General features: G+C 70.3%; 57 protein-coding genes, 1 rRNA gene and 1 pseudogene. 33 read left to right on the forward strand and 26 right to left on the reverse strand.

Features of this window, described 5'->3' with window-relative positions:
• The 4 genes from ACQUS7_RS08470 to glpA all read right to left on the reverse strand — a co-directional run.
• Nucleotides 1–235 (reverse strand): methylglyoxal synthase (locus ACQUS7_RS08470; protein ID WP_435146319.1); only part of this gene is annotated, 235 nt, incomplete at its 3' end.
• Entirely contained in the window at nt 232–1,605 is a 1,374-nt protein-coding gene (locus ACQUS7_RS08475) for an anaerobic glycerol-3-phosphate dehydrogenase subunit C (RefSeq protein ID WP_435146321.1), read from the reverse strand. The genes ACQUS7_RS08475 and ACQUS7_RS08470, both read right to left, overlap by 4 nt.
• The gene (gene glpB / locus ACQUS7_RS08480) at nt 1,602–2,876 is read right to left on the reverse strand and encodes a glycerol-3-phosphate dehydrogenase subunit GlpB (protein WP_435146323.1); all 1,275 of its coding nucleotides are present in this window, start codon (nt 2,874–2,876) and stop codon (nt 1,602–1,604) included. The genes ACQUS7_RS08475 and glpB overlap by 4 nt, the downstream gene beginning before the upstream one ends.
• Complete coding sequence (gene glpA / locus ACQUS7_RS08485; RefSeq protein ID WP_435146325.1) at nt 2,866–4,620, reverse strand: anaerobic glycerol-3-phosphate dehydrogenase subunit GlpA; 1,755 nt, start codon at nt 4,618–4,620, stop codon at nt 2,866–2,868. The genes glpB and glpA overlap by 11 nt, the downstream gene beginning before the upstream one ends.
• Before the next feature lie 296 nt (nt 4,621–4,916).
• On the opposite strand from glpA, the gene glpK reads away from it, so the two are divergent.
• The 6 genes from glpK to ACQUS7_RS08515 all read left to right on the forward strand — a co-directional run bounded on the left by glpK (nt 4,917) and on the right by ACQUS7_RS08515 (nt 11,541).
• Nucleotides 4,917–6,449, forward strand: a complete 1,533-nt coding sequence (gene glpK, locus ACQUS7_RS08490; RefSeq protein WP_435129936.1) for a glycerol kinase GlpK — start codon at nt 4,917–4,919, stop codon at nt 6,447–6,449.
• A 3-nt stretch (nt 6,450–6,452) separates the two neighbouring features.
• Complete coding sequence (locus ACQUS7_RS08495; RefSeq protein WP_435129933.1) at nt 6,453–7,529, forward strand: hypothetical protein; 1,077 nt, start codon at nt 6,453–6,455, stop codon at nt 7,527–7,529.
• Between the two features lie 185 nt (nt 7,530–7,714).
• Nucleotides 7,715–8,890, forward strand: coding sequence for a Cdc6/Cdc18 family protein (locus ACQUS7_RS08500; RefSeq protein ID WP_435146327.1), 1,176 nt, complete (start codon nt 7,715–7,717; stop codon nt 8,888–8,890).
• Nucleotides 8,891–8,958: 68 nt separating this feature from the next.
• Entirely contained in the window at nt 8,959–9,426 is a 468-nt protein-coding gene (locus ACQUS7_RS08505) for an FKBP-type peptidyl-prolyl cis-trans isomerase (RefSeq protein WP_435146329.1), read from the forward strand.
• 129 nt (nt 9,427–9,555) lie between these two features.
• Entirely contained in the window at nt 9,556–10,899 is a 1,344-nt protein-coding gene (locus tag ACQUS7_RS08510) for an FAD-dependent oxidoreductase (RefSeq protein WP_435146331.1), read from the forward strand.
• Between the two features lie 81 nt (nt 10,900–10,980).
• Entirely contained in the window at nt 10,981–11,541 is a 561-nt protein-coding gene (locus tag ACQUS7_RS08515) for a class I SAM-dependent methyltransferase (RefSeq protein WP_435146333.1), read from the forward strand.
• Nucleotides 11,542–11,592: 51 nt separating this feature from the next.
• On the opposite strand, the gene ACQUS7_RS08520 is transcribed toward ACQUS7_RS08515, so the two are convergent.
• Entirely contained in the window at nt 11,593–11,763 is a 171-nt protein-coding gene (locus ACQUS7_RS08520; RefSeq protein WP_435146335.1) for a DUF7560 family zinc ribbon protein, read from the reverse strand.
• 113 nt (nt 11,764–11,876) lie between these two features.
• Between ACQUS7_RS08520 and ACQUS7_RS08525 the strand changes: the two genes are divergently transcribed.
• Complete coding sequence (locus tag ACQUS7_RS08525; protein WP_435146406.1) at nt 11,877–12,719, forward strand: deoxyribonuclease IV; 843 nt, start codon at nt 11,877–11,879, stop codon at nt 12,717–12,719.
• Nucleotides 12,720–12,836: 117 nt separating this feature from the next.
• Nucleotides 12,837–14,480 (forward strand): SufS family cysteine desulfurase, encoded by a 1,644-nt coding sequence (locus ACQUS7_RS08530; protein WP_435146337.1) that lies wholly within the window; start codon nt 12,837–12,839, stop codon nt 14,478–14,480.
• A gap of 51 nt (nt 14,481–14,531) precedes the next feature.
• On the opposite strand, the gene ACQUS7_RS08535 is transcribed toward ACQUS7_RS08530, so the two are convergent.
• Both ACQUS7_RS08535 and ACQUS7_RS08540 read right to left on the reverse strand, forming a co-directional pair.
• Nucleotides 14,532–15,257, reverse strand: coding sequence for a molybdenum cofactor guanylyltransferase (locus ACQUS7_RS08535; RefSeq protein WP_435146339.1), 726 nt, complete (start codon nt 15,255–15,257; stop codon nt 14,532–14,534).
• Nucleotides 15,258–15,413: 156 nt separating this feature from the next.
• Complete coding sequence (locus ACQUS7_RS08540) at nt 15,414–16,565, reverse strand: methionine synthase (protein ID WP_435146341.1); 1,152 nt, start codon at nt 16,563–16,565, stop codon at nt 15,414–15,416.
• A gap of 240 nt (nt 16,566–16,805) precedes the next feature.
• Here ACQUS7_RS08540 and ACQUS7_RS08545 point away from each other — a divergent pair, with 240 nt between their 5' ends.
• Genes ACQUS7_RS08545 through ACQUS7_RS08560 form a run of 4 tightly spaced genes read left to right on the forward strand, consistent with a single transcriptional unit; the run spans nt 16,806 to nt 20,063 of the window.
• Complete coding sequence (locus ACQUS7_RS08545; RefSeq protein WP_435146343.1) at nt 16,806–18,038, forward strand: ABC transporter substrate-binding protein; 1,233 nt, start codon at nt 16,806–16,808, stop codon at nt 18,036–18,038.
• 35 nt (nt 18,039–18,073) lie between these two features.
• Entirely contained in the window at nt 18,074–19,078 is a 1,005-nt protein-coding gene (locus ACQUS7_RS08550) for a DUF7551 domain-containing protein (protein WP_435146345.1), read from the forward strand.
• Nucleotides 19,075–19,887: a DUF7260 family protein gene (locus tag ACQUS7_RS08555; protein ID WP_435129900.1), complete on the forward strand. Its 813-nt coding sequence runs from the start codon at nt 19,075–19,077 to the stop codon at nt 19,885–19,887. The genes ACQUS7_RS08550 and ACQUS7_RS08555 overlap by 4 nt, the downstream gene beginning before the upstream one ends.
• Complete coding sequence (locus ACQUS7_RS08560; protein WP_435129897.1) at nt 19,884–20,063, forward strand: hypothetical protein; 180 nt, start codon at nt 19,884–19,886, stop codon at nt 20,061–20,063. The genes ACQUS7_RS08555 and ACQUS7_RS08560 overlap by 4 nt, the downstream gene beginning before the upstream one ends.
• Before the next feature lie 23 nt (nt 20,064–20,086).
• On the opposite strand, the pseudogene ACQUS7_RS08565 reads toward ACQUS7_RS08560, so the two are convergent.
• From ACQUS7_RS08565 to ACQUS7_RS08585, 5 genes and pseudogenes are all read right to left on the reverse strand, one after another.
• Nucleotides 20,087–20,359 (reverse strand): annotated as a pseudogene (locus ACQUS7_RS08565) (ATP-binding protein); the annotation flags it as partial.
• 78 nt (nt 20,360–20,437) lie between these two features.
• Complete coding sequence (gene nirK, locus ACQUS7_RS08570; protein ID WP_435129891.1) at nt 20,438–21,538, reverse strand: copper-containing nitrite reductase; 1,101 nt, start codon at nt 21,536–21,538, stop codon at nt 20,438–20,440.
• A gap of 144 nt (nt 21,539–21,682) precedes the next feature.
• Nucleotides 21,683–21,961 (reverse strand): DUF7521 family protein, encoded by a 279-nt coding sequence (locus ACQUS7_RS08575; protein WP_435146347.1) that lies wholly within the window; start codon nt 21,959–21,961, stop codon nt 21,683–21,685.
• Nucleotides 21,958–22,332: a helix-turn-helix domain-containing protein gene (locus ACQUS7_RS08580; RefSeq protein ID WP_435146408.1), complete on the reverse strand. Its 375-nt coding sequence runs from the start codon at nt 22,330–22,332 to the stop codon at nt 21,958–21,960. The genes ACQUS7_RS08575 and ACQUS7_RS08580 overlap by 4 nt, the downstream gene beginning before the upstream one ends.
• Nucleotides 22,333–22,481: 149 nt before the next feature.
• A complete protein-coding gene (locus ACQUS7_RS08585; protein ID WP_435146349.1) occupies nt 22,482–23,138 on the reverse strand; it encodes a helix-turn-helix domain-containing protein in 657 nt (218 codons plus the stop codon).
• Between the two features lie 138 nt (nt 23,139–23,276).
• Between ACQUS7_RS08585 and ACQUS7_RS08590 the strand changes: the two genes are divergently transcribed.
• Together ACQUS7_RS08590 and ACQUS7_RS08595 are read left to right on the forward strand one after the other, a co-directional pair.
• A complete protein-coding gene (locus tag ACQUS7_RS08590) occupies nt 23,277–23,591 on the forward strand; it encodes a DUF2249 domain-containing protein (protein ID WP_435146351.1) in 315 nt (104 codons plus the stop codon).
• A gap of 53 nt (nt 23,592–23,644) precedes the next feature.
• On the forward strand, nt 23,645–23,878 hold the full coding sequence (locus tag ACQUS7_RS08595) for a DUF2249 domain-containing protein (RefSeq protein WP_435146353.1): 234 nt from the start codon (nt 23,645–23,647) through the stop codon (nt 23,876–23,878).
• A gap of 82 nt (nt 23,879–23,960) precedes the next feature.
• On the opposite strand, the gene ACQUS7_RS08600 is transcribed toward ACQUS7_RS08595, so the two are convergent.
• Nucleotides 23,961–24,224 (reverse strand): DUF2249 domain-containing protein, encoded by a 264-nt coding sequence (locus ACQUS7_RS08600; protein ID WP_435129878.1) that lies wholly within the window; start codon nt 24,222–24,224, stop codon nt 23,961–23,963.
• A gap of 252 nt (nt 24,225–24,476) precedes the next feature.
• On the opposite strand from ACQUS7_RS08600, the gene ACQUS7_RS08605 reads away from it, so the two are divergent.
• Both ACQUS7_RS08605 and ACQUS7_RS08610 read left to right on the forward strand, forming a co-directional pair.
• Entirely contained in the window at nt 24,477–25,643 is a 1,167-nt protein-coding gene (locus ACQUS7_RS08605; protein WP_435146355.1) for a TIGR04053 family radical SAM/SPASM domain-containing protein, read from the forward strand.
• A 157-nt stretch (nt 25,644–25,800) separates the two neighbouring features.
• Nucleotides 25,801–26,343, forward strand: coding sequence for a halocyanin domain-containing protein (locus ACQUS7_RS08610; RefSeq protein WP_435129872.1), 543 nt, complete (start codon nt 25,801–25,803; stop codon nt 26,341–26,343).
• Between the two features lie 106 nt (nt 26,344–26,449).
• Here the strand turns inward: ACQUS7_RS08610 and ACQUS7_RS08615 are convergent, their stop codons facing one another.
• Together ACQUS7_RS08615 and ACQUS7_RS08620 are read right to left on the reverse strand one after the other, a co-directional pair.
• Complete coding sequence (locus tag ACQUS7_RS08615) at nt 26,450–27,658, reverse strand: TIGR04347 family pseudo-SAM/SPASM protein (RefSeq protein WP_435146357.1); 1,209 nt, start codon at nt 27,656–27,658, stop codon at nt 26,450–26,452.
• Nucleotides 27,655–27,954, reverse strand: a complete 300-nt coding sequence (locus tag ACQUS7_RS08620) for an Htur_1727 family rSAM-partnered candidate RiPP (RefSeq protein ID WP_435146359.1) — start codon at nt 27,952–27,954, stop codon at nt 27,655–27,657. Before ACQUS7_RS08620 ends, ACQUS7_RS08615 begins: the two co-directional genes overlap by 4 nt.
• A gap of 88 nt (nt 27,955–28,042) precedes the next feature.
• Between ACQUS7_RS08620 and ACQUS7_RS08625 the strand changes: the two genes are divergently transcribed.
• From ACQUS7_RS08625 to ACQUS7_RS08640, 4 genes are all read left to right on the forward strand, one after another.
• Nucleotides 28,043–28,348, forward strand: coding sequence for a hypothetical protein (locus tag ACQUS7_RS08625; protein ID WP_435129863.1), 306 nt, complete (start codon nt 28,043–28,045; stop codon nt 28,346–28,348).
• 88 nt (nt 28,349–28,436) lie between these two features.
• Nucleotides 28,437–29,801 carry a hypothetical protein gene (locus ACQUS7_RS08630; protein WP_435146360.1) on the forward strand — a complete coding sequence of 455 codons (1,365 nt, stop codon included), beginning with the start codon at nt 28,437–28,439 and terminating at the stop codon, nt 29,799–29,801.
• A 207-nt stretch (nt 29,802–30,008) separates the two neighbouring features.
• The gene (locus ACQUS7_RS08635) at nt 30,009–30,320 is read left to right on the forward strand and encodes a cupin domain-containing protein (protein ID WP_435129857.1); all 312 of its coding nucleotides are present in this window, start codon (nt 30,009–30,011) and stop codon (nt 30,318–30,320) included.
• A gap of 92 nt (nt 30,321–30,412) precedes the next feature.
• Complete coding sequence (locus ACQUS7_RS08640; RefSeq protein WP_435146361.1) at nt 30,413–30,838, forward strand: metal-dependent transcriptional regulator; 426 nt, start codon at nt 30,413–30,415, stop codon at nt 30,836–30,838.
• A gap of 145 nt (nt 30,839–30,983) precedes the next feature.
• On the opposite strand, the gene ACQUS7_RS08645 is transcribed toward ACQUS7_RS08640, so the two are convergent.
• Together ACQUS7_RS08645 and ACQUS7_RS08650 are read right to left on the reverse strand one after the other, a co-directional pair.
• Nucleotides 30,984–31,568 (reverse strand): hypothetical protein, encoded by a 585-nt coding sequence (locus ACQUS7_RS08645; protein ID WP_435146362.1) that lies wholly within the window; start codon nt 31,566–31,568, stop codon nt 30,984–30,986.
• A 167-nt stretch (nt 31,569–31,735) separates the two neighbouring features.
• Nucleotides 31,736–32,053, reverse strand: coding sequence for a CGCGG family putative rSAM-modified RiPP protein (locus ACQUS7_RS08650; RefSeq protein ID WP_435129848.1), 318 nt, complete (start codon nt 32,051–32,053; stop codon nt 31,736–31,738).
• A gap of 219 nt (nt 32,054–32,272) precedes the next feature.
• Here ACQUS7_RS08650 and ACQUS7_RS08655 point away from each other — a divergent pair, with 219 nt between their 5' ends.
• Nucleotides 32,273–34,588 carry a nitric-oxide reductase large subunit gene (locus ACQUS7_RS08655; RefSeq protein WP_435146364.1) on the forward strand — a complete coding sequence of 772 codons (2,316 nt, stop codon included), beginning with the start codon at nt 32,273–32,275 and terminating at the stop codon, nt 34,586–34,588.
• A gap of 142 nt (nt 34,589–34,730) precedes the next feature.
• Here the strand turns inward: ACQUS7_RS08655 and ACQUS7_RS08660 are convergent, their stop codons facing one another.
• The 3 genes from ACQUS7_RS08660 to ACQUS7_RS08670 form a co-directional block, all read right to left on the reverse strand.
• Nucleotides 34,731–36,617 (reverse strand): hypothetical protein, encoded by a 1,887-nt coding sequence (locus ACQUS7_RS08660; protein WP_435146366.1) that lies wholly within the window; start codon nt 36,615–36,617, stop codon nt 34,731–34,733.
• Nucleotides 36,618–36,884: 267 nt separating this feature from the next.
• Entirely contained in the window at nt 36,885–37,118 is a 234-nt protein-coding gene (locus ACQUS7_RS08665; protein ID WP_435146368.1) for a DUF7508 domain-containing protein, read from the reverse strand.
• Nucleotides 37,115–37,627 (reverse strand): DUF5796 family protein, encoded by a 513-nt coding sequence (locus ACQUS7_RS08670; protein ID WP_435146370.1) that lies wholly within the window; start codon nt 37,625–37,627, stop codon nt 37,115–37,117. The genes ACQUS7_RS08665 and ACQUS7_RS08670 overlap by 4 nt, the downstream gene beginning before the upstream one ends.
• Nucleotides 37,628–37,719: 92 nt before the next feature.
• On the opposite strand from ACQUS7_RS08670, the gene ACQUS7_RS08675 reads away from it, so the two are divergent.
• The 5 genes from ACQUS7_RS08675 to ACQUS7_RS08695 all read left to right on the forward strand — a co-directional run bounded on the left by ACQUS7_RS08675 (nt 37,720) and on the right by ACQUS7_RS08695 (nt 41,406).
• A complete protein-coding gene (locus ACQUS7_RS08675; RefSeq protein WP_435146372.1) occupies nt 37,720–38,919 on the forward strand; it encodes a hypothetical protein in 1,200 nt (399 codons plus the stop codon).
• Nucleotides 38,916–39,398: a hypothetical protein gene (locus ACQUS7_RS08680; protein ID WP_435146374.1), complete on the forward strand. Its 483-nt coding sequence runs from the start codon at nt 38,916–38,918 to the stop codon at nt 39,396–39,398. Before ACQUS7_RS08675 ends, ACQUS7_RS08680 begins: the two co-directional genes overlap by 4 nt.
• Before the next feature lie 47 nt (nt 39,399–39,445).
• Nucleotides 39,446–40,045, forward strand: a complete 600-nt coding sequence (locus ACQUS7_RS08685) for a hypothetical protein (RefSeq protein WP_435146376.1) — start codon at nt 39,446–39,448, stop codon at nt 40,043–40,045.
• A 120-nt stretch (nt 40,046–40,165) separates the two neighbouring features.
• Nucleotides 40,166–41,065 carry a shikimate kinase gene (locus ACQUS7_RS08690; protein ID WP_435146378.1) on the forward strand — a complete coding sequence of 300 codons (900 nt, stop codon included), beginning with the start codon at nt 40,166–40,168 and terminating at the stop codon, nt 41,063–41,065.
• Between the two features lie 26 nt (nt 41,066–41,091).
• Complete coding sequence (locus ACQUS7_RS08695; RefSeq protein ID WP_435146380.1) at nt 41,092–41,406, forward strand: chorismate mutase; 315 nt, start codon at nt 41,092–41,094, stop codon at nt 41,404–41,406.
• Nucleotides 41,407–41,413: 7 nt separating this feature from the next.
• On the opposite strand, the gene ACQUS7_RS08700 is transcribed toward ACQUS7_RS08695, so the two are convergent.
• Together ACQUS7_RS08700 and ACQUS7_RS08705 are read right to left on the reverse strand one after the other, a co-directional pair.
• The gene (locus tag ACQUS7_RS08700) at nt 41,414–41,614 is read right to left on the reverse strand and encodes a hypothetical protein (RefSeq protein ID WP_435146382.1); all 201 of its coding nucleotides are present in this window, start codon (nt 41,612–41,614) and stop codon (nt 41,414–41,416) included.
• Nucleotides 41,615–41,709: 95 nt separating this feature from the next.
• Entirely contained in the window at nt 41,710–42,405 is a 696-nt protein-coding gene (locus tag ACQUS7_RS08705; protein WP_435146384.1) for a carbonic anhydrase, read from the reverse strand.
• A gap of 147 nt (nt 42,406–42,552) precedes the next feature.
• On the opposite strand from ACQUS7_RS08705, the gene ACQUS7_RS08710 reads away from it, so the two are divergent.
• The 6 genes from ACQUS7_RS08710 to ACQUS7_RS08735 all read left to right on the forward strand — a co-directional run bounded on the left by ACQUS7_RS08710 (nt 42,553) and on the right by ACQUS7_RS08735 (nt 48,720).
• A complete protein-coding gene (locus ACQUS7_RS08710) occupies nt 42,553–42,975 on the forward strand; it encodes a universal stress protein (RefSeq protein WP_435146387.1) in 423 nt (140 codons plus the stop codon).
• Nucleotides 42,976–43,059: 84 nt separating this feature from the next.
• Nucleotides 43,060–44,313, forward strand: a complete 1,254-nt coding sequence (locus ACQUS7_RS08715) for a chloride channel protein (RefSeq protein WP_435146389.1) — start codon at nt 43,060–43,062, stop codon at nt 44,311–44,313.
• A 117-nt stretch (nt 44,314–44,430) separates the two neighbouring features.
• Nucleotides 44,431–44,574 (forward strand): hypothetical protein, encoded by a 144-nt coding sequence (locus tag ACQUS7_RS08720; RefSeq protein ID WP_435129810.1) that lies wholly within the window; start codon nt 44,431–44,433, stop codon nt 44,572–44,574.
• A gap of 231 nt (nt 44,575–44,805) precedes the next feature.
• Nucleotides 44,806–45,810 (forward strand): ABC transporter ATP-binding protein, encoded by a 1,005-nt coding sequence (locus ACQUS7_RS08725; protein WP_435146391.1) that lies wholly within the window; start codon nt 44,806–44,808, stop codon nt 45,808–45,810.
• Complete coding sequence (locus ACQUS7_RS08730; RefSeq protein WP_435146393.1) at nt 45,807–47,594, forward strand: ABC transporter permease; 1,788 nt, start codon at nt 45,807–45,809, stop codon at nt 47,592–47,594. The genes ACQUS7_RS08725 and ACQUS7_RS08730 overlap by 4 nt, the downstream gene beginning before the upstream one ends.
• A gap of 70 nt (nt 47,595–47,664) precedes the next feature.
• Nucleotides 47,665–48,720 (forward strand): ABC transporter permease, encoded by a 1,056-nt coding sequence (locus ACQUS7_RS08735; protein WP_435146410.1) that lies wholly within the window; start codon nt 47,665–47,667, stop codon nt 48,718–48,720.
• 58 nt (nt 48,721–48,778) lie between these two features.
• Here the strand turns inward: ACQUS7_RS08735 and ACQUS7_RS08740 are convergent, their stop codons facing one another.
• The 4 genes from ACQUS7_RS08740 to ACQUS7_RS08755 all read right to left on the reverse strand — a co-directional run bounded on the left by ACQUS7_RS08740 (nt 48,779) and on the right by ACQUS7_RS08755 (nt 52,722).
• The gene (locus ACQUS7_RS08740) at nt 48,779–50,206 is read right to left on the reverse strand and encodes a small ribosomal subunit Rsm22 family protein (RefSeq protein ID WP_435146395.1); all 1,428 of its coding nucleotides are present in this window, start codon (nt 50,204–50,206) and stop codon (nt 48,779–48,781) included.
• The gene (locus ACQUS7_RS08745) at nt 50,203–51,069 is read right to left on the reverse strand and encodes a prephenate dehydrogenase/arogenate dehydrogenase family protein (protein ID WP_435129798.1); all 867 of its coding nucleotides are present in this window, start codon (nt 51,067–51,069) and stop codon (nt 50,203–50,205) included. Before ACQUS7_RS08745 ends, ACQUS7_RS08740 begins: the two co-directional genes overlap by 4 nt.
• 93 nt (nt 51,070–51,162) lie before the next feature.
• On the reverse strand, nt 51,163–51,405 hold the full coding sequence (locus tag ACQUS7_RS08750) for a hypothetical protein (protein ID WP_435129795.1): 243 nt from the start codon (nt 51,403–51,405) through the stop codon (nt 51,163–51,165).
• Between the two features lie 141 nt (nt 51,406–51,546).
• Entirely contained in the window at nt 51,547–52,722 is a 1,176-nt protein-coding gene (locus tag ACQUS7_RS08755; protein ID WP_435146398.1) for a M24 family metallopeptidase, read from the reverse strand.
• Between the two features lie 381 nt (nt 52,723–53,103).
• On the opposite strand from ACQUS7_RS08755, the gene ACQUS7_RS08760 reads away from it, so the two are divergent.
• Nucleotides 53,104–53,286: ribosomal RNA gene (locus ACQUS7_RS08760) — 16S ribosomal RNA — on the forward strand; the annotation flags it as partial.

The raw sequence follows: 53,286 nt of genomic DNA on the forward strand, positions 1-53,286 counted from the left end.
GGAAGACGACGCCGTCCAGCACCCCCTCGGCGACCTCGGCGCCGATCATCAGGTCGCCGCCGAGCGGCCCGGACTGCTTCCGCTCGACGGACAGCGACGTCTCCGCGGCGATGCGCTTTCCGGTCGTCCCCGTCGCGACGAGGTCGAACCCGTCGAGCAGCGCCTCGTGACGCCGCACCAGTTCGACCATCTCCGGCTTCTCGTCGTCGTGTGCGATGAGCGCGAGGCGGGTCATTCGACCACCGCCGTTTCGAGCAGTTCCAGCGGGTGGCGGACCTCGTAGCCGGTGCCGTGCTCCATCTGCATCGCGCAGGTGGGGCACTCCGTCATCCCGGTGTCGCCGTCTGCGGCCTCCATGTGGTCGAACATGTCGGCGCCGATCTTCATCGACGTCTCGTACTTCTCGTCCTTCCAGCCGTACGTCCCGGAGATGCCCGAACAGGAGTCGCCGACGTCCTCGACGCCGACGCCGTCGAGTTCGCCGAACAGTTCGACCGCCTGGCGGTCGAGCCCCTGGTTCCGGGCGTGACACGGCGCGTGGTAGGCGAACTCCGCGGCGAGTTCGTCGTCGACGTCGGCGTCCGCCAGCTCCCCCTTCAGGTCCTCGTGGATGCGGAGGTACTCGACGGACTCGAAGGTGTTCGCGGCGACGTCGTCGATGCCGTCGACGTCGAACAGCTCGGGGTACTCCTGCCGGAGCGCCATCGAACACGAGGTGCACGACGCGATGGCGTCGTACCCCTCCTCGACCAGGTCGGACATCGACGACACGGTGACCTCGGCGTGCCGGCGCGCGTCGTCGAGCATCCCGTTCGCGAACATCGGCGTCCCGGAGCAGCCCTGCTCGGGCACGACGATTTCGTAGCCGAACTCCTCGAACACCCGGACCATCGCCTTCCCGACCTCCGGCGTGTTGTAGTTCGCGTAACAGCCGTGGAAGTACGCGACTTTCCGGTCGGCGTCGCGGGGCAGTCCGCGCCGCGCTCTGTTCTCGCGGGCGCGCTCGCGCGACCCGTCGGCGCCGCCCTTCGACGCCCACCACTCCCGGAAGGTTTCGGTGGCGAACGACGGGAACTCGCGTTCGCTTGTGACGCCCATCGTCTTCTCGAGCAGCCAGCGCGCCGGCCCGAAGTTCGTGACGGCGTTCGCGAGCCGCGGCACCTTGCTGGCGAGCCACGCCGACGACCGGTAGTTCGCCAGGATGCGGTTCCGCCAGTACGTCCGCGAGAGCTTCGACTGCTGTTCGCTGACGTACGAGCCGCGCGCCGTGTTGTGCATCTGCGACAGCGGGACGCCCGACGGGCAGGCGTTGTCACACCGCATGCAGTTCGAGCAGTCCATCACGGAGTCGTCGATTTCGTGGTCGTCGTCGGACTGCTTCAGCCGCCACTGCTCGGGCCCCTGGAACTTCGGGCCGGGGAAGTCGTCGTCGACGGCGGCGACCGGGCAGTTGGTGTCGCAGGTCGAACACTTGTAACAGGAGTCGGCTCCCGGCCGCAGGTCGAACGCGTCGCTGTCGGGGAACACCTCGACCGGCTCGAACTCCTCGGTCGTGGACGATTCGGCTGGCTCGAACTCCGTCGGTGGGGATTCTGTGTCGCTCATCGTGCCTCATGTGCGGCGCCGCGGCCCGCCGCGTAGCCCGTCGCTATCGAGACGCCGCCGCCGGACTTCTCGGCGGCGAAGTCGTAGCCGCCGAGAACCGAGCCGGCCGCCCGGAGATTACCGAACTCGGGGTCGCCGTCCGCCGTGACCGGGCGGAGCGCGTCGTCGGTCGGGACGCCGAACCGTGCGAACCGGTGGTCGCCGAACGCGTCGTCGTCGAACCAGTCGTACCGGTCGTCGCTGTGCGGGACGTGGCAGTCGAAAATCGGCTCCGAGACGCCGACCCGGTTCGACTCGACGCCCTTCCCGACGAGGCCGCCGGTGGCGAGGACGTACTGGTCGGCGGCGTTCGGGATTTTCGCGCCGTTCTTGTCGACGTACACCGTCTCGACGCGGTCGTCGCCGTCGTAGTCCACGACCGGGTTTCCGGTTTCGACGCTGACGCCGGCGTCGTCGAGCGCGTCGAACAGCGCGTCTTCGAGGCGGAGCCCGGGGAGCGACGGCGGCCCCGCCGGCACCTCGAACACGTCCGCGCCGAGCGCGGCCGACAGGTCGTCTCGCACCGCGGCGGCCGCCTGATGGCCGATGACCGCCGGGAAGCCGACGCGGCCCTCGCCGTCGAGGTGCGGTTCGACGCGGGCGGCGAGCGCGGCTCGTGCGCCCTCCATGCCGCGGTCCGTCTCGACCGCGGCGTCCTGGTCGAGCAGCTTCGCGTACCGCGTCACCTTCGCGTCCGCCCGGAGCGACCCGGGGAACGGGACCGTGACGCCGCGGACGCCGAACGGGACGCCGGCGGCTTCGAGGTGCGGCGCGGCGCGCTCGGCGTCGAAGTCGACGAACGTCTCGAAGCCGACGAGCAGCATGTCCTCGGTCGCGCTCGCGACTCCGGCTGCGGCGCCCGCCGGGTACCGCGCCGTCGGCTTCACCGTCCCGCCGTGGGTCGGGACGAGCGCGTTCCGGTCCGTGTGGCCGCCGCGGTAGCCGGTCGCGACGTCGTCGAACAGCGCCATCGCGTCCCGCGTCGTCTCCTCGCCGACGACGCTGTACGGGTGGCTGTCCGGGAGCGCGTCGAACGCGGCGTACGGGTCGGCGAGCGGCCCGTCGCCGTCGGGCGTGTAGCCGAGCACGTCGACGAGCCCCGAGGCGTTCCGGAGCGTGCTCTGCTTGTACGAGAGCAGCCGGACGTCCGCGCCGGCGCGCGCCGCCGCGAGCGCGCTGGTCAGGCCGGCGAGGCCGCCGCCGACGACGAGCACCTCCGACTCAATCGCCACCGCGCGCACCCCCGTCTGCCGCGGCGCCGCGCCGCCCGGCGTCGCCCCCGCCGCTCCCCGCATCGGCGTCGGCGTCCGGCCCGGCGTCGAACGCGTCGAAGTCGACGCCGTCGCCGTCACCCGCCGGGTCGCGGTCGCGGTTCTGCGTCGTGGCGTGCAGCGCGTAGTTCAGCATCGCCTGCGAGAGCTGTTCGCCCCACAGCGCGTGCCGCTGGCCCTTCCAGCGCTCCGCGAGCAGTTCGTTCCACGCCGCGCGCACGGTCGGCTCGTCGTACTCGGCGTGCAGTTCGTTCGCCAGCCGGTGACAGCAGAACCCGCCCTGGCAGTTCCCCATCGACGCACGCGTCCGGATGCGGACGGCGTTGAGGTCCGAGCCGGCGGTCTCGACGGCGTCCCGTATCTCGGCGCGCGTCACGCCTTCGCAGTCGCAGACCGTCGGGTTCGGCGCGTCCGTGTCGAGCACGTCGTCGGCGCGGGAGCCGAGCCGCTCGACGCTCCGCCGGCCGATTGGGGAGCGCAGCCCGAACTCGTCCATGTAGTCGCGGAGCACCGAGAACTCCTCGCTGCCGGGGAGCGGCTCGTCGGCGGTGCGGCAGTCGGCGTCGACGCCGACGACGTCGCAGACGTGGTCGCTGATGGACTCGGCCATCATCCGGTAGGTGGTGAGCTTGCCGCCGACGATGCTGGTCATGCCACCGAGGCCGTCGCGGTCGGCGTGGTCGAGCAAGAAGAAGTCGCGCGTGATGTCGGTCGGGTCGGTGCTGCCGACGTCCGGCGGTTCGTACAGCGGCCGCACCCCCCAGAACGACCGGATTGTTCTGGCCTCCGACAGCATCGGGATGAGCTCCGCGAGCGTGTCTATCATCCGGTCGACCTCCCACTGCTCCTCCGGGTAGTCCTCGGGGTCGTCCACCTCCTCGTCGGTGGTTCCGAGGATGGCGGTGGTCTCGTGGGGAACGACGATGTCCGCGTCGCCCTTCGGGCGGCAGCGGTTGATGGCGGTGTCGACCTGCCGGACGTTCATGATGGTCATGACGCCCTTCGACGGCCGGACTTCGATGTCGACGCCGGCCATGTCGCCGATGCGGCCCGCCCACGCACCGGTGGCGTTGACGACGTGGTCGGCGCGGATCTGCTCGGTGCCGCCGGCGGTGCCGTGGACGCGCTTGCCGGGGCCGGATTCGTGCTCGACTTCGACGCCGACGACGTCGCCGTCCTCGACGACCAGGTCGGTGACGGTGGTGTGCGTCTCGATGCGCGCGCCGTGGTTCTCCGCGCTGGCGGCGTTGGCGGCGACGAGCCGGAACGGGTCGATGGCGCCGTCCGGGACCGTGATGGCCTTGTCGACGTCCGCCGCGAGATGCGGCTCCATCTCGCGCGCCTCCGCGCCGGAGATGACTTCGGCGGGGATGCCGCACTCGCGGCACCCGTCGAGCTTCTTCTGGAAGTACGCCTCGGAGTCCTCGGGGCGTTTCACGAACAGGCCGCCGGTCATCTCGACGCAGTGGCTCGCGATGTCCCGGAGCACCCGGTTCTCCTCGATGCACTCGGCGGCGCTCGCCTGGTCGGAGACCGCGTACCGGCCGCCGCTGTGGAGCAGCCCGTGCATCCGCCCGGTCGTCCCGTGCGTGAGGTTCCCCTGCTCGACGAGGGTGACGTTCAGCCCCCGCATCGCGAGGTCCCGTGCGGTCCCGGCCCCCGTCGACCCCCCGCCGATGACCACGATGTGTGGTGTCGTTCCCATCTCTCTGTCGTCCGTGATTCAGCCGCCACCCACTTCATGTTTACCACCACGTCGAAGTCGTCGATAAACTCTTTACTCGTCCCGGGACGCAGCCCCGACCTGGGCGGCGTGCCGAAATCGAGCCGGCCGCCGGCCTGAAACGTCTCGTGGCAGTCGACGGGCGTTCCAACGGGCGAGCGGATGGCGCAGAGCGCCTGTGGCCCACCAGCAAGATTTATAATGAACTATTCTATTGTATACTCAGGGGCAGGGTGTTTCAGTAAAAATCCTGCCTGGACCACGGAGCACTCAGCACAATGTCAGACACGTACGTCGGCGCAATCGACCAAGGGACGACCGGCACCCGGTTCATGGTCTTCGACCACGCGGGGCAGGCCGTCGCGAACGCCTACGAGAAGCACGAACAGATCTATCCGGAACCAGGCTGGGTCGAACACGACCCCATCGAGGTTCTCGAAAACACCAAAGCCGTCGTCGAGCGCGCGCTCGACGGCGCCGGCATCGACGCCGACCAGCTCGACGCGCTCGGAATCACGAACCAGCGCGAAACCACGGTCGTCTGGGACGCCGAGACCGGAAAGCCCGTCCACAACGCGCTCGTCTGGCAGGACCGCCGGACGACCGACCGCGTCGAGCAGCTGCAGGCCGAAGACAAAGTCGAGTGGATCCGCGAGAAGACCGGCCTCGAAGCCGACGCGTACTTCTCCGCCACGAAAGTCGAGTGGATTCTCGACAACGCCGAGCCGCTGAAACTAAGCAGCTCCCGGACGCAGAACCTCCGCGAGCGCGCCGAAGACGGCGAACTCCGGATGGGGACGATGGACGCCTGGCTCATCGACAACCTCACCGGCAACCACATCACGGACGTCACGAACGCCTCCCGGACAATGCTGTACAACGTCCGCGACCTGGAGTGGGACGACGAACTGCTCGCGGAGTTCGACGTCCCCGAGAGCATGCTCCCGGAGGTCCGGCCGTCCTCGGACGAGGACTACTACGGCACGACCGATCCGGACGGCTTCCTCGGCGCCGAAGTCCCGGTCGCCGGCGCGCTCGGCGACCAGCAGGCCGCGCTGTTCGGACAGACCTGCTTCGACGAGGGCGACGCGAAGAACACCTACGGCACCGGCTCGTTCTACCTGATGAACACCGGCACGAAAGCCGTCTCCTCCGACCACGGCCTCCTCACGACCATCGGCTTCCAGCGGTCCGGCGAACCGGTACAGTACGCCCTCGAAGGCTCCATCTTCATCACCGGCGCCGCCATCGAGTGGCTCGAAGACGTCGACCTCATCAACAACGCCGCTCAGACCGCCGAAATCGCGAAGTCGGTCGACTCCACGGACGGCGTCTACGTCGTCCCGGCGTTCACGGGGCTCGGCGCGCCGCACTGGGACGGCCGCGCCCGCGGCACCATCGTCGGCATGACCCGCGGTACCGGGAAGGGCCACATCGTCCGCGCGACGCTCGAATCCATCGCCTACCAGACCCGCGACGTCGTCGAGGCGATGGAGGCGGACTCCGGCGTCGAAACCACGTCGATTCGCGTGGACGGCGGCGCCGTCAAGAACAACTTCCTCTGTCAGCTGCAAGCGGACATCCTCCAGACCGAAGTGGTTCGCCCCGAGGTCGACGAGACCACTGCGCTCGGCTCCGCGTACGCCGCCGGGCTCGCCACGGGCTACTGGGACTCCATCGACGACCTCCGCGAGAACTGGCAGATCGACCGGGAGTTCGAGCCGAAGGCGGACCCCGAAGACGTCGACGAGCGGTACGACCGCTGGGGCGACGCCGTCGAACGCTCGCTCGACTGGGCGCAGGAGGAGTAATCCATGAACGGACTCCTCGTGCAGGTCCCCGTCATCGGCCTCGGCTGGGAGCAGTTCGCCGTGCTGCTCATCGCGGCGCTCGCCGGCGGCGCGTTCGGCGCCGCCCTCGGCGCGCTCCCGTCGTTCATCTTCACCGGCTTCGTCGTCTTCCTCGGCGAAGGCCTCGGGATTCTGCAGCGCCAACTCGGCGGCCTCGACGCGATTCCGGTCGGCGAAATCGCGACCGGCGTCACCGGAACCATCGGGTTCGGGATGGTGACCGGGCCGCACGTCGCCTTCGCCGGCGGCGTCGCCGCCACCGCCTACGCCGGCAAGCGCTACCCGGAGATGGAGCCCGACGGCTGGGACTTCCACTTCGGGAAGAACATCGGCTACGCCTTCGGGACGAAACCGGACATCCTCGCGGTCGGCGCCGTTTTCGGCGCGCTCGGCATGCTCGTCACCCGGGTCGCCAGCGGCGTCGGCGTGCCGACGGACAACATCGCGCTGTCGGTCGTCGCCACCGCGTTCGTCGCGCGCCTCGCCTTCGGCTACCCGCTCGTCGGGAAGGTCGCCGGGACGAACGTCCTCGACATGACGCCGTTCGAGCGCGACGAGAAACGCCCCCTGCCCGACGGCGGCGCCGAACCGTCGGCGCGGCTCGCCATCGAGCCGTGGCTCCCGCACCAGTACAAGTGGTCGGGGGTCGCGACGGTCGGCGTCGTCGCCGGGATACTCAGCGGCTTCATCTGGCTGAAGACCGGGAGCATCTTCCTCGGCTACGCCATCTCCGCGATGAGCCTGCTGTTCTTGAACCTCGGCGTCGAGAAGATTCCGGTGACACACCACATGACGCTGCTCGGGTCGGTCGGCGCCATCGTCGCGATGCCCGTCGTCGGCAGCGACCCGGTCGTGCTGCTCGTCGCCGGCGCGTTCGGCGGACTCAGCGGGCTGCTCGGCGAACTCACCCAGCGCGTGTTCTACTCGCACTCCGGGACGCACGTCGACCCGCCGGCGATGGCGATCATGCTCATGATGCTGCTGGTCGGCGTCCTCTCGCTGGCCGGGGTCCTCCCGAACGCCGGCTACCTCTCGCTGTAGCCGTGCAGCGCACACGGGGGCCGGGGCGGCTCCGCAGGGGCGCCCGCCGCGGCCGCCCCGCTCTCGGTCGCCGTCGACGCCGCGACGGCGCCCGGCTCGCCGCCGGCGTCTCGCCATCAGTGCCGATAACACGGCCCTTATTGGGTCGGAGTATCGACTCGTCCCCAACAGACGCCTGACTCTCGATGGACATCGACGAACGGATACGGCGGCGACAGCGCTGGACCGGTGAGTCACGGCTCATCCAGGATTACGACGCCCTCTCGCCGGTCGGCCACATCGACGAGCCGTCCGACCGCGGCCCCGTCTTCGAGCAGCTCCTCGACCACCTCGACCCGGTGTTCGACGGCGACCTGCCGGGGAACGCCTACGTCCACGGGCCGTCCGGCGCCGGGAAAACCGCGGTCGTGACGGCATTGTTCGCGCACCTCGAACCGCTCTCCTCCGGAACGCAGTCGGTGATTCACACGAGCACCCGCGCGGCGACCACCGGCGTCCCGGGCGTCGTCTATCTCGACACCCGAACGACCACCAGCACGTTCGCGCTGTACCACGGCGTCCTCGACGGCCTCGTCGAGGAGTCGGTTCCGAAACACGGCATCAGCACCGAAGAGCTCCGCAGCCGGCTCCACGACGCGCTCGACGGGGCCCGCGCCGGCGCGGTCGTCGCCGTCGACCACGTGGGCGAACCCGGCAGCGCCGACACCGACGACCTCGTCGACGTGTTCGCCGGGCTGCCGAGCAACGTCAGCTGGCTCGCCGTCGGCCGCGACCCGCCGGCGCAGACCGAACTCGCCGCCTACACCGCGACGACCGTCGCGGTCCGGCACTACCGCCAGCAGACGCTCACGGATGTCCTGATGACGCGGGCGTCGAGCGGGCTGGCACACCGCGCGCTCGACCACGAGCAGGCGCGGCGAATCGCCGCGTGGGCCGACGGGAACGCCCACGACGCGCTCGCGGCGCTGTTCGTCGCCGCCGTCCGCGCCGACGACCGCGACCGCACCAGAATCGCCGAGACGGACGTCGACGACGCCCTCGCGGAACTCCCGCAGCCGTCGGTGTCGCTCGGCCGCGTGCTCGCGCTCCCGGAGAACCGGCAGGCGGTGCTGCGCGCGCTCGTCGACCTCGACGAGACCGACCGGGCGTCCGTGACCGCGACCACGGAGGCCGTCGCCGCCGCGCCGGGCGTCACGCTCTCGCCCGGAACCATCAAGCGGTACCTGTACGAACTCGCCGAAATCGGCGTTGTCGAACGCGTCCAGTCCGAACTCGACAACGACCAGGGGCGGCCGCCCAGCCGCGTCGAACTCCGGTTCCCGCCGACCGCGTTCCGCCGCCTGTACGACCTCCAGCAGTAGCGGCGACGGGCCGCAGACCGACTCACGCTCACACGACACATGACCGGACACGACCACAGCGCCACGCCATGAGTATCGAACCGGGAGACCACGTCCGACTCGAATACGTCGGCCGATTCGAGGGCGGCGACGTGTTCACGACGTCCGAGCGCTCGGTCGCCGAAGAGCACGGGCTCGTCGCGGCGGACGCCGACGCGTCGTTCGCGCCGATTTCGTTCACTGTCGGCGCCGGCGACGTCATCCGCGGCCTCGACGAGGCAGTCGTCGGGATGACCGAGGGCGAAGAAGCGACCGTGACGGTGCCGCCGGCGGACGCCTACGGCGAGTACGACCCCGAGCGGGTCCGGGAGTACGACCCGGAGACGTTCGAGGGGATGGTCGGCGAGCCGCCGTCGGTCGGCCAGCACGTCGAGGCGCAAAACGGGCTGCACGGCGACGTTACCGCGGTGTCTGCGGACGCCGTCCAGGTGGACTTCAACCACGAACTCGCCGGGCGGACGCTCGTCTTCGACGTCCGGGTCGTCGACGTCGAGTAGCCCGCCGCTGCCGCCGCGGTTCTATGATTGTCGATGTCGGTTCTCGCGATTGTCGAGGGGTTCTGCGGCGATAAAAACAGTGTTAACGGATGAAACGCAGTGGTCGAGACGAGCCTACCACTTCATCACATGTCTGGGAAATACGACCTCGTCATCGTCGGCGGCGGAATCAGCGGCGCGTCGCTGCTGTACACGACCGCGAAGTTCACCGACATCGACTCGATCGCGCTCGTCGAGAAGGAGTCGGAGATCGCGGCGATCAACTCCGATCACACGAACAACTCGCAGACGCTCCACTTCGGGGACATCGAAACGAACTACACGCTCGACAAGGCCGAGAAGGTGAAAGAGGGCGCGGAGATCCTCGCCGGCTACCTCGAGAACCACGACCCCGACCGGGAGATGCACGCGAAACGCAGCAAGATGGTGCTCGCCGTCGGCGACGACGAAGTCGACGCCCTCGAATCCCGCTACCACGACGAAGGGTTCGGCGACCTGTTCCCGAAGCTCCGCGCCATCGGGCGCGACGAAATCGAGGAACTCGAACCGAAGGTCGTCGAGGGCCGCGACCCGTCGCTCGACCTCCTGGCGCTGCAGACGCCGGACGGCTACGTCGTCGACTACGGCGCGACCGCGAAGTCGCTCGTCGACAACGCCACGGAGGAGCCGAACGTCGACGTCTTCACGTCCACCGAAGTGACGGACGTCACGAAGGGGTACGACGGCTACACGCTCACCACGACCGACGGCCAGTTCGACTGCGACGCCACGGTCGTCGCCGCCGGCTCGCACAGCCTCCAGATGGCGAAAGAGCTCGGCTACGGCCAGGACAAGGTGCTGTTGCCCATCGCCGGGAGCTTCTTCCTCGCGGACGACTTCCTGAACGGGAAGGTGTACACGCTGCAGATGAAGAAGCTCCCGTTCGCGGCGGTGCACGGCGACGCCGACGTCCACGACCCGTCCATCACGCGGTTCGGGCCGACCGCGAAACTCGTCCCGACGCTCGAACGCGGCCGGCTCTCGACGGTCGGCGACTTCCTCGACGTGTTCGGGCTGAACGTCGCCGCGTTCCTCAGCTACGCCAACATCCTCGCCGACCGCATCCTGCTGCCGTACGTGCTGCGGAACCTGGTGTACGACCTCCCGGAGGTCGGACGCCGCGCGTTCCTCCCGCACGTCCAGAAGGTCGTGCCGAACGCCGAACTCGACGACATCGAACGAGCGACCGGCTACGGCGGCGTCCGGCCGCAGATCGTCGACACGAAGAAGAAGTCGCTCGACATGGGCGAAGCCAAGATCGTCGGCGACGACGTCATCTTCAACATCACGCCGTCGCCCGGCGCCTCCACCAGCCTGAAGAACGCGATGCGGGACACCCGGACGCTGATGGACTTCTTCGACGGCGAGTACGAGTTCGACGAGGACGCGTTCCGCGCCGACACCATCGACAACTTCCCGCGCGCCGACGAATAGCCGCGACGCGGTCGCGGTGCGGCCGGGTCGCCGCCGCACCGCACGCACAACGGTTTCGGTGCTCCGCGGCGACGACGCGGTATGGGTCACCACACGTTCGACGCAGCGCGCGCCGACAGGCTCGAAAACGCCGCCCGGCGCTACCGGTTCGTCTCCCGGGAGGAGCTCTGCTGGGCGGTCGACGCCGACGGCGACGAGACCGTCGCCGACCTCGGCAGCGGCACCGGCTTTTACACCGACGACCTCGCGCCGCTCGCCGAGACGGTGTACGCCGTCGACGTGCAGGCGGCGATGCACGACTACTACCGCGAGAAGGGGCTCCCGGAGAACGTCGAAGCGGTGACGGCCGACGTCGCCGACCTCCCGTTCCCGGCCGACCACCTCGACGTCGCGGTGTCGACGATGACGTACCACGAGTTCGCCGGTGACGACGCCCGCGCGGAACTCGCGCGGGTCGTGAAGCCCGGCGGCCGCCTCGTCGTCGCCGACTGGGCGGCCAGCGGCACCGGCGCCGACGGTCCGCCGGTCGACGAACGCTACGCGCTCGGAGACGCCGCTGCCGCGGTCGAGTCGGCCGGGTTCACCGTCGAGTTCGCCGCCGACCGACCCGAGACGTTCCTGTTCGTCGCCGAGCGCGACTGACCCGGCCGCGGAGCCGCCAACGGCCTGCCGACGTCGTTACCGCTGACTCCGTCACGGTGTCTCGGCGCGCTGGGACGCCGTGAACGCCGCGTCGGTGACGGCGGTGCCGCAGAGGACGCAGCCCTCCCGGAGCAGCGCCGCCCGCATCGCGTCGGTCACCGCGAGCGACTCCCCGCACGCCGGGCAGACGAAGGTGTACGCCGCGGTATCGTCACTGTTCATCGTACCCGGTGGTTCGGCGTCCCGGGATAAACCACGGCCGCTCGTTCCAACCGAGTGGGAACCGCGGCCGCGCCGCCGCAGCATTTTACGGCCGGCCGCCGCCACGTCACACCCTGTTCAGGGTCGGCGCGCACGTCTCGATGTCCGACGGCTTCGCCGCCGCCGCCGAACGCGAAGCGGAACTCGGCGGGAACTGCGGCCAGCTGTTCGTCGGGTCGCCGCGCGGCTGGGCGGTCAGCGACGTCGACGACGCCGACGCGGAGGCGTTCCGTGACGCCGCGGACGAACGCGACGTCGGCCCGTGGGCCGTCCACGGCACCTACCTCGTCAACCTCGCGACGCCGGACGACGACCTCGCCGCGAAGTCGCTCGACTGCCTCCAGTCGGAACTCGACGCGGCGGCGACGCTCGGCGTCCCGTACTACGTGTTCCACCCCGGCGCCCACACCGGCGCCGGCGAGGCCGCCGGCGTCGAGAACGTCGGCGACCGGCTCTCCGAACTCGACGTCCCGGACGGCGTGACGGTGCTCCTCGAAAACACGGCCGGGAAGGGGACGACCGTCGGCAAGCGCCTCGGCGCGCTCGACGACGTGGTCGACGCCGCCGAATTCGGCTACGGCGACCTCGGCGTCTGTCTCGACACCTGCCACCTGTACGCCGCCGGCTACGACTTCACCGACGCGGCGTCGATGGCGGACCTGGTCGACGAAATCGACGCGACCGTCGGCCGGGACAACGTCGAGTTCCTCCACCTCAACGACTCGAAACACCCGCTCGGCTCCGAGAAGGACGAACACGAACACGTCGGCGACGGCGAAATCGGCGCCGAGGGCTTCCGCCGGTTCATCAACCACGACGCGCTCCGCGACAAACCGATGGTGGTCGAGACGCCCGCGAACGACAAGGGCGACGCCTGGAACGTCGACCGGGTCAGAGCGCTACGAACCGAAGACTGAGTCGCCGCCCGCGGCCGCCGCAGTCGGGGAGCGGCGGCCTCGGGAGACGGCCGGGACTCGTTCTCACGGCTGAGCGGTCGGGGAACTGTTAAGCCCGTCGGAGGGCTTGCAGGCTGTATGTCCCCGGACGTCTCCGCTGTCCGCGACGATTTCCCGATTCTCGACCAGGACGTCAACGGGCATCCGCTGACGTACCTCGACAACGCCGCGACGACCCAGACGCCGCGGCAGGTGTACGACGTCTTCGAGGAGTACTACGCCGGCTACAACGCCAACGTCCACCGCGGCATCCACGAGCTGAGCCACCGGGCGTCCGTCGCGTACGAGGCCGCCCACGACCGGCTCGCCGCGTTCGTCGGCGCCTCCGGCGGCCGCGAGGAGATGGTGTTCACGCGGAACACCACCGAGAGCATCAACCTCGTCGCACACGGCCTCGCGCTCCCGGAGTTCGGCCCCGACGACGTCATCGTCACGACGGAGATGGAGCACCACGCGTCGCTCGTCACGTGGCAGCAGGTCGCCGAGCGGACCGGCGCGGAACTCCGGTTCGTCCGCGTCACCGACACCGGCCACCTCGACGTCGAGCACGCGAAGTCGCTCGTCGACGGCGACACAGAACTGGTGGCGGTGCCGCACGTCTCGAACGTCCTCGGCACCGTCAACCCCGTCGAGACGTTCGCGGAGCTCGCCCACGACGCCGGCGCCGTGCTGCTGGTCGACGGCGCGCAGTCGGCGCCGACGCGGCCGGTCGACGTCGAAGCGATGGGCGCCGACTTCTTCACGTTCTCCGGCCACAAGATGGCGGGGCCGACCGGCATCGGCGGGCTGTACGGCCGCCGCGACCTGCTGGCCGAGATGGAACCGTTCCTGTACGGCGGCGAGATGATTCAGCACGTCACGTTCGACCGGTCGACGTGGAACGGGCTGCCGTGGAAGTTCGAGGCCGGGACGCCGCCGATTGCGGAGGCCATCGCGCTCGCCGCCGCCGTCGACTACCTCGACGACCTCGGCATGGACTGGGTCCGCGAACACGAAGACCGGCTCGCGCAGTACGCGCTCGACCGGCTCTCCGAGCGCGACGACGTCGTGACCTACGGTCCGCCGGCGGGCGAGGAACGCACCGGGCTGGTGTCGTTTAACGTCGACGGCGTCCACGGCCACGACGTCTCGTCGCTGCTCGACGACCGCGGCATCGCCGTCCGCGCCGGCGACCACTGCACCCAGCCGCTGCACGACCGGCTCGACATCCCCGGCTCCGTCCGGGCGTCGTTTTACGTCTACAACACGACGGACGAGATCGACCGGCTGCTCGACGCGCTCGTCGACGCACCGGCGAAAGTCGACGACGCGCTCGCCTCGGACCGGTACCACGACCTGGTCGACGAACACCACCACGAGCCGCGGAACAGCGGCGGGCTCGCCGAGCCGACGCTCGTGAAGTCATCCGAGGAGACGTCCTGCGGCGACGAAGGCGAGTTCCACGTCGAAATCGGCGACGACGGCACCATCGAGGCGCTCGCCTTCGAGAGCCAGAGCTGCGCGGTGAGCCGCGCGGTCGCGAGCCTCATCACGGAGTACCTGGAGGGCAGAACCGTCGCCGACGCCGCCGACATGGAGGGCGAAGTCGTCCGGATGCTGGAAGGCCAGTTCCCGGACCTCCGGCGCGAGTGCGTCGTCGGCCCCGAGGACGTCATCCGGGAGGCGGCCCGCGAGTACCTCGACGCCGACGCCGACGGCGCCACTCCGACCCGGTCGGCGTAGCCGCCGTAGACCGAACCCGCGTCCCGGCGTCCCCCGGTTTTCGGACGACGTTCAGCGTTCCCCGTCGTCGTCGCTGTCGTCGTCGCTGTCGTCGCCGCCGCTGTGCTGGCAGCCGCTGCTGTCGAGGCCGTCGAGGTCTGCGGCCGTGTTGACGTTCGCGAGCGCGGCGTCGAGCGAGACGCCGTCGGGGGCGTCCGCGGGCGTCACGACCGCGGCGGCGAGCGAGTCGAGGAGGGCGCGCGGCCCGGCAGTCCGCGGGACTCCTTCGAGCGCCCGAACCAGGCTGTCTCGCCGGTAGCAGGCGAACAGCGGCTGCGCCACGCCGTCGGCGTCGACCGGAACGACGGCGTCCGCGTCGTCGTTCGCGGCCGCGTGTGTGTCTGCGGCTGCGTCCGCGTCTGCGCCCGGCTCTCCGCCTTCGCACCGGTCGACGAGCCACCGAACTGTTCGGGCGTCGACCCGCGGCATGTCGCAGGCGGCGACGACGAGCCACGTCGCGTCGGCCTCGCGGGCCGCCCCCGCGACGCCGGCGAGCGGCCCGACGAACGCGGCGTGGTCGGAGACGAAACCGGCGTCCGGGAGCGCGGCCCGGTACGCCGGCCCGGGGTCGTCGCCGGCGGAGACGAGCGGCGTGCTGCCGGTGGCGTCACCGACCGCGTCGGCGACGCGCCGAATCATCGCCGCCCCGTCGACCTCGGCGAGCGCCTTGTCCGCCGCTCCGAACCTGGTGCTGTCCCCGCCGGCGAGCACGACGCCGCGGACGGCCGGTCCACGCATCGAATCGGGGTAGTCCGCGCCGGTGGATAAGTCCTCGCCGCGGACGAGCCGGGTGCTCGCGCACCAGTCGGGACCTGGACCGACCGGTCGCGGCGTCGACCGAGCGGTCGGAGCGTCGTGCTCGTCGTCCAGAGAGAAAGCGGCGGGGTGGCCGCGTCAGAACAGCCGGTCGCTGGCGAGTTCGGCGCCGTCGACGAGCGATTCCAGTTTCGCCCACGCGATTTCGGGGTCGACCATCGCCAGCCCGGCCTGCGTGTCGAAGCCGCAGTCCGGGGCGGCGACGACGCGGGTCGGGTCGCCGACGGCGTCGGCGACGCGCTCCAGTCTGTCCGCGACCGTCTCCGGGTGCTCGATGACGTTCGTCTTCACGTCGACGACGCCGGGCAGTAGGTCCCAGCCGTCCGGCAGCGGGTGTTCGGCGAACGCCCGGTACTCGTGTTGGTGGCGCGGGTTCGCCTGCTCGATGCTGATGCCGCCGACGTCGAGGTCGTACAGCTCCGGGAGCACGTCGACCAGTTCGACGTCGCGGTGGTGGGGCCCCTCGTAGCTCCCCCAGCAGGTGTGCAGCCGGAGCTGGTCGGCCGGGATGTCGCTGACGGCCTCGTTCAGGGCGTCGACGTGGAGCCGAATGATGCCCTTCAGGGTGTCGAGCGACTTGTCCTGCGGGCCGCGGTGGCCGGACGCGAGTAGCTCCGGCGCGTCGAGTTGGAGCGTCGCCCCGGTGTCGGCGACGAGTTCGTACTCCTCGCGGAGCGCGTCGGCGAGGGCGAACACGAACTCGCGGTGAGAGTCGTAGTGCTCGTTCGTCAGCGACGTCGCCGCGATGCCGGGGGAGGCGGCCGTGATGAACGTGTCCTCGTAGTCGACGCCGGTCTCGTCGAGCAGGTCGAAGAACGTCTCCACCTCCTGTTCGGCGTCATCGCGGCCGACGTACTCCACCTGGTCGACGACGGCGGGCTGGCTCCGCAGGTCGATGGCGTCGGTCTTGAACTCGGTTTCGGCGTACTCCGGGTAGTCCTGCAGGTCGTCCCACAGCGGCGCCTCGCGGCTGCCGCCGATGCCCGACAGCCGGTTCGCGACGTACCAGTTGAACGAGACCCGCGGCTGCTCCCCGTTGTTGATGACGTCGAGGCCGACGTCCGCCTGCCGTTCGATGACGGCCTCGGTGGCGTCGACGACCGCCCGCTCCCACTCGTCCGGGTCGACGTCCTCGCCGGCGTCCCGCTGTTTCAGGAGTTCGCGAAGCTCGGGGGGTCGCGGCAGACTTCCGATGTGCGTCGTCAGTAATCCGTCGGTGTCGTGTGCCATGTGTCGCTCGTACCTGAATCGACCCCGGCGCCGCTAATATGACTTTTGGTTGTATATCCTCGATATTCTATGCCCGTTAGTAATTGTGCGCCGGTTCGAGCGAACACTGCTCTCGGCCGGCGTTCCGACCGAACTTCAACCGGACGTGTTCGCCCTCGGGCGGTGCTCCGTGACGACTCCACGATTTCGGCGAACCTAAAAACCGAAACGGCTTTGTGTGTTTAGGCAAGCCTAATCCGCATGGCACGAGACGACGCACGACACGACTCGCCGACGCGCCGCGAGTACGTCAAGTACGGCGGCGCCGTCGTCGCCGGCGGCCTCCTCGCCGGCTGTACGGACAGCGCCGACGCCGGTTCGTCGCCGACGGAATCCGCGACGGCGACGAACGCCGATACCGCGACCGACTCGCCGACGCCGCAGTCCGACTCCGACGGCTCTTACACCGTCTCGATGGCGCCGATGGGCGAGGTGGAGTTCGAATCCGTCCCGAAGACCGTGTTCACGCGACTGACGCATCTCGCCGGGATGGCGTTCGCGCTCGGCCGCGGCAACGACGTGAACGCGATGCACGCCCCCGACTACTACGACGCGCTGTGGAACCAGTTCACGCCGCGGCTCGACGGCGTCACGCTCGACTGGTCCGGGCTGTACTCGTCGTGGCGGCCGAGCAAGGAGAAGCTGTACGAGCTCGACAGCGACGTCCACCTCGCGGACCCGGCGAGCGTGTTCGCGCTCGACGGCTGGAGTCAGGCCGACATCGCGGAGATACGCGAGAACGTCTCGCCGTGGTTCGGCAACCACTTCAGCCACCGGCACACCGCGCCGCCCGACGAGTACGCCGACCGGTACGAGTACTACACGCTCTGGGAGCAGTTCGAGAAGGTCGCGCAGGTGTTCCGCGAGCGGGACCGGTACGACGCGCTCGCCGCGATTCACGACGACCTGCTCGCCACCATCGAGGCGGAGCTGCCGGCCGAAGCGGACCGGCCGACCGTCGTCATGGGCGGATTCAGCACGCCGACGGAGCCGTACGTCTACAACGTCGACGCGCCCGGCTTCCTCACCGCGCACGTCCGGCCGTTCGGGCTCCGGGACGCCTTCGGCGACGACGTCTCCTCCGGCGACCAGGTCGACATGGAGGCGCTGCTCGAAGCCGACCCCGACGTCATCCTCTCGCTCGGCGGCATGCACCCCGGAACCGACATGGCAGCCATCAGAGAGGCGCTCGAAGACGACCCGGTCGGCCAGCAGCTCTCGGCCGTCCAGAACGACCGCGTGTACGCCCAGGGCGCCCGCTACCAGGGGCCGATTCTGAACCTGTTCCAACTGGAGATGACCGCGAAACAGGTGTTCCCGTCCCAGTTCGGCGAGTGGCCGACCTACGAGTCCGGCCCGTACCCGGAAATCCCGGCGGAGGAGCAGTTGTTCGACCGACAGCGGGTCGCCGACGTCATCACCGGCGACTGGTAGCGCACCGATACACGAGCCGAAGCAACGACACATCCATGATCGGAACGACGCTCGGGGACATCCGCGCGCACATCGAGATGCTGGCGACGCCGTCTGGCGAGTACTACCTGGTCTGCGGCCGGTTCGGCGACCGGCCCGTCCCGGCCGACGGCCTCCGGTTCGACAGCCGCGGAACGGCGCGGGCGGCCGCGCAGGCGACCGAGCAGTACCGCGCGACGCTCCGCCGCTACGACCCGCACCTGCCGTACTACGACGTCATCGTCTGTCAGGACCCCGACGACGAGTCCGTCGTGCAGTCCGCGACGAACGCCGCTCGGGACTCGGCGTGGCGCGACCGCTACCGGACCGATTCAGCCCGGGGCGCCGAGTCGACGCGGGTCGGCGGGACCCGCTCGGGCGACCCGGACGCGAATCTGTACCCGAACGCTGCCCGGGAGTCGGGCGCCGACCGGTCGTCGTTCGTCGACTTCTGTCACACCATCGCGGCCGCCGTGTTCGAGACGGTCGCCGAGTCGGACCACGACGGCGTCGAGGACGCGGTGATGGACGCGTACCTCGACCGCGCCGAGTCGGCCGAGAACCCCGACGAACTCTGCCTCGAACTGCTGGACAGCCTGACCGGCGAACTCGCCGGCCGGCTGGACGCGGCGGCGCAGGCGGCGGTGCTCCGGGACGCCGCCGCGCGCCTCCCGCCGCCGACCGAGACCGACAGCCCGCTCGGGGACGCGCTCGAACGGCTCTGCGGCGTCGCGCTCGCAGCCGAATACACCGTCGACCCGTCGGGGACCGAGGGGCAGGACGCCGACTCGTGGACCGTGACGCTGTCGGGGTACGAACTCGGCCGGTCGACCCGCAGGCTCGCGACGCTGCCGCTCGCGGTCGAACTGCTCCGCCGACGGCCGGAGGCGACGCCGTCGATTTCGGACGCCCGGTGTCTCGACCCCGGCGCCGCCGCGCCGACGTGGAATTTCAGGCTCGCGCTCGGCGACGACGACGCGCCGGCGGGGCTGGTCAGCGCGCCGGAGGTGTCCGCGGAGTGAGCGTCGAGACGCACGTCCAGCAGGCGCTCGACCGCGTTCGGCGCGAACAGGACCACGTCGCCGACAAGACCGAGGCGTACGAGTCGTTCGAGCGCACGGTCCGCGAGACGCCGTGCCGCTCGCCGACCGGCGGCCCCCGGCCGGGCAACGCTTCGGCCACCGACGGATTCACCGCGGCGACGGCGACGGCTGCAGGCGGACCGGGCCGAGCCGAGGACCGGTGCGAGGCGGTGCGCGAGGCGTTCGCCGAAACCGTCCGTCCGTGCAGCACCGCCGACGTCGACGACCCGGAGCCGCTGGTGGAGACGATGCGGTCCGAACTCGGCGCGGAGCTCGCGGCGACGCTCGCGCCGCACACCGCCGGCCAGTTCACCGCGGAAACGAAGCGGGCGGTTCGGGCGGCGAGCGCCGACCGGCGAGCCGAACTCTCGGTGATGGACGCGGCGCTGGCGGCGGAAACCGACGCGCTCCGCGACGCCGAAACCGTCGTCGCCGACGTCGCGGACTGGCTCGTCGACGCCGAGGAGACGCCGCTGTCTGCGCTCGGATTCGACGCGCTCCGCGACCGCCACGAGCGGCTCGCGGCACACCGGAATCGGTGTGAGGGGGCGCTCTGCGACCGCCAGTCGTTCCTCGCCGCGGCGACGAACCGCGGCGCCGGCACCGGCATCAGCCACCGGGCGCTCGCGTCGTACCTCTACGCCGACCTCCCCGTGGAGTTCCCGGTTCTGGCGACGTGCACGCGGCTGCTCGACGTCTGTCTGGACGCACAGCGTGCCGTCCGTGCGCACCTCGTCCGCCGCGTATGAACCCGGACGGACGCCGCAGCCGGCGCGGCCGGCTCTGGGCAGCCGTGTACGCGGCGCTCGTCGGCACGGCGGACGACGCGGCGCCGCACGGAGACGGCGACGATACGAGCCTCGACAGCGACGACGCGAGCCCCGACAGCAACGATGCCGGGCCGGACTCGTCGTCGCACCGATGAGCGGCGTCGCGCACTGCGGTGGCTCAGCGGCGGCCGTCGAGCGTGAACTCGACGGTCGCGCCGTCGGGCGTCTCCGGGAGTCGGAGCGTGCCGCCGTACGACTCGGTAATCCAGCGCGCGAGCCACAGCCCCAGCCCGTTTCCGTGCTCCAGGGGGCTCTCGGCTCGGTTCTCGTGGACGAGTTCGCGCTGAAGCTCCGGGAACCCGGGGCCTCGGTCGGTGACCGTGACCGTCACCTCGTCCGTCGACGCCGCGGTCTCGATTTCGACGGTCACGTCGCCGCCGCCGTGTTCGACGCCGTTTTTCGAGCACCTCCTGGAACGCCGTCTCCAGGCGGTCGCCGCCGAGAAAAATGCGGGTCGGTGCGGTTCGGTTTAGCCGTCGCCGTACAGCGGGCCTTCGTCGGCGCCGTCGACTTCGGGGTCGAAGACGTCGGTGTTCTTCTCGCCGGTGACGTCGATTTCGGCGAGCATCCCCTTCCGGGCGACCCGCGAGAGCGCGTGGTCGACGAGTTTGATGCGTTCCGGCACCGGGAACTCCATGGTGCCGACCATGGCGCTGCCCGGCGGCACCACCTGCGTCTGGACGTTACCGTGCGGCTCCATGCTCAGCGACCCGTTCGGGTAGCACTCCGACCAGACGTTGCCGATGGGGTGGAAGTTCGACTGGAGGTTCGGGCCGCCGGTCACCATGAACACCCGCGCGGTCTCACCGACGCTGGCTTCGAGCGGCCCGCGGTTCGCCGCCGCCCACGCGTACTTCTCGCCGTTGAGCAGGACGTACGTCGGGTCTTCGCGCTTCATCGCCGCGAAGTCGAAGCCGTGGTGGCCCTTCTTCCCGGTGGGCTTGTCGGTGTACAGTTCGTGCTGGCCGACGTAGAACTCCCGGTCGACGGACGGGAGCCCCTCCTTCGGCTCGACCAGAATCATCCCGAACATGCCGGCGGACACGTGGTAGTCCAGGTTCGGGACGGCGCAGTGGTAGATGTACGCGCCGGGGTACGTCGCCGTGAACCGCTCGGCGTTCTCCTCGCCGGGCGCCGCGGTGGTCGCGACGCTGCCGCCGCCGGTGCCGTAGACGGCGTGCATGTCGACGTTGTGCGGCATGTCGTTCTCCGGCGGGTTCTCCAGGGTGAACGACACGGTGTCGCCCTCCCGGACCCGAATCATCGGCCCCGGAATCTGCCCGTCGAAGGTCATGTAGTCGAAGGTCACGCCGGGTTCGACCTCCGCGGTGACCTCTTTCACTTCGAGCGTGACGTCGTGGTGTTTCGGCTCGGTCCAGTCGACCGGGTCGGGGACGTCGGTCGGGTCGGCGGCGACCTGGTCGGTCGTCGCCGCCGTCGTCGTGGTCGTCGCGGCCTGGTCCGTCGTCGACTCCGTCGCGGGGGATGCTGCGGTGTTACAGCCGGCCAGTGACGCTGCACCACCGAGTCCGAGCCACTGCAGGACGCGTCGCCGCGAGTTCGTTAACATTGGCGGTCACCTCACAGGCGGACGTTGCGGGGACTCCACCTTCAACCGGGGAGCGGATTCTCACCGGCTCGCGACGCCGCCGAAGATATTCCGCCCCGGGTTTAAGTAGGGGGTTCGAGGGGTTCGCAGCGTCGCCGTCGGCCGTCAGTCGACGTACAGCGAGTAGAGGATGATGCCGAAGCCGACGGTGGTGAACAGGCTCTCGACGACGAGCGCGAGCTGCGGGTCGAGCGGGAGGAGCTGGTCGACGACGCCGGCGAGCAGCGCGCCGAGCGTGACGGCGCCGAAGCCGAACGCCAGCGCGCGGAGCGCGGACGACCCGGTCCGCCGAGATGCCTTGAACGCGTAGAACGTGATGGAGCCGCCGAGTATCAGCGTCAGCGTCTTCAGGACGGCGACCATGGAGGTGAGCTCGGGCGTCATGTCTCCTTCCGCACCTCCGACCAGAGCTCCGACAGCCGCTCTTCGGGGGTCCTGTCCCGGCGTTCGACGCCGAGTTCGATGGCGTTGTCCTCGCCGAGCGACACCCGTACCTCCTCGAAGTCGACGACGAACCGCTTGGTGTGCCGGCCGTCGGCGCGGACGTCCAGCTGCTCTTCGACCAGCCCGGCCTCAGACAGCAGGTCGAGTTTCCGGTACAGCGTCGACTTCGGGATGCCCGACGCCTCGGCGAGCTCCGCGACCGTCATCGGCTCGTCGAGCCGCTCGATGACGGCGCGGCAGTCCGGGTCGTCGAGCGCGTCGAGGACGTCCTGCAGCGACGGCTCCTCGGGCGCGAACGGGTCACGCCCCATCGGTGCTGAGTACGCAGCGGCGTGGTTCGGCGGTTCGAGGCGTGCTGACGGCGGGTCGGTCGTCGTGGGCGGGTAGGTCCATGGTCTGCGTGTACGGGCGGTCATCTGCCGCCGCCGCTCGCCGCGGCCGGCGGCGGTGGACAGCGCGGTCATGCGGGCTGCGTCTCGACCGAGGTCTCGTCAAGGTCCTCGATGAACTGCTTGACGACGCGCTCCTCGGCGCGGTGCAGCGTCTCGCTGCACGTCGACTTCGCGAGGTCGAGCGTCTCCGCGAGCTCCGTCAGCGAGCAGCCGCGCGGCGTGTCGTAGTAGCCGTTCTCGACGGCGGAGGTGAGCAGCCGGAGCTGCCGGTCGGTGAGCAGCTGTTCCGGCTCAATGTGCTGGTGGACCTCGTTGACGGTGAACGGGATGCCGAACTGGTCCAGCTGCGTGGCGAGTTCGGAGAGCCGGTGTTGGGGCGCCGTGATCTCCCACTCGGCCTGCCCGTCACGGATCGTGAACGGCATCGACAGCGGCACCCCGGAGTCTTGCACCGGGAGCAGCAGCAGCGGCATCGTCGTCTCGAACTGCAGCAGCACCGTGTCCTCGTACTGCTGGAGGATTTCGAGTTCGGTCACCGTCTCGTCCGACTGGATGTCGGCGACGATGTCGCGGAGGTCGGCGGCCGTAATCTCCGCCAGCCCGACGCCGGCGTCGTCGCCGGTCAGCGCGGCCAGGATGCGGATGGCCGCGTCGGGGTACGACCGCGACACGTCGCCGACCCAGACGCCCTCCGGAATCGTGATGGTCAGATTGGCCTGTGGCATCGGTGTTCGTGCGAACGTATTCGGCCCACACACCAATCAATGTTCCCGAACATGTTCGGACAGCGCCGCCGCTTACCGGACGGACGGGCGAACACCATCGGCACAACGAGTATGGCCGCTTCCCCCGAGCGTACGGATATGCACGGCGACAGCGCCGAACCCGGACGACAGGCCGAATCGGAGCAGCACACCGGTGAGGGAGCGACCACGCCGCCGGAGACGGAGCCGGCGAGCGACTCGAAGCGACGGGAACTCGACGCGCGGGAGATAGACGGCGAGCCGTTCGGTCCGATTATGGCCGCGCTCGACGACCTCCCGGCCGACGGGACGCTCGTGCTGTACAACAGTTTCGAGCCCGAGCCGCTGTACGGCGTCGTCGAGCGCCGCGGCTTCACCTACGAGACGACCCAGTGCGGCCCCGAGGAGTGGAAAGTCACGATTACGCACGCGTGAGCGAACATGTTCGGAGCAACGTACTGGGACGGGTAGGCGCTACGTGACAGTGCATGCCGGAAACGACACTCGACGTCCGCGAGATTCCGCCGTCCGACCGTCACCCGAAAATCCACGACGCGTTCGCCGACCTCGAAAGCGGTGAGTCGCTGGTGCTCATCAACGACCACGAGCCGAAGCCGCTGTTCTACGAGATGCAGGCCGAAGTTGAATCGTTCGACGCCGAGGGCTACACGGTCGAGCAGCGAAGTCCGAACGAGTTCGTCGCGACGTTCCCGAAACAGTAGTTCGTCGCGGCGCTCCGAATCAGTCGCCCGTCCCGGCGCCCAAAAACACTTCGTCGGACTGTTCTGCGGCGGTCGTCCGGCGCTATCCGCGCCAGATAACCGTCACCACGGCGTCGGCCGCTTCGACGGTGTCGTACTCGAAGCCGCGGTCGGAGAGCCGCGGGTACAGGTGCTGGGGCGCCCGGTCGTTCAGCTGGACGAGCGCCGCGTCTTCGTCCAGTTCGGCGCACCGTTCGAGCGTCCGCTGCAGCGGCTGCGGCGGCGGTAGCTCCCGGACGTCCAGCGTCTCCCGGGTCTGACCCGGCGGTGCGTCGCTCGCGTCGACCGCTTCCGAGACGTCGACCATACCGAGGCGTCGGTGGCCGCCGACCCAGACGGTTCCGCCGAAGATGTTCGCCCGCCCGGGTTGTTCGCGCCGCGCTCGTCGCCGAGCGCGACTCGCCCTCGGCCGGCGACGCACGCCGCGAACACGTTCGGCAGGCGGCTTTCCGTGCCACCGACCGAATTCCACGCCGATGACAACCACCGCTGCCCACCACTCGGTCCGTGAAGCCGCCGGCCAGAACGGCGAGAACGACGCGCGGTCCGACCGGGACCGATGAAGCCCGGAGCGATAGACGCCGACCGGCGGCCGTTCGTCCTCATCTGGGAGGTCACGCAGGCCTGCGGGCTCGCCTGCAAGCACTGCCGGGCGGACGCGCAGCCGCGCCGACACCCCGACGAACTGACCACCGCCGAGGGGAAACGGCTGCTCGACGACGCGTCCGAGTTCGGCGACGGCCAGCTCGTCGTCCTGTCGGGCGGCGACCCGCTCGCCCGCGACGACACCGCCGACCTGGTCGAGTACGGCACCGACGCCGGCCTCCGGATGACGCTGACGCCGAGCGGCACCGCGTCGCTGACCCCGGACCGGATCCGGGCGCTCGCCGACGCCGGGCTCCGGCGGATGGCGCTCAGCATCGACGGCGGCTCCGCAGCCGCACACGACGAGTTCCGGCAGGAACGCGGGAGCTTCGAACAGACGATGCGGGCCGCGCGCGCGACGCGGGACGCCGGCCTGCCGCTCCAGGTCAACACGACGGTGTGCGCCGAGACGGTCGACGAACTGCCGGCGATACGGGACCTGGTCGCCGACCTCGGCGCAGTCCTGTGGTCCGTCTTCTTCCTCGTCCCGGTCGGCCGCGGCCGGGTCCTCGACCCGGTGTCCCCCGAGCGCGCCGAGCGCGTCATGGAGTGGCTGTGCGACGTCGCCGACGACGCCCCGTTCGGCGTCAAGACGACGGAGGCACCGCACTACCGACGCGTCGCGCTCTCCGGCGGCGCCCACGCAGACGGCGACGACCGCGCCGCCGGCACCGCAGACGACGCGGACGGCGACGCCGGGCCGAGCGGGGGGCCGTCGCCGGACGGAATCGGTCGCAGACTCGGAATCACCGCCGGCAACGGCTTCGCGTTCGTGAGCCACGTCGGCGACGTCTACCCGTCCGGGTTCCTCCCGGAGGCCGCCGGAAACGTCCGCGACGACGGCGTCGTCGACGTCTACCGGGACGCAGCCCTGTTCGAATCGCTGCGCGACCCCGACGCGCTCGGCGGGAAGTGCGGCGCCTGCGAGTACCGCCACGTCTGCGGCGGCAGCCGGTCCCGGGCGTACGCGTACACGGGCGACCCGCTCGCGGCCGACCCGCTCTGTGCGTACGTCCCGGACGGCTACGCCGGCCCGCTCCCCGACCAGTCGTTCGGCGCCGACGCGCCCTCCGCGGACTGACCGACACCACTACCGGCCGCTCCCGTCGTGCGACGTCGCCGACGCGGTCACGGTGGGTCCGCTCCGGGGCGTTCGCGGTCGTTCTCAGTTTCCGAATCAGTCCCCGAACACCTTCGGGGGAACCGCCGTGGCGTTCGGCTGGCTACGTCCGACTGAGATGGCACCAGACGAGCAGGCAGTCGGTCGCCGTACCGTGCTGAAAGCCACCGGGGCGTCTCTGCTGGGCGCGGCGCTCGCCGGCTGCACCAGCGGCGGCAGCGCCGGGTCGTCCGCCGCCGGGCAGTCCGGCGGGTCGTCCACGTCGACTCCGACGCAGTCCCCCGAACCGACCGATTCGTCGAGCGGCGGCGGAACGAAGGGGTTCGGCGGGTGGTTCGACAACGTCGGGAACTACGACGGCGTCGTCGACGAGACCGGCTCGGACTCCGTGACCGTGACGGTCGGCGCGGAGGGGAACGGCGGCGCGTACGCGTTCGCGCCGGCCGCGGTCGCGGTCTCGCCGGGCACCACCGTCGTCTGGAAGTGGACCGGGAAGGGGAGCATGCACAACGTCGTCGACGTCGACGGCGGATTCGAGAGCGACCTGCTGAACGAGCAGGGCGCGACGTTCGAACACACCTTCGACGCGACGGGGACGTACAAGTACTACTGCGAGCCGCACAAGGCGATGGGGATGAAAGGCGCCGTCGTCGTGAAGTAGCCGTCCCGGAATCGGGGTCTTTTTTTTTTCAGGTCGGGCGTCGCGCGTCGACGAGTCCGCGGTCAGTCTGCGTTCGGTCCGCGGTCAGTCTGCGTTCGGTCCGCGGTCAGTCCGCGTTCGGCGTCGACGCCGCGGGGCCGCTGATTTCGTCCTCGGTGAGGTAGCACTGCGGGTCGGGCGCGAACAGGTCGTCGTGCGTGGCGAGCGCGCGGAGCCGGGAGGCGCCGCGGCAGATGGACTGGTACTGACAGCGGCCGCAGCGACCGGTCAGGTGGTCGGTGCGCTCGCGCAGCCGCGCCAGCAGCGGGTTCGACTCGTCCTCCCAGATGGCGCCGAACGGCCGGTCGCGGACGTTGCCGAGGCTGTACCCCTGCCAGAACTGGGTGAGGTGGACGTTCCCCTGGTAGTCCACGTCGGCGACGCGCTCGCCGGTCGGGTCGCCGCCGTTCCGGCGGAGGTAGTCGGCGACGCGCTCGGCGGCGTCCGCGCCCATGTTGCGGCGGGCGTACTCGACGAGGTACGCCGCGTCCGCGTAGTTGCCGACGAGCAGCGTCTCGATCTCCTCGCCGTCGTCGTGGTACGCCCGGGTCAGGTCGCAGAGCCGCTTCACGGCGTCGCGCTTCGCCGCGGGCGACAGGTCGGCGTCGGCGATGTCGGCGCCGCGGCCGCCGTAGTCGAGGTGGTAAAAGCAGAACCGGTTGACGCCCTCCTCGGCGAGCAGGTCGACGACGCCGCGGAGGTCCGCCGCGTTCCGCTCCGTGATGGTGTACCGCAGCCCCGTCTTGAGGCCGACGTCGAGGCAGGCGCGGATGCCGCGGACGGCGGCGTCGAACGCGCCGTCCTGCCCGCGGAACTCGTCGTTTCGCTCCGGCAGGCCGTCGACGGAGACGCCGGCGTACTTGAGGCCGGCGTCACGGAGTTCCCGCGCCTTTTCGCGGGTGATGAGCGTCCCGTTCGTCGACAGCACCGGCCGGATGCCGCTGTCGGCGGCGTACCGCACCAGTTCGGTGAGGTCGTCGCGGACCAGCGGTTCGCCGCCGGAGAACAGCACCACCGGGACGCCGTACGCCGCGAGGTCGTCGAGCAGCCGTTTGCCTTCGGCGGTGCTGAGTTCGCCCGGCGCGGTGCCGGTGTCGGCGGCCGCGTAGCAGTGCGAACAGTAGAGGTTGCACTGCTTCGTGAGGTTCCAGACCACGACCGGGCGGCGCTGCTTCCGCTCCGCTATCTGCGGCTTCGACGACTCGTCGGCGGCGTCGTACCGCAGGCCGTCCCCCTCGGCGCCGACGCCGCAGAGCAGTTTACTGACCGAAATCATGCGTCGTAGCTGCGGTCTTCCTCGCCGGTCGCGACGGTCGCCGGTTCGGCGTCGTCGTCGAGCGCGTGCGTCGAGTACCGCGAGACGGCGTCGGCGGGACACAGCCAGACGTCGGCCGCGTACCACGCGAACAGCTTCGTCGCCCGCTCGTAGGCGACGTCGTCGGACGGCGCGGAGATGCTGCCGACGTGGCGGACCGGCTCCGACTCTTCGTCCCGGACGAACACTTCCCACTCCCGTTCGACGGCGTCGCGCGGCTGGTCGCCGACGCGGAACCGCTCCGGTTTCTCGACCATACCGGAACTGCGGCGCCCGAGCGAAACACGGTTTCCCCGATGATGTTCGGCGCCGCGTTGGTGCCGGTCGCGCCGCGACGACGAACGGATGCCGACCCGAGAAACCGAACTCCGACGCCTGACCGAGACGGTGTGTGAACACCCAGCGGTCGCGGACGCGTGGCTCGCCAAGAGCTTCACCGACCGGCTGTTCGTCGTCGACCTCGCGGACGGGGAGCGGCTTCCCGACGACGTCCGGGAGACGCTCGCCGCAAACGGCCTCCGCGGCTGCAACGAGGTGTACGGAACCGCCTCGTCGGACCCGTCCAGCGTTGGCGCTGTCGGCGGCGGTACCCGGCACCGATTCGTCGACGTCCGGAGCCGCGACGAACACGGAACCGTCGGCGCGGAGTGACCGCTCCGCGCGCCGCGGCCGGCCGGCCCCCGGCCGCCCGAACGTGTTCGGGAGTACCGGCAGGTCGCTGGCCGCCGTCGGTCCCGGTATGAGCGTCGTTCCGGGAGAGGTCGACACGGCTCGACAGCCGCCGATGACGGTACCGCTCCGGCACTTCGTCGTCGGAACAGGGTTCCTGCTCGCGGGCGTCGTCGCCGGTGCGGTGGCGGCCGTCGGCGGAACATCCGGGCTGGGGACGCTCGCGCACGTCCACCTCCTGCTCGCCGGCTGGGTCTGTCTCACGATCATGGGCGCGATGACGCAGTTCGTCCCCGTCTGGTCCGGGGCCGCGCTCCACTCCGAGCGCCTCGCGACAGCCCAGCTCTGGCTCGTCTCCGGCGGCCTGGCCGGGTTCGCGACCAACCTGTTCACGGCGACCCTGGCGTCGGCGCCCGTGTTCGCCGCCGCCATGCTGGTCGGCTTCTGGACGTTCGTCTACAACGTCGGGCGCACGCTCCTCCCGCAGGCCCCCTACGACGTCACCGAGCGACACTTCGGCGTCGCGCTCGGGTTCTTCCTCCTCGTCACGCTCCTCGGGTTCCTGCTCGCCGTCGACTTCGTCCGCCCGGCGTTCGCGGGCCTCCCGGTCACCCGCGCCGACGTCGTCTCCGCGCACGTCACCCTCGCCGTGTTCGGCGCCGTCACGACGACGGTTCTCGGCGCGCTCTACCAGCTCGCGACGATGTTCACGCAGACCTCGCTCCACGGCGTCGACGTCCCGCTCCGCCGCGTCGAGGAGGCCGGCTACCCCGCCGGCGTCGCACTCCTCGCAGTCGGGCGGCTGGTCGACTCGGTGCTGCTCGCACGGGTCGGCGCGGTGCTGCTCGTCGCCGCCCTCGCGGCGTTCACCGTGATTCTCGGCCGGCGCCTGCTTGAAACGCAGGTCGACTGGACGCCGATGCTCTCGCGGTACGCCGTCGCGACCGCCGGGTTCGCCGCCTGGGCCGCGCTCGCGCTCCCGGCCTGGGTCGCCGACCCGCTCGCCCCGGCGGCGCTGTTCGGCGCGCCCGGAACCGTCCACCTGTTCGTCGTCGGCGCCGTCGGCTTCGTCGTCCTCGGGACGCTCTACCACGTCGTCCCGTTCATCGTCTGGGTGCACCGGTACAGCGACCTGCTCGGCTACGAGGCCGTCCCGATGATCGACGACCTCTACAGCGGCTGGGTCGCCGCCGCGGACCTCGGCTGTTTCGTCGCCGGAACCGCGCTGCTCGTCGCGGCCGACCTGCTCGGCCTCCCGGCGGCCGTCGCGGCTGCCGGCGGCGTCCTCGTCCTGGCCGGGTCGGCGCTGTTCGTCGCAAACCTCCTCTCGGTCATCCGGACGCACAGCCCCGCTTCGGTTGCCGGCATCCTGCTCGGCAGGTCGGTCGACTCGTCCGAGACGCGGCCGGACGAGTCCGCGGAGCCGTCGGACTGAGTTCGGCGCGTCGACGCCGAACGCGACCCGAACCAGTTCGGCCGAACGCTCACGTCCGCGCCGACGAATCCTGAAACCGGAATCGCGCGCCAACCGAAGACGAGCCGTTTCCAACAGCCCGTCCAACTCCCGATAGCCCGTCCGACTCCCGATAGCCCGTCCGACTACGGATACACTCGTTTCCACAGACGAAGCTCAACGACACCGATGCCTGAATTCACGACGCTCGACGACCTGGAGAAGACGCCCCACGCCGAGGTGTTCGACGACCGACGGCCCCGAACCGTCCGGCTGGCGCTCGACGCGGGCGACCGCGTCCCGCCGCACACCCACCCGGGGACCGACATCGTCCTGCACCTCCTCTCGGGCCGCCTCGAACTGACGCTCGACGACGAGACGCATCACGTCGAGCCGGGAGCGCTCGCCCGATTCAGCGGCGACCGAGAGATTTCGCCGCACGCGCTCGAACCGAGCACCGCGGTCATCGTGTTCGCACCGGCGGAGTCCGGCGACGAGTAACCGCGCCGGGCGCTCCGGCCGCGGCGCGCCGCCGACCCGAAGCGGTTCGGGACGAACTACTCCCGGCTGGCGCACCGAGACGTGGACGACCGATGGCAGCAGCTCAATCACCGTTCGAGGGGTTCTGCGCGGCCACCCACCCGGACCACTGCGTCGACCGGCACCCTGGTCGGTACCTCGTCGCCGTCTACCGGCTCGGCGTCGGCGCCGACCACAGCGTCACGACCGGCGACGTCAGCGACGCGCTCGGCGTCCAGCCCGCCAGCGTCACCGAGATGCTGAACCGGCTCGACTCCGAAGGGCTCGTCGCCTACGAGAAGTACCGCGGCGCCAGGCTCACGGGCCGCGGCGAGACCGTGGCCCGCGAACTCGCCTGGCGGCAGTGGTCCGTCCGCGTCTTCTTCGCCGAACGACTCGACCTCACGCTCGACGACCGCACCGCCTACCGCATCGGCTACACGCTCCCGAAACAGGGCCTCGACCGCCTCACCGACCTCGCGGGAGCGGACGGCGACTGAGGCGGGCTGACCGGCGAGTGACTCGGGCTAAGCCGCGACTGGCGCGGAACGGCCGCCCGACCCGTCCCGTTGTCACAGTTCTCGCTGGCTTCGCGCGTGGCCGAAATTCAACGCACCGGCAGTCGGCAGTTCGTCGGCGGTTCGTCTAGAACGGCGCGTCCGAGGTTCTGCCGGCCGCTCCGTAGCCCTGTCCGGTCCCGAGCGGTCCGGCGGCGTCGTCGTCCCCGTCGGTTTCGAGCGTCCCGGTTTCGAGGTACTGCGACTCCAGCTCCTCCAGCCGGTCGTTGATGGCGTCGCTCCGGTGGTGCATGGCGTCGGCGCGGACGCGGACGAGGTCGTAGTCGTGGCGGTCGGACAGCCCGTTCCACGCCCGGAACGAGCCGATGGTGAGCGTGTGCGTCTGCGGGCAGAACGGCGTCGTCGGCGTGAACTCGGCGCGGAGCACCGAGTCGTCGTCGGCCGATTCGGCGTACCGGTAGCCGGCGCTGCGGTGGCGAGTGTCGAGGTTCAGGCGCGCGAGGTTGTAGTTGAACGTCATGTCGTAGACGGTCCGCGCTTCGAACACCTCGCGGGTCAGTTCGTGAAACCGGACGTGGTCGTCGCCGGTGAGGACGTCGTGGCCGTCGAGGAACTCGCCGGGCGCCGGGATGTGTTCCGGGACGAACTCGTCGGCGTCGTCGAACAGCGCCTCGTCGTCGGAGCCGCCGAAGGGTGACGGGAATCCTGCCATACCGCGTCGTACGGCCGAATCCTCCCTCCGTCTGTCCCCGGACATGTTCGGTGGCTCGCCGACGCACCGCTCGCCGGTGCGTTCGAAACGGAGAACCGCGCCGTCTGCGTCGGGAACCGCCCGCTCTGAATCAGGGGACCGGGACGTCAGAATCGAGGGGAGGCGCGCTACTCGACGGACACCCGCGTCACGTGGCCGCCGCAGCCGCACTGCTGGACGTACTCCCACTCCAGGTCGGCGTCGACGTCGGCGTCTGCGAGCGCCTCGAAGAGGTACTCCGACGGGTGGCCGTGCGCTCCGTGGGTCACGAGGTTGACGTGGTTTCCGGGCTCGGTGTGCTCGACCGCGTCGATGGCCTGTTCGACCAGCAGGTCCGCGTCCGCCTCGTGCCACGGCTGTTCGAGGTTCGCCGACCAGGACGTCTCGTGGACGTGGTCGGTGACCGGTTCGACGTCGCCGTGTCCGTGCTCGTGTGCGCTGCTCATCTTCGTCTGAAGGGAAGGTCCACACGGAGATAGCCGCACGGCCGAACATATTCGGGCGTCGTGGGCCGGAGCCGACACGAGTCGTCGCGGCGGCGACGTCGCTGAACGACGGTTTACTCGTCGTGTCCAAGTCGGCGTCGCCGAAGATGTTCGCCGGGGTTCCTGCGTGCCGGGAACGGCCGGGGGTACTCTTTTTCCTCCGGAGAGAGGTGCGCAGATATGCGAGTCACGAGACGGACGCTCGCGAAGGCGCTCGCCGTCGTCTTCGTGTTCAACCTCGTCGCGATGGGTGCTGGCGCCTACTTCGCCTACCAGCAGTCCCCCGAGCGACCCGACCAGTTCGTCGGGCCGAACGGCGACGTCGTCCTGACGGACGACCGGATTCAGCAGGGGAAGGTCGTGTTCCAGCAGAACAGCATGATGAACCACGGGACCATCCTCGGGAACGGCGCGTACTTCGGCGCGGACTACACCGCCGACGCGCTCGAACGAGTGAAGACGAACATGCGAACGTACGTCGCCCGCGAGCGGTACGGCGCGTCGTACTCGTCGCTCGACGAACCCGAGCAGGCCGCCGTCGACTCCATCGTCCGCCGCCAGCTCTCCGAGAGCGACTACGGCGACCGGATCACGCTGACGGCGGCGGAGGCGTACGCCTTCGAGCAGGTCCGAGAGTCGTACGTCGAGCGGTACTACGAGGGGTCGCGGGCGCACGGCGTGCCGGCGAAGTTCATCGAGTCGCCCGAAGACGCTCGGCGGTTCGCCGACTTCGCGCTGTGGACCGCGTGGTTCTCCGCGACCGACCGACCGAACGCCGAACACTCGTACACCAACGAGTGGCCGTACAACCCCGGCGCCGGTAACACGCCGCCGACCAGCGCGATGACGTGGAGCGTCGTCGCCATGATCATCCTCGTCGCCGGCGGCGGCATCGGCATCTGGCTGTACCAGTCCATCGAACTCCCCGAACCGGAGTCCGAAGGCGTCGACGTCCCGGCGCCCGAGGACATCGACCTGTTCCCGAGCCAGTTCGCCGCCGCCCGGTTCGTCCCGGTCGCAGCGGCGCTGTTCGTGGTGCAGGTGCTGCTCGGCGGGCTGATGGCGCACTACTACATCGAACGCGGCGGCTTCTACGGCCTCGCCGAGGCGCTCGGCGTCGAGGCGCTGCAGGCCATGCCGTTCGCCATCACGAAAGCGTGGCACATCGACCTCGCGATCCTGTGGATCGCGACGCTGTGGCTCGGCGTCGGCCTGTTCTTGCCGCCGCTTCTCACCGGCACCGAACCGGACAACCAGAAGCGGTACGTGAACGTGCTGCTCGGCGCGCTATTCGTCGTCGTGGTCGGCGGACTCGGCGGCATCTGGCTCGGCACGCAGGGGTACTTCGACGGCGGCCTCTGGTGGTTCCTCGGCAGCGAGGGGCTGGAGTACCTGGAGGTCGGCCGCGTCTGGCAGGTCGGCCTGCTCGTCGGGTTCGTCCTCTGGACCGCGCTCGTCGCCCGCGGCTTCAAGCCGATGCTCGACCGGGAGGAGCCGTACGGCCTCGCGCACATGATCATCTACGCCGGCGGCTCCATCGGCCTGCTGTTCACCGCGAGCATGCTGTACACGCCGAAGACGACCATCGCCGTCACGGAGTTCTGGCGCTGGTGGGTCGTCCACATGTGGGTCGAAGGCGCCTTCGAGTTCTTCATCGTCGCCGTCATCGGCCTGACGCTCGTCTCGATGAACCTGCTGTCGCGGCGCAGCGCCGAGAAAGCCGTGATACTGGAGGCGCTGCTCGTCATGGGCTCCGGCGTCATCGGCGTCAGCCACCACTACTGGTGGGTCGGCCTCCCGGACTACTGGGTGCCCATCGGCAGCGTCTTCTCGACGCTCGAGTTCATCCCGCTCGTCTTCATCCTCTTCGAGGCGGTCAACGAGTACCGCGCGTACGCCACCGCCGACGAGGACTTCGCGTACTCGCTGCCGTTCATGTTCATCATCGCCTCCGGCGTCTGGAACTTCGTCGGCGCCGGCGTCCTCGGCTTCTTCATCAACCTCCCGCTCGTCAACTACTACGAACACGGCACGTTCCTGACGGTCGCGCACGCCCACGCCGCGATGTTCGGTGCGTTCGGCTTCCTCGCGCTCGGCATGGCCGTCTACGTCCTCCGGTTCACGACGAAGCCCGGGAAGTGGGACCCGACGAACCTGAAGCGGGCGTTCTGGCTGTTCAACGTCGGCCTCGCGTGGATGGTGCTCGTCGGCGACATCCCGGTCGGCTTCCTCCAGCTCGAAGCCGCGTTCACGCAGGGGTACGACTTCGCCCGGTCGCTCGGCTTCTACAGCCAGCCGCTCGTCCAGACGCTGTTCTGGGCGCGGCTCCCCGGCGACGTCCTGCTCATCCTCGGCGCCGTCGTGTTCTGCTACGACGTCGTGAAAAAGCGGTTCGTGCGCCGGGAAGCCGCCACCGACGTCGCCGACGGCACCATCATCTCCCGCCGCATCTTCGGCGCCGACGAGGACGCCGGCGTCGACATCGGCGACGACTGACCCAGTCGCGCCAGCTTCGATTCTCGCGGCCCGCTCATTCCCTGTTTCTTCCCGTCCGAGGGCTTGCAGAGTGATGTCGAGTGTCCGAGTCGAGCTATGGTCACCGGAATCGTGACGAAGCTCGACCGACTTCCTGCGTCGGTCAGAGGTCCGTCAGCACCTTTCGGACGCCGATGAGCCCGAGTGCGACGGTGGCGAGGACAATCGCCGCCACCGGGATACCGACGGCAAGCGTGAATCCTGTGTACTCAAGTAGTGAGACGCCAAGGAGACTACCGGAGACCAGTACGCCAAGCAGGTAGACGCTGACCCCCCAACAGAGTACGTACACTGCCCGTCCGACGCGGCGAAGCTCGTCGCCGTTGGGCGCAGGTGAGCTGTCGGGGAGGAGTTCGGAGAGTCCGAGTTCGGCGAGCTCTCCGCGGTCGCCGCTCAGATCCTGGAGGAACGCCTCGCGCTTTCTGAGGGCGTAGTCGACTCGCTCTCCCTCTACCGTGACCCGTAATCCGACGCGGCCGCCCCAGAACGCTGACGCCGCAGCGAGCACCATCACTTGCGTCTGCTCATTCAAGCCGCTAGCGACGACTGCCCCCACGGCTGCAACGAGGGCAATGCCCGGCAGTAGCAGCCGGTGACCGCGAAACGTCTCTGGGTAGAACGCGTCCGAGTCGGGGCTATCGTATCGGTCGATGGCGAGCGCGACGAACAGGAGAAGTACGGCACCCCCGCCGAGTCCGAGGATGTCTTCGGTAGCCGACCCGAGCGGCAGCAGAGCTGACAGTATCAGGACCACGATTGCCGCGACGAACGTCGCCACGATGCCGGCAACGACGCCGCCAGCTAGAACACTCGCGTCTTTCAGCAAGTCTCCGACGGTCACGGTGACGGACCGCGGTCTCCCGTAGTCGAATTTCCCGTTGTTCCGAGCTTTTTTGATCTGGTCCCGATAGTGGTCCTCCGACCGCGGGTAGTCGTCGAACCGGACCTCGTCGTCGATGTTCGTAACGACAAACCGTTTCCCACGGAACCGATACAGTACCGACTTCGCCGGAACGTCCCGCTTCTCCACTCGTTTCCGGTACGTGGAGGGACTGTCACTTGCCTCAGTCTCCGAGTCTGTCCGGGTCTCGTCGACGAGCGTGCCGTCTGACCCTCGGAACATCCCCGTCGGTACGTCCGGATTGTCGGTGGACAGCGACTGCTGACGCTCGAACGTTACGGAGCCGTACCTGGCTTTCGCAGTCTCCCCGTCACCGCCGCATCGGCGGCACGTGACCTGCTTGTTGCCGTTACAGTTCGAACAGGTCTGGGTCCCGGTGCCGCCGCAGTCGCTGCAGGATTCTTCACCGGTACCGCCACAGGCCGAACAGTCCTCGGTCCCGTCGACGCAGTCAGGGCACGGCTCCTTGTGGGTCGTCGTCTCGATACCGTCACCGTCACAGCGTGGACAGCTAACCCGGCCGTCCCCATCACACGTCGGACAGTCGTCGTCGGCCCCGCCGCAGTCCGGACAGTCGATTTTCATCGACCCCTCACACTGGGTGCATTGGCTCTCCTCGCCGACCGTAACGGTGGCCGAGCCGCCGCAGGTACTACACGACTCGTTCCCCTCACCTCCACAGGCGCTGCAGTCGACGGTTTTCGAGCCGTTACAGGTCTCACACCGTTCCGTGCCGGTACCGTTACAGGTGGGGCAGTCGTGCTTCTTCTTCCCGTCGCATTTCGTGCATGTCGAGACGGGGACTGACTCGACAAAGCTGACAGTTTTGTCGTCAAAATCCGACGGCGCGTGTGCGTACCTGCTCTCGTACGGTACACTTGACTGACGCTTCGATCGGTACTCGCTTCCCGAAAACGTCTTCGTCGAGATGCTTTCCGAGGCGGTTAATTGAGTTGTGACCGTCAATCGGACGGTGCCTTCGAACTCTTTCTTGATTTCAGCGCCCTCGACCAGATCCGCCGCCGCATCCGACTCTTCGGCGACGCGTTCGAGGAGTTCCTTCGTGGAGGGAAATCCGCCCGTGGTCATACGCACCCCAATCCGTCAGTCGCAGGCTGGCTTTCGCCCTGGTTACTCGCTAGTCCCCCGCCTGGTCGCTGAAGGCCGGCTCCGGGAAAATCCTGGTTCGGCATACGGTCATACCCCAGAGAGCAGAGACATTAATCTTGATAATGATTGGTTATTGACCGATAAACGTTCGCGCCACGAAAACAGAACCCACTGTCCGGCAATAATCCGGGTGACCGTACTGTGCCAGCGGGCTCCGGATCTCAGGATGCCGTGCCTCGAACGCTCTCAGAAGTGTTCGTCGACGAGCCGTTCGGCGTGCGCCTCCGATTCGGCGGCGACCCAGCGCACCTTCGCGGCGTCGCCGTACGCCAGTTCCTCTTTCAGTTCGTCGCGGAGGACGCCGACGCCGTAGCCGAGCGAGTCGCCGTCGGCGTCGCCGAGTTCGTAGACGCCGTACCGCTCCGGGGCGGCGCCGACCGCGGCCCGGTCGAACGCCCGCCACTGTTTCCTGAGGCTCATTCGTCGCCGTCGGCGTCGCTGTCGCGGTCACCGCTGCTGTCGCCGCCCTCCGCGTCGTCATCGGCGGATTCGCCGTCCGCCGCGACGAACTCGTAGCTGGCTTCCGACCAGTCGTCCTCGGCGAAGACGAACACGCGGCCGCCGGCGACCGCCGGGTCGGCCTCGATTTCGGTGCGCTGGCCGCCCGGGCGGCGCGCGGTGACGCCGGGGAACAGCTCCTCCTCGTCGCCCTCGTCGAGGACGACGCGGCCGACCCCGGTGTCTTCGAGGATTTCGTCGTGCGTCTTCAGGTCGTTCACGTACAGCAGCACCCCCTCCGTCTCCGTCGGGTCCGTGACGAGCACGTGGACCTCCTTGCCCGGCGGCGTGGTCAGCGTCCCCTCGACGCGCTGGGGGACGCCGTGGTAGAACGTCACTCGGCCGTCGAGATACTCGACTTCGACGCCCTCCTCGCGGAGCGCGACCGAGACGGTCGCGGGCGCCACGTCGTTCCGGTTCCCTGCGCTCATACCGACCGGTTCGGGCGGCGCACGCAAAAGCGAGACGCTTCGGTCGGCGGCTGCCCCCGAGATTTATCCGTGATGCCGGCCGACTACCGGGTATGACACGCGGACGGCGGTCGGTGCTGCGCGGCGTCGCCGTCGGCGCAGGCACGCTCCTCGGCGGCTGTGTCGCGTCCGGGTCGAACGTCCGGTACCCGGACAGCGCCGCCGGCGCGACCGACGGCGACGCGCGGACCGGCGCGGGGGACTCGACCGCCGGCGCCGACGGCGCGGAGGCGGACCGGAAGCAGCCGCCGGCCGAGGCGAACCCGGCGCTCGGAGCGCGGACGCGGCTCGTCGTCGACGAACTGGCGTGGTTCGCCACGCAGTACCCCGCCGCCGTCGAGACGTACATGGCGGCGCTGAACCGCGCCGTCGAGGCGACCCGGACGCTCGCTGACGCCGGGAACGTCACGGTCGCCGACGTCGACCGCCTCGCCGCGGACTGGTCGAACGCCGTCGAAGTGACCCGCGGCGCCTTCGGCAACCACTACCCGATAGCCGGCTTCCTGCGCGACCGGTCGACGTACCACCTCGACGTCATCCGGAAGTTCGCCAGGCGCGACGACCGCGACCGGGTCCGCGAGGAACTCCGGCGGCTCGCGTCGTTCGGCGCCGGCGCCGCCTCCGAACCGTTCATCGAGGGGAAGTTCCCGCGGAACCCGATTCAGAACCGGCTGGTCGAACGGCTCCGAAACGACCCGCGCGACGTGGACGGCGACGGCACCATAGACTGGCGGCTCGTCACGCAACTGCTGTACGAACCGGCGGAGGGCTCGCCGTTCCAAGCGTACGCGTACGACGACACGCGGCGGTCGCTGTTTCAGCCGCCGCTACCCGCCGACTCCCGCGCCGAAATCCGAGACAGCTACGCTCCGCTGTACGTCGGCGAGAACCGGGTGTCCGTCGTCACCGCGGCGTTCCACGAAGTCGGGCCGTCGCTCACGACGCCGCAGTTCCCGCGGAACCGTCCGACCGCGTCCGTGCCTCGCACCGTCGTCGCGCAGCGGTACACGGACGAGCGCGCCGCCGCCGACGCGCTCTCGCTGGCGCTCGGCGACGTCACACAGGAGGGGACGTACCGCTTTCCGGATTCGACGTGGCGCCGCGTCTACTACCGGCGCGGCGGCGACGTCGTCTACGCGTTCTGCTGCCGCGCCGGCGAGTTCGTGCTGGCGACGGGCGCCGAGCGGACCGCGTGGGAGGAGCGCGTGGACTGGAACCGGAAACACCGGCGGACGTGGCTCGCCGGCGAATGATGGACGCCGCGGACCGCCGGGCGGCCGCCGTGCTCGTGGGCTGCCACGCCGCGGTGGGTGTCGGCCTCGCTGTCGCCGGATTCGCCGCGGCGGACTGGGCCCGCGCGCAGTTCGTCGCTGACGCCGCTGGCTCCGCCGTGGGCGCGCTCGGCCCGACGTTCCTCGCCGCGGCGGCGCTGTCGGCGGCGGCGACCGCGCTGGTCGCGGGCGTCGTCACGGCCGGCGTCACCGGCGCGCTCGTCGGCGCCCAGTACGTCAGGCCGACGCGCGCCGCCGCCGTCGCCGGCGCCGGCGGCATCGTCGGCGCCCCGCTTTTGGCCGCGCTCGCCGTCGCCGGAATCCAGTTCGGGGTCGCCGGCGCGGGAGCGGCACAGGTGTTCTCGGCGGCGCAGGCCGCCGTTCCCGTCGCGGTGGCGGCCGTCGGCGCCGGCGTCGCCGGCGCGGGCTGCGGCGCCGTCGCGGCGGCCGCGGTTCAGTGACCGACGGAGCGGCCACCTTTATACTCGGCGAGGGCGAGCGACGTGACGTGACGCGGAGCCGCCGCCGATTCCTGACCGGCGTCGCCGGGGTCGCAGCCGCGGCCGTCAGCGCCGGCTGCGGCGGCGGACAGCGAGTGACGCCGGCGCCGGTCCAGGAGACGCCGACGGACGCCGACGGCGAAACGGACTCCCCGACCGCGTCCGCGACGCCGACGGACACGGCGACGCCGACCGACGCGCCCACCGAAACGGCGGCGACGCCGACGCGGACCCCGATGCCGGCGCCGGTCCCGCCGAACGGGTCGCTGTCGCTCGTCTCCGAGGGCGTCCAGTCGGTCAGCCGCGGCAACGACTACACCTACGTCGACTGCTACGTCGCCCTGGAGAACACCGGCGTCGCCGACGTGACGTTCGTCACGATAGAACTGCGGTTCGACGTCTACTTCACCACCATCGGCGGCGAGCGCCGGCATGTCGGCGCCGGCTACGCGACGGAGTCGTTCGACGAGGAGGACGGATTCACGCCCGGCGAGACCCGGACCATCACCTGCCGCGTCTCGTTCCCGCCCGACGGCCGCGCCAACAACTCCTACGACCGGTCGCAGTACTCGACCGAGTTCGCCTACCGCCGCGTCATCTACCGCTGACTGACGCGCCCCGACGACGACCCGATTCGCGTGCGTCCTGAGCGCCCGGACGGCGCCGCGGGTCCGGCGAAAGTCGGTCGGACCGCCACCTTGAAACCCGCGCCGCGCCCCCCTCAGTCCATGCAGGGTCGCGCCGCCGCACCCGGAGCCGGCACCGTCGTCAACGCGCTCGCCACCGGCGTCGGCGCCGCGTTCGCGCTCGACGTGGAGACGACCGCCGAGGTGCGCCTCGACCCCGACGCGGACGGCGTCGCCGGCGACATCGCCGAGGCGAGGGACGGCGACACGCGGCTCATCGAGCGCTGCGTCGAACGCGTCGTCGACCGGTTCGGCGACGGGGAGGGCGGCACCGTCCGCACCGAGAGCGACGTTCCGACCGCCGCCGGCCTCAAGTCGTCGAGCGCCGCCGCGAACGCCACCGTCCTCGCTGCCCTCGACGCGCTCGGCGTCGACGTCGCCGACGACTCGGACGCCGTTCCTGACGCCGACGACCGCGACGCCGACGTCACCTTCACGGAGGCGTGCCGAATCGGCGTCGACGCCGCCCGCGACGTGGGCGTCACCGTCACCGGCGCGTTCGACGACGCGGCGGCGTCGATGCTCGGCGGCGTCGTCGTCACCGACAACACGTCGGACTCGCTCCGCAGCCGCGAGCGGTTCGGCTACGACGCGCTCGTCTGGACGCCGCCCGAGCGCGCCTACAGCGCCGACGCCGACGTCGACCGCTGCCGCCAGGTCGCGCCGATGGCGGACCTCGCCGTCGACCTCGCGCTCGACGGCGACTACGGCGACGCCATGACCGTCAACGGCCTGGCGTTCTCCGCGGCGCTCGGCTTCCCGACCGACCCGGCCGTCGAGGCGATGCCGGACTGCCTCGGCGTCTCGCTGTCCGGCACCGGCCCGAGCGTCGTCGCCGTCGGCGACGCCGCCGACCTGCGTCGCGTCCGCGACCGCTGGGCGCGCCGCGACGGCGACACCGTGCTCACCCGGACCCGCAACGCCGGCGCCCGAATCGACTGACGCACTCCACCTGACTCACTCCCACCATGACAGACGACTCCCCCGACATCGACGACGTCCCGAACCCCGAGGAAATGTCGCTCGACGAACTCCGCGACGAAATCGCGTCCATCGACAAGGAGCTCGTCGAACTCATCGCGCGCCGCACCTACGTCGCCGACACCATCGCGTCGGTGAAAGCCCAGCGCGACCTCCCGACGACCGACGAGGCACAGGAGCAGGCCGTGATGGACCGCGCCGGCGCGAACGCCGAGCGGTTCGACGTCGACGCGAACCTCGTCAAGGCCATCTTCCGGCTGCTCATCGAACTGAACAAGGTCGAACAGCGGGAGAGCCGCTGACGCCGAGTCACGCCGTCTCGGCTTTCCGGTTCCGCCGCAGGAACCACCAGACCACCGAGAACGCGACGCCGCCGACGGCGCCCGAAACCGCGGCGACCACGAGGTCCCCGTCGAACAGGACGGCCTCGGCGCCGGTCCAGAGGCCTGTCCACAGCACTGTCACGACCGCCCCGAACACGACGGGGTTCTCGAGAGTGACGCTCGACATACCCGGTTCTGGGGCCTGCGCCGCTAATCAGTACCGGCCGTCGCCGGCCGGACCTCGCTGATTGACCCTCGCCGATTGAGCTCGCGCGGCGGTGGTCAGTTCTCCTGGAGACGCCGGATGCGTGCGCCGATTTCGGGGTGGGCGTCCCGGAGCGACTCCACGGACGTGTCGCCGTCGACGTTGACGACGTGGACCTCACCGCGCTCGCCGCCGTAGACGTCCTGGAAGTCGTAGACGACGCCGACCGCCGTGACCGCCGCCGGGACGTCGTCGCTGGCGCGTAGCAGCGACACCTGCCGGTCGACGTTGTACTCGACGAGCCGGTTCACCGCGGCCGCGCCGTCGACGCCGTCGGGGAGCGCCTCGACGCCCGGTTCGAGGTGCGGCGCCAGCAGGTCGATGCAGTGTTCGATGCCCGGCGGCTCCGACGCTCCGTCGGCCAGCGGCCCGTCGGTCAGCGCCTCGTAGGCGGCGGTGACGGCGCCGCAGCCGGTGTGGCCGACGACCACGGCCGTGTCGGTGCCGGTGTGTGCGATCGGGTACAGCACGTCTCCGGAGACCGCCTCCCCGGATTCGGTGCGCTGGACGACCCGGTTCCCGATGTTGCTGCACGTGAATATCCGGCCCGGCTCGTCGTTCCCCCAGATGTGGTCCTGTAACACCCGCGAGTCCGAACAGCACACCGTCACGACGTCGGGCCGCTGGAACTCCTGGACGTCGTCGAACCGGGAGCGGAACGCCTCGGCGTGGGACGCGTTCGCCGCGAGCAGTTCGACCAGCGTCTCGTCCATACGTCCGGGAGCAGTCGGTCGGTGCATAACTGTTGGTACTCGGGGTTGCCGCGTCCGCTGAGCGGCCGGCACGGGGCGGCGTGCACGGCGGCCGGCCGGGCCGTCACCACGGCAGGATATTTGGCGTCGCTGTGTCTGGTCTGCCCCATGTACGACGCGATTCTGGTGCCGACCGACGGCAGCGAGGCGGCGATGGACGCGGCGGAACACGCCTTCAGCCACGGCGAACGGTACGACGCGACCGTCCACGTGCTCGCCGTCGTCGACCAGGCCGAAAGCGCGTCCATCGTCGGCCGCGGCGACGAGAAACTGGAGTCGCTCCGCGAGGCCGGCGACGAGTCCACGCGCCGCATCGTCGACGAGGCGCTCGCCCGCGACGTCGACGCCGTCGGCGCCGTCGAAGTCGGCGAGCCCGACCGGACGATACTGCGGTACGCGGACGACCACGACGTCGACCTCGTCGTGATGAGCACGCACGGCCGCTCCGGCGTCGGCCGGTTCCTGATGGGGAGCACGACCGAGCAGGTCATCCGCGACGGCGACGTCCCGGTGCTCGCCGTCCAGCGCTGACCGGCCGCCGGCGTCGCTGCCGTCACCGACGCCGTCGTCGGAGAACGCAAATCAAGCCGTGCGTCCGGCTGAACTACCGTCCCCATGGAGCGCGTCCCGATTCCGCTTCGCGAACGCGAGTTCCACCACCTGCTCGTCGTCGCCGCCGTGCTCGGCGTCGGCGTCGGCGTGGTCGCGACGGCGTTCCGCGTCGTCTGGCTCGCGCTCAAACACCTGCTCTGGTCGACGCTGACCGCGACGTACTGGCGCGTCCCGGTGAGCATCGCCGCGGGCGTGCTCATCGGCGCCGTCCTCTACTCGACGTTCTACCCCGGCGCGCTCTCCGCGCTCGTCCAGCAGTTCCACGGCGAGGGCCGCGTCGAACTCGCCGACAACGTCCCCATCATCCCGGTCGGCCTCGTCGGGCTGGTCGCCGGGCAGAACGCCGGCCCGGAGGGCGTCATGTCGGTGGTCGGCGGTTCGTTCGGGACGTACGTCTCGGAGCTGTTCGGCTTCGACAACTCCACGAAGCTGCTGACGCTCGCCGGGATGGGCGCCGGCTTCGGCGCGATTCTCGGCGCCCCCATCGGCGGCGCGCTGCTGTGGCTCGAACTCCCGCACGAGCGCGGCCTCGAGTACTACGAGGCCATCATCCCGACGTTCGTCGCGTCGTTCGCCGGCTACCTCACCGAGGTCGCCCTCGGCGGTATGCGGCTGTTCCCGGTGTGGCAGACGGCGTCCATCGTGCCGCCGACGCTCCCGAAACTCGGGTGGGCGGCCGCGGTCGGCGTCCTCTGTATCCCGTTCGGGCTCGTTTACTCGGAGGCGTTCAGCCTGGTCGGCCGCGCGTTCCGCCGGCTCTCCGTGGCGGTGTACGTCAGGACGACGCTGGCCGGCGCCGTCATCGGCGTCCTCGGGTGGCTCGTCCCGCTGTCGTACTTCTACGGCGGCGCGAAGATGAACGCGCTGCTCGGCGGCGGATTCACGCTCCAGACGCTTCTGGTGACGCTCGCCGCCGTCATGGTCGCGGCCGGCGTCACGATTCACGGGAACTGGATCGGCGGCCTCATCGTCCCGCACATGTTCATGGGCGCGCTCGTCGGGCAGGCGGCCGCGCTCGTCGTCCCCGGGCTCCCGCCGGTGCTCGCCTCGCTCGCCGGGATGGCGGCGTTCAACTCCGTCGTCACCGGAACGCCGCTGTCGTCGGCGCTCATCGCCATCGCGCTCACTGACGGCGCGAGCATCACGCCGGTGTTCCTGGCGTCGCTGGTGGCGTTCACCGCGAGCCCGTCGGTTCGGTTCCTCGAAGCGGTCGGGCCTCGCTCCGAGTCGCCCGGTTTCCACGTCTCCGACGAGTGACCGGACGGCGCGGTGCCGCCGCCCCGACTCGGACCTAGTATTTCCTTATATGCTATAGTGTGTCTTATGAGGTTTGGGGGAACGCTGATATACCGCGCCGAGGTAGACCGTGCCACGATGACAGAGCAGACCATGGAGGACGTCGACCACACGCCGCCGAACCGAACGTCTGCGGCGGCAGTCTGGGAACGAGGCGGCGAAGTGACCGCGGACGTCGACGTCGACGCCGACGCGGACTCCGCGGCGCCGGCCGACGACTGACGCCGTTCACCGACCAGCGCTTTCGACTGCGAGCACCGCTCGACTGACCACGCCCTGTACTCCGTCGCGACCACTGCTTTCTGTGTTTCGTCCCGTCCAGGCCCGCCGAGCCGCGTTCTGACCCGCGTCGGAGCCGACACCGCGTCCGCCGGCCGGGCGACGCCGTCCGTGGTTTTCAGCGCCGATAGCCTCGGCGACGGGCTTTACCCCGCTCGGACGGACGGACCAGTCATGATTCGTGCCGACGGGCTACGGAAGGTGTACGGCGACTTCGTCGCCGTACAGGGGAGCACCTTCGCGGTCGACGCGGGCGAGATTTTCGGCGTCGTCGGGCCGAACGGCGCCGGGAAGACGACGACGCTCAAGACGCTCGCCGGCCTCGTCGAACCGACGGCCGGCGTCGCCGAAATCGCCGGGAAGCCCGCCGGCGACCCGGCCACCAGGACCGACCTCGGCTTCCTCCCGGAGGAGTCGCCGCTGTACGAGGACATGACCGCGCGGAGCTACCTCCGCTTTTTCGCGGACCTCTACGACGTCCCGCGGCCCACCGCGACCCAGCGCATCGAGGGCGCGCTCGACGACCTCGAACTCGACCACCGCGACCGACGCCTCGGCGACATGTCAAAGGGGATGAAACGGAAGGTCGCCATCGCGCGGTCGCTCGTCAACGACCCGGACGTCCTCATCTACGACGAACCGGCGTCGGGGCTCGACCCGCTCACGACGAACTACGTCCTCGAGTACGTCCGCGACCTCGCCGACGCCGGAAAGACCGTGCTGTTCTCCGCGCACAACCTCTATCACGTCGAGTCGGTCTGCGACCGCGTCGTCATCATGAACGAGGGCGAAATCGTCGCGCGCGGCACCGTCGAGGAGATTCGCGACGAACACGGCGACACCGCCTACCGCGTGTTCACGACGGTCCAGGTCGCCGGCGCGGAGCCGGACGGCGACCGCTTCGTCACCGAAGTCGACTCCATGGACGCCGTCGAGGAGGTCCGCGACGCCGCGGCCGCCGCCGGCGGCGACGTCGACGACATCCGGACCCGCGAGTCGACGCTCGAAGAGATATTCCTCGACGTCGTCGGCCAGCCGATGCCGGGGAGTCGCCGCGTCACCGCCGGCGACGACGCGGGGACGGACGGAGAAACCGACGACGGCGCTGACCGAGCAGCGGACGACGGGGCCGCTGCGTCGGGCGAGCCGGCGGCGTCCGCCGCGGAGGACGACGAGTGACGCCGCGGAAGCTCCTCCGCATCGCGCGGTGGGAGGTCAGCCGGACCGCCGGCGTCCTCGACCGGCGGACCGCGGTGCTCGGCGCGCTCGCGCTGCTGTTGACCGTCGGCGTCGCCGTCGCGGGCGCCGCGGCGGGCGGCGTCGCGTTCGACCGCGACATCTACGAGGTCGCCGTCTCGGAGGACAGCCCGTACCACGAACCGGTGGCGTCGTCGACGCCGCTCGAAGCCGTGCCGGCCGACGCGGCCGACGCCGACCTCTACGTCGCCGACGCGAACGTCAGCGACCGGCAGGCGACCGTGACGCACCTGCAGACGGCGAAGGGCGAGGCGGCGCTGGCGGCGTTCCGGAGCGCCGTCGCCGCGCACAACGACCGGCTGATGCGCCAACAGGACAACCAGAGCGCAGCGTTCCCTGTGTCCGTGACGCTCAGCTACGTCACCCGCGGCTCCGACCAGATCGGCGCGAGCGACGGCGGAAGCGGCACCGACGGCGGCGACGGTTCCAGCGGGGACGGAGCCGGCGACGGAAGCGGTGGAGACGCCGGCGCCGACGGCTCGGGCGGCGGCGACGCCGGCGGGCCGATGCAGGTCCCGGACTTCGGCGGCGGCCCGCTGTTCGGCGGGCAGTCGACCGGGTCGCCCGCCGAGATTTCGCCGCCGTTCCCGTTCGCGTCGCTGGTGCTCGCGTTCGCGTTCCTCGTCCCGATGAACTTCGTGATTCAGGCGTACGGCTCCACGATTCTGAACGAGCGCGTGAACCGACGCGGCGAACTGCTGTTGGTCGCGCCGGTGTCGAAACTCGACATCGTCGCCGGGAAGACGCTGCCGTACGTCGCCGTCTCGCTCGTCGCGACGGCGGTCATCGCGGCCGCGGTCGGCGGCGGCGTCCTGTCGGTCGCCGCCGTCTTCCCGGTCGCGCTCGCGTTCCTCGCGGCGACGTTCGTCGGCGCGATGTTCGCGCGGAGCTTCAAGGAGCTCACGTTCGTCACCGTCACGGTGTCCGTCTTCCTGACGACGTACGCGTTCGTCCCCGCCATCTTCACGAACGTCACGCCGGTCGCGCTCATCTCGCCGCTCACGCTCGTCGTCCGGGACCTCCAGGCCGGCGGCGCCGCGACCTCCGTCGGCGACTACCTGTTCTCGACCGGGCCGTTCTACCTCACGTCGGCGACGCTGTTCCTGCTCGGCACCGGCGTCTACCGCGAAGAGGACATGTTCACCCAGCGCGCCGTCCCGCTGAAGTTCCTCGACGCGCTCGCCGTCCGGCTGTCGCGGCCCCGCGACGTCGCGGTGCTCGCCGCGCTGTCGATTCCGTTCGTGTTCGTCGCGGAGCTGCTCGCCGTCGCCGTGCTGTTCGCGTTGCCGCAGGCCGCCGCGACCGTCGCGCTGCTCGTCGTCGTCGCCGTCGTCGAGGAGGCCGCGAAGGGCGTCGGCGTCTACGCCGGCTTCCACCAGTCACGGTTCGAACGCGACCTCCCGACGGCGCTGAAACTCGGCGCGCTCGCCGGAGTCGGCTTCTTCGTCGCCGAGAAGGCGACCGCGGTCGTCCAGCTCGTCGGGCTCGGCTCGCTGCCTCTCGGGCAGGCCGCGTTCGCGCCGTCCGGGGTGAGCCCGGCCGTCGGCGTCGCGCTGCTCGCCGCGCCGCTCCTGTTGCACGTCGTCACCGCGGCCGTCTCGGCGGTCGGCGCGACCCGCGACCGGGCGTCGTGGGCCGTGACTCTCGCCGTCGCGGCCGCGATTCACTTCGCGTACGACTTCGCGGTGGTGATGACCCTTGGGTGACTCGCCCGCGCCGAAGCCGGGGACTGCCGCCGCAGAGCGAGCCGACCGGGACCGGGACCCGCGGGTCGTCATCGCGAAGCGCGAACTCGCGTCGCTGCGCTCGGAGAAGACCATCGTGCTCGCGCTGCTCATCCAGCTGTTCGTCGCGGCGTTCTCGTCGTTCCTCGTCGTCGGGCTCGTCTCGCTGTACGACCCCGGGAACGCCGCCGGCATCACCGTCGAAACCGCGGTCGCCGGCGACGCCGCGGACGAACTCGCGGCGGCGGCCGAGTCCACCGACAGCATGGAGCCGCGGCTGTACGAGACCAAGCAGGCAGCCGTCGACGCGTTCACCGCCCGCGAAGTCGACGCCGCGCTGCTCGTCACGGAGACGCCGCGGCACGTCCTCGAAGTCAGGGTGCTCGTCCCCGACCAGGGGGTCGCCTCGACGCTCGTCGTCGTGCAGGCGCGGGAGGCGCTGCGGGCGTTGGAGCGCGCCGAGCGCGCCGACCGCGCCGCGCACCTGACGTCGACGCCGCTGGAACTGCCGCCGCGCGCCGGCGCGTCGCCGTACTTCGGGTTCACCTACACCGTGCTGGTGCCGCTGCTGCTGTTCCTCCCGGTGTTCATCACCGGGTCGGTGACGGTGGACTCGCTCACCGAGGAGGTGGAGCGCGGCACGCTCGAACTGCTCCGGGTCGCCCCGGTGACGCTCACCGACATCGTGGAGGGGAAACTGCTCGCCGCCGCCGGCCTCGCGCCGGTGCAGGCGGCGCTGTGGCTCGCGCTGCTGTCGCTGAACGGCACAGCCATCGCCCCCGCGTCGAGCGCCGTCGGCACCGCCGCCGGCGTCGTGTCGCTGCTCGGCCTGACCGCCGGGCTGGCCGCGCTCGTCACGGCGCTCGGCGCCGCCGTCGCGCTGGTGTCGCCTGACCGCCGCGCCGCACAGACCGTCTACTCGCTCGGCGTGCTCGGCCTGTTCGGCGCCGCCGCGCTCTCCCCCGTGAACCCCGCGAACGTCGCCGCGAAACTCGCGGTCGGCTCCGCCGACACGTCGACGTACCTCGCCGTCGCCGCCGTCGTCGCGCTCGGCGTCGCCGGCGTCGCGGGCGCCCGCACCGCCGTCCGCCGCTACGGGCTGGACTGACGGGCGCCGCGCGAGGCCGCTTCGACCCCGGTTCGGGCCGATTCTGGTTCGCGCCGACTCAGGGCACGAGCGCGTCGACGACGGTCTCCTTCTCGCAGACCAGGTTGTACGCGCCCTCGTCGTCGTTCCACAGGACCAGGACGTTCTCGAACTGTAACACGGCGCCGTACGGGGCCTCGCTGAGGTCGCGGTTCAGCGACGACTCGCCGGTGAGCACCGCGTAGTGTTCGAGGCGTTCGGAGCCGTCACCGACCTTGAACAGCGGGTTCGCATCGCCCGACGCGAGGTTCTGCGAGAGCTTCACGGCGAGGAGGTTCACGCGGTCGGTGACGTGCGCTTCCGAGTTCGCGAGCTTCGCGTGCCGCTCGCCGCTGGCGACGATGGGGACGCGGCGCTCGCCGTCGGTCCGGAGCACGGCGTACGAGAACTTCACGTCCGTGTTGCAGAAGGCGCCGGGCTCCTCGTCGTGTCTCCGGTCGGCGGCGTCGTCGAGGCGGCGCTGGAACCCCGGCGTCTCCAGGGCGGGCCGGTCGTCGAACGACCAGCCGCGGTCCGACGGCTCCTCGCCGGGCCACAGCCGCAGGTCCGGCGCGTACACCGTCACGTCGCCGTCGGGCGGGGCGACGCTGCGTTCGACCGACCGGAGCTGCGTCGACGTGTTCAGGTCCGCCGGCGCGAGCAGGACGCAGGCGCCGTCGTCCGCCATCGCGTCCAGGTACGTCTCGACGACCGCCTCCGGGTCGTCGAGCTCCGAGAGCACGTTCCCGAACAGCACGAGGTCGACGGCGCCGACCGACTCCGGGTCGAACGCCTCGGCGGTCGTCCGGTGAGTCGTCGTCCTGACGTTCCGGCGCGTCTCGTCGGCGAGCCGGTCGAACACGTCGGCGTTCGCGCTCGGCTCGACGGCGTGGTAGTCGACGAGCGCGTCGTCGGGCAGATAGTCGTGGACGCCGAGCATCGGGCCGCCGACGCCGGCGCCGACGTCGAGGACGCGGAGCTGCCGCGGGAGCAGCCCCCGCTCGGCGAGCGTGTCGAGGACGTAGCCGACCGCGGCGTAGAAATCCGGGAGGTGATACACGCCGTAGCCGAGCGCCGCGTCCGCGTCGTACTCCACGTCGCGGCCGCGGTAGTAGTCCTCTTTCATCCGCCGGATGACGTCGCGCAGTTCGTCGCCGGAGTCGCCGGTCGCCCACTCGCGGCCGAACCGCTCGACGAGCAGGTCCTCGAACGCGTGCGCGTACCGCTCCGGGAACGCCGACGGCTGCCAGCCCGGCGGGTCGACCGGGTCGTCGTTCGCCGGGACGAACGTCCCGTCGTCGCGTTCGAACAGCCCGAGGTCGTACGCCTCCTCGCGCAGCGCCCGCCGGACGACCGCCGGATGCGGCTGGTCGGGGAGGTACTCGAATATCTCGTCGGGGTCGACGGGCCGGGCGCGCCGCAGGTACTTCGCGGTGTCCCGGAGTGCCTCGCGGTCGACGGCGCTCATCGGCCGGCTCCGGCGTCGCCGCCGCCGTCCGTTCCCGTTCCGCCTGCCGAACCGGACTCGCCGTCGTCGGCGTCGCGGTCGCCGTCACCGCCACCGTCGCCGTCGAACCGGGACGCCGCGTCGACGCGGTCGCGGACCTCCGCGAACAGTTCCTCGAAGGTGTCGCGGTCGGCGTCGGCGAGCACCTGTGCCGCGTCGGCGACGTCGTCGGCGCCGCCGAACGCCTCGCGGATGTCGGCGTACGTCGCCGGGTGCCCCTCCGCCATCGTCGCGGCGAGGTCGGTGAGCCCCGAAGAAACCGGGGTCTGGAACCGGTCGTCGACGTCGTCGGCAGCGAGCGCGTACGACAGCACCGCGGTGTGCGCCGCGGTCTGAACCGTCTCCATCGCCTCGTCGTGCTCGGCGGCCGTCGTCTCGAAGACGTCGTTGCCGGCGGCCGTCAGTCCGTCGCGGACGCCGTCGACGAACGAGCCCGCGACGCCCGGGACGTAGGCGACCCGGCCCGGCGCGCGCGGCGGCGCGAACAGCGGGTGGAAACTGGCGTACTCGCCGTCCACGTGCTCCTCCATCGCGGCGAGCGGCTCCGCCATCACCCCGGAGACGTCGACCATCGCGCCGTCGGCGGCGTTCGGCGCGTACCGCTCGACCGCGTCCGCGACGGCCGGCATCGGCACCGCGAGCGCGACGCAGTCGAACGACTCGTCGGTGTCCGCCGGGACGACACGGCCGTCGACGACGGCCTCGGCGGCGTCCATCGCTGTCTGTGGGTTCGTGTCGGCGAAGGCGACGCGGTCGACCGCGGGACGCAGCGTCCGCGCGAGCCACCGGCCCATCTCACCGGCGCCGACGACGAGCAGCTTCATGGACGTATGCAGCCCGACCGGCCGTGAAAGCGTATCGGTTAGGTGAGTCGCGTCGACGCCGGCGACCGTCCGCCGCCGCCGTCCGTTCGCCGGTCAGTGCCGGACGAGGTGGTACGTCGTCCCCCACAGGAACGCCAGCGCCGAGGCGAGAACGAGCGCCCCGGCGAGTTCGCCGTCCAGCGACCCGCCGAGCGCCGCGGCGAGCGGCGCCCCGACGGCCCTGAACACGGCGGCGACGGACGCGTAGTTGTTCGCCAGGTAGGTGTCGACGACGGCGGCGAAGCCGACGCTCGCGAGCGCGCCGAACGCGTGCGAGACGCCACTTTTCAGCGGCATGGTCGGTGCGGTTCGAGGGTGCTTCGGCTGTGTCCGGGAGTCACGGTCGTCCACAGCGGTGGCGTGCGGGGACGAAAAGGTTTCGACGCGCTGTCAGGCTGGCCGGCTCCGTCGACAGCGGCGTCGCGGTCGCGGTCGCGGTCAGTCGACGACCAGTTCGACGGGGTAGTCCGTGAGGTTCTCGTGGCCGTCCTCGGTGACGACGACGATGTCCTCGATGCGGATACCGCCCACCGCGGGGTCGTACAGGCCGGGTTCGATGGTGACGACGTGCCCCGGCTTCAGCTCCTCGCCGCGGGGATTGACGCCCGGCTGTTCGTGGACGTCGAGGCCGACGCCGTGGCCCGTGGAGTGGATGAACCCGGTTTCGGTCGTCGGGTCCGACCGCAGCGTCTCGTAGCCCGCCTCCTCGTAGGTGTCACAGACGACGTCGTGTACCTCCGCGCCGGTGACGCCCGGTTCGACGGCGTCGAGCGCGCGCCGGAGCGCGTCGTGGGTGACGTCGTACCGCGTCCGAACCTCGTCGTCGGGGTCGCCGCGGAGGAACGTCCGCGTCATGTCGGCGTGGTACTTCGACGCCTTGTCGCGCGGGAAGATGTCGACGACGACGGGCTCGCCGGGTTCGAGCGGGCCGCTCCCGCGGTTGTGCGGGTCCGCGGCGTCCGCGCCGCAGGCCACGATGGTTTCGTCGAGCGCGCAGCCGTGTCGGAGCAGCGTCACCTCGATCTCCTCTCGGACCCGCTCGCTGGTCAGCGGCTCGCCGTCGTGGACCAGAACGTCGCCGTCGACGGCCGCGTCGGCGATGAGCGTCTCCGCCGCGCGCATCGCCGCCTCGTTGGCCTTCTGGGCGGTGCGGACGTGCTCGACCTCCTCGTCGGTCTTCGTCGCGCGGATGTCCTCGACGACGTCGTCGGTGTCGACCGCGACGTCGACGCCGCGGTCCCGGAGGCCGTCCGCGACACCCACTGGGAACCGCTCCGGGACGACGGCCGCGTCGACTCCGAGGTCGTCCAGGAAGGCGGCGTAGGTCCGAACGGTCCCCTCGGCCTCGCCGTGCTCCTCGACGCGGTCGACGTGGTCGTACTCCGCGAGGCGCGCGACCGTGTCCGCGCGCGACTCCTTTTTCGCGCGGCCGTACTCCAGTCCCGACACCAGCACCGCTGTCTCCGCGTGCGTGTACGCGGTGAAGAACGTGTCGGGGGCGTCGAACCCGGAGAGGTACAGCTGGTTCGAGTCGGAACTGTCCGAGTCCAGACAGTACGCGTCCGCGTCCGCCTCAGCCAGCAGCGCGTCGAGCCGCGAGAAGTCGGGCGTCATCTGTCTCGGTCTCGGCCGCGCGGCCGCAAAGTCGTTACTCATCCGGCCGGTTCGGCGGGGAGTTGCTGCTCGCAAGGCCCTGTCTGCCGTCTGACGCTGGAATCCGTCTGGGATGTCGGGGACGGCACGGCTCAGTGTGTGAACGTTTGTCCCATGAGTCGTCGGCACGAGGCGGCCGCGAGACGACGGCCTTTTGTATGAACCTGCATTTGGTAGTGATGTGAACGACACGCCGCCCACCCGGGCGGCAGGATGAGGATTCCGCCCCTGCGGTCCGCCGCAAGACGGTATCTGATGTTAGCCCCGATAGCTTGGTGACATCTGGCTGATACAACGGTGTCACCAATCGACCCGCCACCCCCTGTCCGTCAGGACAGGAACATTCCGGTTGATCCTGCCGGAGGTCATTGCTATCGGAGTCCGATTTAGCCATGCTAGTCGTACGAGTTCATACTCGTGGCAGATAGCTCAGTAACACGTGGCCAATCTACCCTACGGATCGAGATAACCTCGGGAAACTGAGGCTAATCTCGAATACCGCTCCCACGCTGGAACGCCGGGAGC

It is taken from the genome of Halobaculum sp. P14 (assembly GCF_051195155.1).
Lineage (GTDB): Archaea > Halobacteriota > Halobacteria > Halobacteriales > Haloferacaceae > JBNTKA01.

Coding starts and splice junctions, on each gene's coding strand:
- ACQUS7_RS08475 (WP_435146321.1), bottom strand. CDS start 1,605: ATGAGCGACACAGAATCCCCACCGACGGAGTTCGAGCCAGCCGAATCG.
- glpA (WP_435146325.1), bottom strand. CDS start 4,620: ATGGGAACGACACCACACATCGTGGTCATCGGCGGGGGGTCGACGGGG.
- glpK (WP_435129936.1), top strand. CDS start 4,917: ATGTCAGACACGTACGTCGGCGCAATCGACCAAGGGACGACCGGCACC.
- ACQUS7_RS08495 (WP_435129933.1), top strand. CDS start 6,453: ATGAACGGACTCCTCGTGCAGGTCCCCGTCATCGGCCTCGGCTGGGAG.
- ACQUS7_RS08500 (WP_435146327.1), top strand. CDS start 7,715: ATGGACATCGACGAACGGATACGGCGGCGACAGCGCTGGACCGGTGAG.
- ACQUS7_RS08505 (WP_435146329.1), top strand. CDS start 8,959: ATGAGTATCGAACCGGGAGACCACGTCCGACTCGAATACGTCGGCCGA.
- ACQUS7_RS08510 (WP_435146331.1), top strand. CDS start 9,556: ATGTCTGGGAAATACGACCTCGTCATCGTCGGCGGCGGAATCAGCGGC.
- ACQUS7_RS08515 (WP_435146333.1), top strand. CDS start 10,981: ATGGGTCACCACACGTTCGACGCAGCGCGCGCCGACAGGCTCGAAAAC.
- ACQUS7_RS08520 (WP_435146335.1), bottom strand. CDS start 11,763: ATGAACAGTGACGATACCGCGGCGTACACCTTCGTCTGCCCGGCGTGC.
- ACQUS7_RS08530 (WP_435146337.1), top strand. CDS start 12,837: ATGTCCCCGGACGTCTCCGCTGTCCGCGACGATTTCCCGATTCTCGAC.
- ACQUS7_RS08535 (WP_435146339.1), bottom strand. CDS start 15,257: ATGCGTGGACCGGCCGTCCGCGGCGTCGTGCTCGCCGGCGGGGACAGC.
- ACQUS7_RS08540 (WP_435146341.1), bottom strand. CDS start 16,565: ATGGCACACGACACCGACGGATTACTGACGACGCACATCGGAAGTCTG.
- ACQUS7_RS08545 (WP_435146343.1), top strand. CDS start 16,806: ATGGCACGAGACGACGCACGACACGACTCGCCGACGCGCCGCGAGTAC.
- ACQUS7_RS08550 (WP_435146345.1), top strand. CDS start 18,074: ATGATCGGAACGACGCTCGGGGACATCCGCGCGCACATCGAGATGCTG.
- ACQUS7_RS08560 (WP_435129897.1), top strand. CDS start 19,884: ATGAACCCGGACGGACGCCGCAGCCGGCGCGGCCGGCTCTGGGCAGCC.
- nirK (WP_435129891.1), bottom strand. CDS start 21,538: ATGTTAACGAACTCGCGGCGACGCGTCCTGCAGTGGCTCGGACTCGGT.
- ACQUS7_RS08575 (WP_435146347.1), bottom strand. CDS start 21,961: ATGACGCCCGAGCTCACCTCCATGGTCGCCGTCCTGAAGACGCTGACG.
- ACQUS7_RS08580 (WP_435146408.1), bottom strand. CDS start 22,332: ATGGGGCGTGACCCGTTCGCGCCCGAGGAGCCGTCGCTGCAGGACGTC.
- ACQUS7_RS08585 (WP_435146349.1), bottom strand. CDS start 23,138: ATGCCACAGGCCAATCTGACCATCACGATTCCGGAGGGCGTCTGGGTC.
- ACQUS7_RS08590 (WP_435146351.1), top strand. CDS start 23,277: ATGCACGGCGACAGCGCCGAACCCGGACGACAGGCCGAATCGGAGCAG.
- ACQUS7_RS08595 (WP_435146353.1), top strand. CDS start 23,645: ATGCCGGAAACGACACTCGACGTCCGCGAGATTCCGCCGTCCGACCGT.
- ACQUS7_RS08600 (WP_435129878.1), bottom strand. CDS start 24,224: ATGGTCGACGTCTCGGAAGCGGTCGACGCGAGCGACGCACCGCCGGGT.
- ACQUS7_RS08605 (WP_435146355.1), top strand. CDS start 24,477: ATGAAGCCCGGAGCGATAGACGCCGACCGGCGGCCGTTCGTCCTCATC.
- ACQUS7_RS08610 (WP_435129872.1), top strand. CDS start 25,801: ATGGCACCAGACGAGCAGGCAGTCGGTCGCCGTACCGTGCTGAAAGCC.
- ACQUS7_RS08615 (WP_435146357.1), bottom strand. CDS start 27,658: ATGATTTCGGTCAGTAAACTGCTCTGCGGCGTCGGCGCCGAGGGGGAC.
- ACQUS7_RS08620 (WP_435146359.1), bottom strand. CDS start 27,954: ATGGTCGAGAAACCGGAGCGGTTCCGCGTCGGCGACCAGCCGCGCGAC.
- ACQUS7_RS08625 (WP_435129863.1), top strand. CDS start 28,043: ATGCCGACCCGAGAAACCGAACTCCGACGCCTGACCGAGACGGTGTGT.
- ACQUS7_RS08630 (WP_435146360.1), top strand. CDS start 28,437: ATGAGCGTCGTTCCGGGAGAGGTCGACACGGCTCGACAGCCGCCGATG.
- ACQUS7_RS08635 (WP_435129857.1), top strand. CDS start 30,009: ATGCCTGAATTCACGACGCTCGACGACCTGGAGAAGACGCCCCACGCC.
- ACQUS7_RS08640 (WP_435146361.1), top strand. CDS start 30,413: ATGGCAGCAGCTCAATCACCGTTCGAGGGGTTCTGCGCGGCCACCCAC.
- ACQUS7_RS08645 (WP_435146362.1), bottom strand. CDS start 31,568: ATGGCAGGATTCCCGTCACCCTTCGGCGGCTCCGACGACGAGGCGCTG.
- ACQUS7_RS08650 (WP_435129848.1), bottom strand. CDS start 32,053: ATGAGCAGCGCACACGAGCACGGACACGGCGACGTCGAACCGGTCACC.
- ACQUS7_RS08655 (WP_435146364.1), top strand. CDS start 32,273: ATGCGAGTCACGAGACGGACGCTCGCGAAGGCGCTCGCCGTCGTCTTC.
- ACQUS7_RS08660 (WP_435146366.1), bottom strand. CDS start 36,617: ATGACCACGGGCGGATTTCCCTCCACGAAGGAACTCCTCGAACGCGTC.
- ACQUS7_RS08665 (WP_435146368.1), bottom strand. CDS start 37,118: ATGAGCCTCAGGAAACAGTGGCGGGCGTTCGACCGGGCCGCGGTCGGC.
- ACQUS7_RS08670 (WP_435146370.1), bottom strand. CDS start 37,627: ATGAGCGCAGGGAACCGGAACGACGTGGCGCCCGCGACCGTCTCGGTC.
- ACQUS7_RS08675 (WP_435146372.1), top strand. CDS start 37,720: ATGACACGCGGACGGCGGTCGGTGCTGCGCGGCGTCGCCGTCGGCGCA.
- ACQUS7_RS08680 (WP_435146374.1), top strand. CDS start 38,916: ATGATGGACGCCGCGGACCGCCGGGCGGCCGCCGTGCTCGTGGGCTGC.
- ACQUS7_RS08690 (WP_435146378.1), top strand. CDS start 40,166: ATGCAGGGTCGCGCCGCCGCACCCGGAGCCGGCACCGTCGTCAACGCG.
- ACQUS7_RS08695 (WP_435146380.1), top strand. CDS start 41,092: ATGACAGACGACTCCCCCGACATCGACGACGTCCCGAACCCCGAGGAA.
- ACQUS7_RS08700 (WP_435146382.1), bottom strand. CDS start 41,614: ATGTCGAGCGTCACTCTCGAGAACCCCGTCGTGTTCGGGGCGGTCGTG.
- ACQUS7_RS08705 (WP_435146384.1), bottom strand. CDS start 42,405: ATGGACGAGACGCTGGTCGAACTGCTCGCGGCGAACGCGTCCCACGCC.
- ACQUS7_RS08710 (WP_435146387.1), top strand. CDS start 42,553: ATGTACGACGCGATTCTGGTGCCGACCGACGGCAGCGAGGCGGCGATG.
- ACQUS7_RS08715 (WP_435146389.1), top strand. CDS start 43,060: ATGGAGCGCGTCCCGATTCCGCTTCGCGAACGCGAGTTCCACCACCTG.
- ACQUS7_RS08720 (WP_435129810.1), top strand. CDS start 44,431: ATGACAGAGCAGACCATGGAGGACGTCGACCACACGCCGCCGAACCGA.
- ACQUS7_RS08725 (WP_435146391.1), top strand. CDS start 44,806: ATGATTCGTGCCGACGGGCTACGGAAGGTGTACGGCGACTTCGTCGCC.
- ACQUS7_RS08740 (WP_435146395.1), bottom strand. CDS start 50,206: ATGAGCGCCGTCGACCGCGAGGCACTCCGGGACACCGCGAAGTACCTG.
- ACQUS7_RS08745 (WP_435129798.1), bottom strand. CDS start 51,069: ATGAAGCTGCTCGTCGTCGGCGCCGGTGAGATGGGCCGGTGGCTCGCG.
- ACQUS7_RS08750 (WP_435129795.1), bottom strand. CDS start 51,405: ATGCCGCTGAAAAGTGGCGTCTCGCACGCGTTCGGCGCGCTCGCGAGC.
- ACQUS7_RS08755 (WP_435146398.1), bottom strand. CDS start 52,722: ATGACGCCCGACTTCTCGCGGCTCGACGCGCTGCTGGCTGAGGCGGAC.